This is a genomic window from Serratia sp. PL7 (assembly GCF_945957435.1).
The window spans coordinates 1-56,005 of sequence record NZ_CAMFLB010000028.1; the positions used below are offsets into that span (position 1 = coordinate 1).

Sequence of the window (56,005 nt, forward strand, 5' to 3'; positions counted from 1 at the left end):
CAAGCGGACCCCCTTTACTTGCCAACAACCGAATCGCTTGCTCCGCAACTATGGTTTTTTATTAGAATCTTCGCCACCAAATAAATTATAATAAATTGATTTTATTAGATATTTTTCAGAATTTATATGGTCAGCACGTGTTGCATGCTCTAATGTTTCAAATGCTAAATTATGCGCGGCCTCAGAAAATACCCCAGGCCAACCCTTACTCAGCATAGACAGTCCTTTAAGGACTCTTATCTGAATCTCCCTCATACTGGCGCCATCGCGCGCGACAGGTGAGAAAAAGTCTTCCAGTAGATCGTTATTCTGAAGTGGTGCAACATGAACTGAAGGATATTTCACTTCTATTTCATCAGATTTATTCTGCGCGTAAGTGGAAAGTATACGAACACCTCTGCCAATGACATCAATGGCGGTTCCAGGATCGTTCACTGCGGGGGAAAGGGCCCGGCAGGCTATTTCGGCCATGACGCTAAGACAAAATCGGGGATCCTGAGCAAATGAACGTACATCCGAGACAATAATCGTCTCAAGTAAATCGGCGCTGATTGATGACTCCTGGCCTTGACTCAGGTACAAAACTGGCATGGATGGATGTATGAAACTGCCTGGCTGCGCCACGAGGTATACATGACGGGGATCATTGGTCAGCAGTTTGCTAAGTTTCACCATATCAATATATTCAACATAGCCAATCTTCTTCGGATAAACTGCAACCGTTCCTTTCGGCTGTTCATTGTTCTCAAGCCATGGATATCCGCCGAGAAAGGGATTTCTTGCTCTCGCAATAAATGATTCGATGGCCGCCTGTTCTACTTTTGCCGTTGTCTCACCAACCCTCCCCAGAGAGGTCAAATGCTGTATCCAGCGAAGCAATGTGATGAGGATTAAGGCAATGACAACCAGTGTGACAATGAATAAAATGACTCTCCCCCTTTCTCCATAAGCTCCCATATTGAGGGCAATAATCCCTACCAGACTGAAGAGAAAAGAACCGATGAAGGTGGCCAGTACATTTTGTGTGGTCACGTCTTCAACAACTAAACGCGTAGCTCTGGGAGTCACATTAGTAGTGGCTGAACCGTAGGCTGTGACCATGATACTCAACGAAAAAGTGGTCACTGCCAGCATACTCGATGCCAGTATGTTCAGAATGTTATCGACTGCTTCCGCACCAACCTTCACGGAAACCGACTCAGGTATCATTGATTTAAAAAGAATTGATAAAAGGGCCGTTATTATCGCGACAATGGCGAATAACGTTGCCCTGAACCATAGCTTTTTAAATGTCTGCTTCAGAATCCATTTCCAGCGTGAAATCATTCTGCATTCCTCATATTGCGGCCGGGATAAATAATTGCCGCCCCCAGGACGGCATGTTGCTGTTAACGAACCAGGTGCAGGAAGTGCAGATGTTTTTCGTACTGGTCCAGTATGTCATTAATCAGCTGCTCCTGGTTCCAGCCCATCACATCATAATTTTGACCGCCTTCTTTGAGATATACCTCAGCGCGATAATATCTATGTTGTTCAGTCTGCTGCTCATTATTATCCATCGCGGCGAGCGCGAAGGTCGGTGAGCTATACCCGCGAAGCCTCACTTCATATATAAAATTCAGCTCGTTACCCAAATCGACTTCAAGACGAATACGATCGTCGACTGCGTCACTGATGTGGCTTATCGTCCCCTGCTTGTTCAGCTCTTCCTGAACCAGCGTCATGGCGGGGTGGATGACGTCGTCCATAAAACGTTTCACAAGAGATCGCTTCGGCAGATACGCGATATTGCGTAACCTTCTCTGCCAGGGAATTGGGTTACGTGCAGCCGTAGGAGCAATTGTCGCCATGCTCAGGCTTTCACGCTTGGTCAAATCCCGGCGCAAAGCTTTTAAAAGTCCGTATATAGATATCAGTAAGATCACTGAGAATGGCAATGCACTCGCTATTGTCACTGTTTGCAGCGCACTTAGCCCTCCGGCAAGGAGAAGCGCAATTGCGACAATGCCCATGAGCGAGGCCCAAAATATTCGCTGCCAGACGGGTGTGTTTGCCACTCCACCTGATGCCAGAGAATCAACAACCATTGCCCCTGAATCAGCAGACGTGACAAAGAAGACGATGACCATCGCCATTGCGATGAATGACAGCACGGAAGAGAACGGGAAATGCTCCAGGAAATTAAACAGGGCCAGCGCCACATCCTGCTGAACGGTACTGGCGAGGTCTGTGGCCCCCTGGTTCATAATGAGATAGATCGCGCTGTTACCAAACACCGTCATCCACATGAGCGTAAAACCCGCGGGAACAAACAGCACGCCGGTGACAAACTCGCGAATGGTTCGCCCGCGGGAGACCCGTGCGATGAACATCCCCACAAACGGCGACCATGAAAGCCACCATCCCCAGTACAGTAATGTCCAGCCCCCCAGCCAGTTGCTCGACTTAGGCTCATACGCGTAAAGGTTGAACGTTTTACTCACCAGTTCCGAAAGATAACCGCCCGTATTTTCCACAAATGACTTCAGCAGAAGCACGGTTGGTCCCAGACACAGGACCAGCGCCAGGAGCAACAACGCCAGACCCAGATTGAGCTCAGACAGGATACGTATTCCCTTATCCAGGCCGGACACCACTGAAATCGTCGCTAACCCCGTGATGACCACGATCAGAATAACCTGCACCGTTTCATTGATGGGCACCCCGAAAAGATGGTTCAAACCGGCATTCACCTGCAAAACACCATAACCCAGCGAGGTCGCAACGCCAAAGACCGTGCCGATAACAGCGAAAATATCAACCGCATGACCTACAGGCCCGTATATGCGATCGCCGATAATGGGATAGAGTGCGGAGCGCAGGGTTAACGGCAGACCGTGACGGTAACTGAAGAACGCCAGAATCAGCGCCACAATGGCATAAATTGCCCATGCGTGCAGTCCCCAGTGGAAGAAGGTCAGACGCATTGCTTCCTTCGCTGCCGCAACGGTCTCCGGGGTGCCGACGGGAGGCGAAAGATAATGCATTACAGGTTCGGCAACGCCAAAGAACATCAGTCCGATCCCCATCCCTGCCGAAAAAAGCATCGCAAACCAGGAGTGGTAGCTGAAATCAGGCTGCGCATGGTCCGGGCCCAGCTTGATATCACCGTAGCGTGAGAGTCCCAGGAACGTGACACTCAGTAAAATCAGGGCCACAGCAAGGATGTAGAACCAGCTGGCATTCGTGAAGATTTGTTGCTGAAGTAGTTTAAAATTTTTGTCGGCGACATCCGGGAATACGGCGGCAAAGGCAACAAGAAGGAAAATCAGCAAAGCAGATGTAAAAAATACCGCTTTGTTAATCTGGCTTGTAGACTTCTTCGGGATTGTATCATTTTCACTCATAATCATTTATTCCATTAATTAAATCCGCACTGGATAGAAGACACTACCTTTCACAGAGTAGCAAAGTTCAACTTGCTATGCGGCGTTAATCGGAAAGCATGGTGTAATGAGTGCCGATACAAATCATCCTATATTCTAAGGGGTTCTTGGTTACTCAGCCTGCCGCTTCCTGGTGCATTTATTTGTATCAAAGCTGGGACATACGTTAATGAACGTATATTAGGCACGAATTACTTTTTGAACAAAGCAGACGTTAAGATTTACAGCATCGGGAAGCTTCTGGATGCCGCGTCAGCGGCATGGAGGCGCCAGATGAGGTTACATGTGTCTGTGGAGTCAAATGGCGCCGAAAGCCCGGCGTAGCCGGTTACCGGGCTATAAATTCTGCCATCCTCCCCCTGCCCTGATTAGCTTTAACCCGCTAACAGCAATGAAGAAGTTAATGTAATCCCTTTTAACCCCGGTGAGCGGGCTTTACGGCGTTTACGACGTAAAGGGCGTGATTTCCGGGGCCTTAGCGGCGGCAGCTTGCTGCTGACGCTTAGGGGGATGTTCATAAAAAATCTCAGCGACACCAGGGAACTTAACATGGTAGCTGCAAAGCCATACCCGCGAAAAACATCTCAGACGCCGCTGTACGCGGTCGGAGTTGACCCGGCAAGGCGAGGCCGCAGTCGGGGCGTATCTCCGCGTTAGCGGGCCGCAGGGCCGCAGGGCCGCTTACGAGCGTGTACCAGACAACTGACCGCAGCTCCACCCACAGCGATGAAGAAGAGTAGTTACAACACTCATCATTAAAAGCGATGTCTTTCCCCGGCCTTCGGCCGGGGGCGGCGGCGCTTTTCAGTGGTGGGGAGGGGCTTGTGGTTGCAGAACGTCGCCGGGGTTTGTTTTAAAAAAGGGATCTATTGAATGATGTAACTAATCTGTGTGCAGGTTATATGCCCGCCGCTTGTCGGCGGGAGGTACTTCTGGATCTGAGCGGCGCGGGCGCTTGCGACCGCTGTTAGCAAAGGCCTCATTGAGACTGTCCACAGGACAGACGACGAACAGGTTTTCCTTTGAGACGAAAGATATTCAGATCTTTAAAAGAAGTACAGAGCAGGTCTTTAAAGGGAACCATGCGGTCTGAAACCTCTGCGGCAGGCACCCTGACACCCTGTCGGCTGTAGCTTTATGAAAAGTTCCCATGCAGTTAAGTGTGTATAAGTAAAACCGGGCAAAAAAACCGGCACCGGAGCACCGAAATATCATCAACCAGGTGGGGGGAATGCGTTGCCAATCGGTGTGGCCATAACACTATCGGTCAGAAATCAGCCAGGCTCAGCAGACGGATGTGCGAAAGTCTCCGGCGCCAGCCGGATAACAAAAATGAGAAGGCTATACTGGGTCGGGGTACGGCGCCAGGCGGGTATAGTTATTGCCCCGTGACAGCAGCATACGCTCCGTCACGCGTCGCTCAACTTCACGTTTGAGCGCATCACGATCGCCTCTGAAGCGGCCGGTGGCATATTCACGGGTCAGCTGCTGACGAACACGCGTCTCGATGTCCTTCCGTTGGCGCGAAGCATCCCGCCGCGCGGTTGCTCGCTTCTGGCCATGAGATTTACGCTCAGCCTGATAGCTGCGGAAACGCTCGCGTACAAACCGCCAGGATTTGGCGATCAGTTCATCCATCCCCAGCTGCGGCAGACTCTGTTTTTTGCGCTGTTTATTTTCCCACTCCACGCGACTCCGGCGCGCGGCCACGACGGCCACATCTGACACATCCAGAGCCTGAAAAAGGGCTGGCGTGAACGTCATATCCGTCGGAATATTGCAGCCAATCTGCGGATCATATTCCGTTGTATAGGTGATCAGACCCAGCTCAGACATAAACCGCAGCGCGCGGGTCGCCCGTGAGATAGACAGGTTGCCACTGGCAGATTCCGTGGCCAGCCCGCACTCAATGGCCATATTGGTAATCGAGCGCTGCACGCGATTGGCCAGCGGATCGTAATGGAAACACATTGCCTGGAGAAGCGCATCAATCGCACGCCGGCGAAGGAGAGGAGGCATACGCCGACGCTTACCCAGTGAGCGGGCAAAGGCGACATGAATTGAAAAATCAAACGTGGAGGTAAAGCCTTCGGCTTTAGCCATCAGCTTACAACAAAACGGCAGTGTCTTTTTGCCTTCCCGCGCCATAAAACGCGGCTCAGCATTTTTCACTTGCACGTAATGGAACGAGTTTTTTGGATTCTGTTCAGTCACCGCTTCCTGCGCTTATGTTGCGCCGAAGGAGTAAGCACAGAAGGTATTGAACTTTTCTGAGCATGAATCTATACTCCCTGCATAGAGCAACAATCTCTATGCAGTTTAGTTAAGGGCCCCGATAATCTTCTAGAGTCGCCAAACTTGGAAAGATTATCGGGGTTTTTGCTTTTCTGATTCCGGAAAAAACCTTTTTACAGAATCAGTTCCCTGCCACCTTACGGCGTGGCCAACCAAGAATCTCTAAACGATCAGTAATCTAGCACTCATAGCAGGTATGATCAAGAATGTGACGTCGTTACGTCAATTCCAAGTTTCGCAGATTCTCTTTCAATCAGCCTTTCAATCATTTCTGCCTGAGTAATTCCTTCATTCTCACACATGATTTGAAGCTGGTTTTTAAGCTTGTCTCGCACAAATACTCTCACCTCTTTGTGCGTCGCTTTTTTTCGGGCAACAGCTTTCTGCTGACGTTCTGCCGCAGAAACAGGATTGCCCTTTCTGTAGGGACGTTTAGATGAGGAAGTAACTGCGTTTACGACCTGTGACATCTCTGCCTCCTCAAGCATATAACTGAATACTTGAACAAAGATACTACATGTCTTTATAGGCAGCGAGAGCTGCACATTAATTTAATGTAAAATACATTTTTTTCTGTTGGCGCAGAAAAATTGTGGGCAGTGTGATCGTTAGTACGATGAACGCCAGTCAGTACCGACATCCCACCTGGATTGCCAGTGCTGCAGATAACGTTGGGCAACTGTCGGGTCATCCCATACAACCAGCACATTCTCTGAATTCGAACGGTCAGCTGCACGGCTGAAATTGAACGACCCGGACTCTGTATTGCGCCCGTCCGCGACGATCACTTTGTCATGCATAATTTTGTAGGCGCTGACCGTACGAACCGGAATGCCCACGCTGGTCAGCAGGTTCATGGCGGCCTCGCTGGCCGTTCCGGTATTTGCCTTCTGATCCAGAACCACACGGACATCCACCCCACGTCGTTTCGCCTCGATGAGCGAACGAACCACCTCCGGGGAGGTGAAGGAATACCCCATCAGCCGGATTTCCTGTCGTGCGGTCGCGATGGTTTTCAGAACCAGCCGCAGGGCAGTTCCTTCCGGGGAAAACCCGGTATCGATGCTCGCGGCATAAACGATCGGTACGGGTGTGCACAGACTCAGAGTGACCAATGCAGGCAGACACCATCTGCTGAGAGTACGGTTTATTTTCACACTATTTCCTTCACTGTATTTTTAAGAAACGCCGGGAGCGGGGGAGACTGGCTTTTCCCCGTTACCGGGGTTGGACAACGACGCCATGGGGAGGCGTCAGGCTTTTGTCGTCTGACGGAACCAGTAGCAGACTGGCCCGTCGCCGGTATCGTGGACGGAGCCCAGGAACCAGCCATCATCATCTGGCGGCTCGGGCACCACCTGGATACCATCCCGGACACTGACGAGTGGAGAAACGTCAGGCTTTCTCATCCGGTCAGTATGCCGCGTATACAGGGCCAGCCCGCCCCAGAACAACGCAACTGACAGCATCACCAGGAGCAGTCCCCCTCCTGTGAAAAAAAACGGAGACAGGAGTATCAGAAACAGCGCCAGCATGCCCCCATACAAATAACAGAATAATTGCTTCTCAATGCGTAAAATAAAATAGCTGAACATAAATTCAGTCCTTTAATAAGACGGATTTAAAAGGAGGTGTTAGTGACGGGATTTATTTATTGCCGCCTGAAGACTTTCCGACTCCGTCATTCCGGAAAATACCGTGGTATTTTCTTCCGTCGCGCCCTTCACCGGCATCACAATAATACCCGGCGTACCGGTTAATCCCGTTGCCGTGGCGATGTCTTTAATATTTTTCAGCGTGGTATTAACTTCATCAATGGTATCCTGTCTGAACTGAATATCACCTGATGTTTTCGTGACTGTCTCTTTGGTCAGCCTGCCTTCAATTAATCCGGTCGCATAAATACCGTTATGGTATGCCAGATATGCCTCCGGCCCCTTTTCCTTCCAGACCAGCAGACCGGTTTTGGCTGCCAGTAATGAAACCGGCCATCGGCTCCCGAAGACCGGCCACTCCATAAAGAAATAGCGCACATCCTGGTTACTCCTGATGACCTTCTCCAGTTCCGGCGCGAAGCGGCTGCACCAGATGCACTGGTAGTCAAAGAATTCAACCACCATCACCTTTCCGTCCCCGGGCCCCCAGGAGGGGATATTTTTATTACCCAGAATGTTTCCCTGTTGTTCCAGTGCTGCGGATTTAAAACCGCGAGTCTGTTTCGCCTCCTGCTCCTGCTGAAGTGTCTCGCTCATCTGAATAAGTATCTCGGGATGAGCACGCAGATAATCCGCTGCGATTTCTCCAATTCTTTTCTCCTGGGTAACGGAAAACGTTTTATCAGGTGCATTATCCTGAGCAAAACTGGTATTCAAAACGACAACTGAAATAAATGGGAGCAGAAAATACAATCCGAATCTGAATTTCATTTTTATTCCTTTAACAGGTTAAGCATGGATAAAATAAGTTCGTCCGCTAAAGCCGTTAAGTCTTTAGCGGAGAGGTTGTAGAACGATGAATACTGTTGTGGCAGGAAATGAATTAAACGGTCTGACTCATCTTTCGTTCAGCGCGTAACAGCTCTTTCATCATGCGCTCACTGGCGTAGTGCGCTTCATCAGCAGTGACCGTAGCCACCACATTCCCCTGCAGGTCATAGCGGGAGGCACCTTCCCGCATTCGGGACAGATAACCTGCAGACCGGGTCAGGCTTTTCAGGCACTTAATCACCTGTTTATGCGACAGCGGCAGATCACGACTCGCAATATCGGCAAGCAGCTGTTCACGCATTCCCGTGGCCAGCAGACGTGGCGAGTTGCCATCGAACAGCTGTGGCCAGAACACCTTCAGGGTCATGATCGCCTGCTCTGGCGGCAACAGCCGAAGATAGCGCACCGGAGGGGGAGCCTTTGTTGCCTTGACCGGTACGGGCTCAGCCTGACGCGCGGCGGCTTCCGCGGCCTGTTTCGCACGTTCAAGCTTTTCTTTCTTGACCTTCCAGGCGGGCGGCGCCGACACCACCACGACCTTTTTTCGGCGTACCACACCAGGAGTGGCCGTATCACTGGTGGGGGCAGCACTGTCTGCCGCGGGTTTTCGTTTCAGGCTCAGTACAGGACGTTTTTCTTCACTCATAAGGGGCCATATCAATAAAGCATCAGGTCTGACGTATACGATACGCTAACGGCATCATCGTTTCATCTCAGGAAACTGTGGACACGGCGATGATGTTCCCTTTGTCACAGTTGCGGGCACTATTTCTGCTCCTTGGACCTCTGTCCGGGTTTTTTTACATTTAGACAACAATCCCCAGCACCGCCAGATGTACGGCATAGAACATCACGAAGAAATGCCGCGGCCAGAAGCGCCGAACAGAACGACCGATGTCAGAACAGACCGCCAGGGCCAGCAAGGCGACCATCAGGCCGGCGATGGCCTGGGTAATATCATGGGCATTCATCAGCAACACCATGACAGCCCACAGCACGCCATACCCGATACGTTCTGCGGGTTCTTTCGCCCGACACAGTCGCCAGCTGTTGATCAGCATAAAAACCCCGGCCAGACCGTAGCTGTCGGCAGACAGAGGGAGCCAGGCCACGACAATGGCGATCGCCAGCAGAATATCATTGCGGGTCTGCAGACTGAACCAGCGCAGCGCCTGACCGGTGACCGCAAAGCTAAACAGGATATTCCCCATGTACCACGGGTATCCGATGAGAATAAAGGAGCCCTGGGCGATCAACGCCCAGCACCAGAGCTGGTTCAGCTGAGACTGGCGGATTTCAGTATGTCGGGCCAGATTCATCCCCCAGACCAGCCCGAACAGCGGAAAACAGCCCCTCCCCAGCAGACGCATCACCTCATTATTCCCGGCCAGCAACAGACCGGTATGGTCGATGACCATCAGAACCAGCGCGACGGTCTTGATGATATCCGTCTGTCCTGGCGTCCAGGTCAGCAGCCCCAGCAGCCAGCGATCGACAGCGTTGAGGCGGGTTTCATATGTTGTCATCTTCCTTTTCCTTTTATCAGCGCCCCGGCAGGGTGCCCGATTTTAATCGGGCACCCTGCCGGGGCAGACAAGCCGCAGGCGAGTCAGTCGCCCCCGAGCGTTTTTTCACGACTGAGATCACGAACCATATCCCGTTCCATCTGCTGCAGACGGTCGCGCTGCAGGCTCTCTGTGGCCACCTGCTGAACGGCCGCTTCCTGACGCCGGGTCTGCGGGTCATCTGGCAGCACCGTTTTCTCCTCTCCTGGCCGGTCACGTTCGAGACCCCGAATGACGTCCCCGATAACCTCTTTTATCCGCTCGCCCGGCTCGCCCACTTTCTTCTCCTCTCCGGACACTTCCCGGGTCGCCTGCTCCGTCTGTCTTTCCATCTCCCGGCGCTGTGCCTCTTCTGCGGCCCGCTGTGCCAGAACCTCTGGCGGGAGCGGGATGTCAGTACCGGTATCATTGATCGGAGGATTCGGCAGGGGATCAGCCCAGATGCGACCGCCGGTGATGGCCTCCGGGTTCCAGGGGCGGTCATCTCCGGCAAGCCGGACCACCACCCCGCTGTCGGGGTTATCGCGTGCAATCCTGACGCCTTCGCCCATATTCCCGGCCAGCAGACTTTCGCCGTTGCGACTGTTCTGCAGCGCCACAAACCGGGCTTCTTCATTGCCCATGACGCGCCCCTCACCGCCGATCACCTGCAAACGTCCGTCGTTATCCGTCAGCGGACTGAGCCAGATGCCGGCGTCTTTCCCGTTTTTGTCGAACGCCGGCAGCGCCACGTGTGGCTGCGGGTACTTTTTGCCCGGCGAAATGAATTTCCCCGGAGACTGCCCGCGCGCCAGGCCGGACTGCTGCAGGGCGGCCCGGCCTGCAGCCGCCTCATCCAGCGCTCGTGCCCGGCTGAACAGCTGGCCGGCCGTTTTCACGGCCCGGTCGTTACGCGGCTCCAGAATATCGTGGGCTGTCGCTTTCTCTGGTGAATGATTTATGGCCTTTATCCAGCCCTCACGGTTGTCGGTATACAACTGAACATGCTGTTTCATACGTGATAACCCGACATAGGAGGATTCAAAGCTGGCCATCCGTTCCCGACCACCCGCCACGCCCTCCAGTGCGATGGCAAACGGTTCACTGGCCCCCTGAGCACCATGCGCGGTGATGGCGTAGGCAAGGTCGACATGTTGCTGCGCTTGATCAGCCTTCGGGTTCAGCGTGCGGGTGGTTTTGCCGTCAGATAGCGTGACACTGTCACCTGAAACGGATTTCACCTCCCACACACTGTTGGCCACATAGCCGCGTTCCGTGTCACTCTTGCTGAAGCGCATTTTGTCCCCCTGAGACACTGTAATCTCTTGCTCACGGTAGAGCGTGACACCTTCAGCCAACGCCTCCCGGGGTGAAATAAGCCGTTCTTTCCCTTCACCATCCATCAGCGTGATAAGCTGGTTCTCCTTATCCACGCTCCCGATACGGTGGTAGACATTGTCGACCAGGGCCACGGCCCCCTTATGAGTCGTCCAGGTCGACAGTCTGCGCAGCTCTCCGTCACGGATGTTGCTCGTCACCAGTACCGGCAGAGTGACTTCCTCTCTGCCCACTTCACCATTGTCCCGCCTCGCGTCATGAATCAGACTGTTCAGCACCCGCCGGTCATCATTCAGATGGGTGATAATCAGCGTCTGTGACTGCGCCTCCGGGGTACGGTCGGCATAGTCCTTCACCAGTGCCTCATACAGCGTGGTGGGCTGACCTGCCGGCACACTTTCACCCTTGTTCAGCGCTTTCTGTATCGTCTCCTCCTGTGCGGGGGTGAACTCCACCACGGAGTTTTCGGGCACCCAGGCCCCGTCTTTTCGCGGCACCTGTTCCGGTGTAATCTGCTCAATCGTCGCCAGCGCGCGGTTCACGTCCCGGTCAATCAGGCTGTAGACCGCCGGTCGCAACTCAGGTACCTGGCGCACAATCTCTTTCATAATGGCGACGTCGGCGGCACTGCGCTGCTGCATCAGCCGGAACGGCTGGCCCGGCGCAATGGACTGCAGCTGGTCGGTATCGCCGCTGAGCACCGCCCGTCCTCCCCCGGCCGCAATCAGGGAGAGCGCCTTCGCGGTATCGGCCAGCCCCACCATTGAGCTCTCGTCGAGCAGGAACAGCGTGTTGCTGAAATCCGGTGTCTGACCATTACGCTGCAGGAGCTGCGTGTCATGCAGGAACGAGGCGGTAGTCTGCGCATCCACGCCGGCGCTCTGCATTTCCCCCACGGCGCGGTGTGTCGGCCCCAGACCGATGACCCGAGGCCGGGTCGCTTCCGGCAGCAGGCTGATGGCTCCCGTCACCGCCCGGAGCTGGGTGGTTTTCCCCACCCCGGCATAGCCCTGAACCACCGTGAACCGATCCGTAGTCTCCAGTATCATCCGGGTGGAAGCACGCTGCCCTGACGTCAGGTCCGTCATCAGGCTTCCCGGTACACTGTCCATCAGGGGTGCAACGGCCTCTTTTCCTTCCAGCACCTTTGTCAGAATGCTTTTCTCTGCATCCCAGGTCTGGCGGGAAATCAGCAGGTCATTACCGTGGCCTGGGGCCACAGGCACATTCAGCAGACTGCCAGCCTTAATCTGCGCCTGAATGGTCGCGTCTATCTCCGTCATCGGAACCTTACCTCCGCCGGTTTCCAGCGCGGTGGCCAACAGTTGCGGGCGCGTGAAAGTCAGCTCCTCACTTTCCAGCAAAGGAATGGAAAGGTGAATGACCTGCTCTGCCGGGGTGTGCAGCCCGGCTTTCTGTAATGCGATGGCCGCATCCAGGTCTGTCTCGCCTGAACGGGCCTTCAGCTGCTCAGACACCACGCTGAAGGCGGTATGCCTGGCCAGCTTCTCTGTTGTGCGGGCCGCATCCTGTGCAGAGTACAGCCGGATATGGCTTCCGCTCTGCGCCAGCTGATTCAGCGTGGCATTATCCAGCTCGCGTTGCGTCAGGGAGGCAAAAACGGTCGCTGTTTCGCTGACCGAACGGCCGGGACTTTCCACCCATCCGTGCCCGACTTTAATCCCGTCGAACGGCCCGGCGCCCACCGCCAGGGTCTGGGTGGTTTTCTGCCCGGGACGCTGCACCGTCAGCTGCCCGGCCTCCGCGTTCAGCACCGTGATGCTCTCGCCGCCTTTCAGCCGCGTCTCAGGAATTTTCCCCAGCACCGACAGACGTTCTCCGCTCGCTACCGGTAGCTTATCGGCCCGGAACAACGACCACTGGCTGTCGACAGCCGAAACTTTCAGGTCCAGACGTTCCCCCTCTTTGTCCCTGAGGGTCAGCATATTGCTGCTCGCAGTCACCCGGTCTATCAAAAACCGGTCATGCTTCCGTGTCTCCGGGTCCCACCGCTCCATCACCATCCCTTCGCGGTAATAGTCGCGCACGCCCCGGCTTTTGCTGTCCAGCCACACCGGCGTCAGGGTAGTGACTGTCATCTCCTTCGCCCCCAGCGTACCTTCATTTTTCAGGACTTCACGGATAATGCCATTGAGTACGCCCTGTTCTCGCACCCCGCTGATTTGTGCCACGCTTTCCTGCCCCTCACGCACACTGACAGCAAACTCCTGCGCCAGACGGCTGTAGCGGGCGCCCTTGTCTGGTTCACTGATGATGTCTGCCGTCGTCTGATTTCCACCCTGCCAGCGATACGTATTCACCCCGCTCTCTTTCAGCACTGTCAGCGCGCTTCCGGTTCCGCTACGCTTGCCGCTGTCGGAGAGCAGAACCTGCACGTTATGGCGCATGGCGCCATCGAGCAGGGAAAGGGTCTCTTTCAGACTCAGCTTCTCTGCCTGATCCACAATGAGCGTCCCGCCAGGGATAAACGCGGTTCCGTCCTGCAGGGCAGACTTGCCGGTGACCGTCTCCCCCACCAGACGGGCATCCCCGGCGAGAAAATCACGAGACCGGTTATCTGCAGCAAGGATATGCACATCGCGCCCCTGCTCCCGGGCCATCAGCGTCAGCTCAGCCACCCGCTCCCGCTGCCCCGTGGCCCCTCCCTGTCCGTAAACAATCCCCATCGCCGGCCGGTCCTGCGCCAGCACGCTGACCGCATCGCTGAAAGGTGCATGACGCACAACAGAGGCATCTGGCGTGACGGAGACATGATTCTGGCGCTGAACCTCCTGGCTCAGCGCTTTAACGGACAATTCGTCAAGGACGTGGATGTTTGAGGTGAACAGACCTTTCTCGCGATCGAGCGGGATAAGCTGTTCGCGCTCAATAGCCGCATCAATGCCCGTTCTGGCCAGTTCAAATACCCCCGGCTTCGCCTCCAGCTGGCTAACCGTGCGGGCCAACATGTCGGCATAGGTAAACTGCACTTTGCGGTCGCTGAGACCGGCAATGGCTTTTGTGACCACGTCGCTGATATCCGGGCCGTCGGTTTTCGCCGGACTGACGGGCGCACGGTTGATTTCTGCAGCGCGCTTATCGGCATCCTCGCGATAGCTGTGAATATCGAAACCGCTCTCTTTGAGGGTGTTCACCCACTCCACCATTTTTTCTGCCGGATCGAGGGTTTCTTTCGATTTACGGGTATCCAGTGTGGCCACATCGCGGGACTTCAGGGAGGCATCAGGGCCTGCAGCCTCCCTGACCTCCTGACTGCGGGTGGAAAACGGCTCAACCGGCACATCTTTCATCTCCCACATGCCGTGTTTGCCTGTCACTTCCGTCTCATAGCCGAGTTTCTCAACGAGAGGTTTGAGCACCTCCCGGTAGAGTTTTCCGAAGGCTATCTGATTTGCGTACACATTCTCGATAAAGCCCGTTTTACCCACCGTATCGGTGCCAAGAGACTGCCACTTGCCGCCGTTCTGCGTCGCATTGATGACCACGGCATGGGTGTGCAACTGGGGCTCCTGATTGCGGTTTGTGTCGTGATTAAATTTCGCCACAATGAGATTGCCGGTCAGCACGGTTTCGCTTTTTCCGTCCGTCATGACCCGGGTCGCCGCCAGCGTTTCCACCTGTTTTACGGCTTCTGTGACGGCCTGATTATGGGCATCAATCAGCCGCTTATCCCCACCGATCATGGCCATGACAGACACGCTCTTAGGGGCGGAAAAGGTCAGGTCATAACCTGGCCGGTGTTTGTTCACGCCATCCTGCATCCGGGTCAGGTCACTGCCGTCCGGCAGCTTTCCTTTCAGCAGGTCAGTGAACACCTGCTTGTCCACCTTCCCGTCAAGGCCCAGCGCCTCCGCGCCCTTTCCCTGCCAGCGTTCATCCATAGATCCGATAACGTAATAGTTATCCTTGTCTGTATAGTAATTGCTGGCGCTCCCCGCCGACTTTACCGAACCAATCGACATCATCAGAAGTTTCCTCCGATTTCGATATCATCCTGCTCACTGCGGCTGTGGTTGATATTGACCTCTTCGCGTCGCTGCATATCCCGCTGTATCTGTTCACCTTCCAGCCAGGCGTCATAGGCCTGCATGTCTTCAATTACGCCATCCTCGTTCATTCCGGCCGGCAACATATTCTGGTCCGCCTCGACAGGCTGCTGCGCCAGTTCCTGCGCCGTCCCGCCCGCAGTCGCAATCACCGCGGCAGTGGATGCCGCTGCAGCAGTGCCGGTCACCGAAGCAGCAGGTTCAGGCCGGATTAATGGAACGGTTTTCACTCTCGTGACGGGAGCGCCAGATAACGGGACGTCTGGCGTCTTACCGGCACCCTCTGCTGCCTTCGACGAGGTTTTTACCGGCACAGGCAGTACGCTGTCTTCAGCAGGTTTAGTCTGCTCAGGCTGAACACCGGCTTTCTCTTCGGCTGACTCAGACACAGGCTCATCCGGAGTGAAAAGCGCCCTCGCCAGACTGCCTTCGGCCTCCCGCGCTTCCAGCAGCGCACTGAGTCTTCCATCCACGCGCGCATCGAGACGGCGCTGAATAAAGCCCTCGGTGATTTTCGGTCGGGGCTTGTATTTCAGGGCCAGTTTCACCGCCGGATACGGCCCCGGCAGGGTGACGTAGCAGGACAGGTCAGGCAGCGTCTGAATATCGGAGTAGCTGACCAGCGTTTCCCGCTCTTTTTCCTTCCCGGTCGACACACCGTCACGCACCGGGTCTGCCCCGTAGGAATACTGCTCGCTGGCCTTGAGGATTTCTTTCTCACCGATTTCGCCGGCGGCAAACTCGGCAATCTCCTTACTCGGGGAACGGAAAAAGGCACGGGTGTTCATCACGTCAAACAGCGTGGCGGCAGGCTTCACGCCGTAAATATCTTCCAGCTGGGCATAGGACTGGATTCCGAACACATAACAGCCACCAAATTTTCGGGCTTCCGGCAGAATTTCAACCAGGTCTGGCAGCTTGTGCAGCGTGGGCAGTTCGTCAGCGAAAATCCATACACGCCGGTTACGGTTCTCCCCCATCGCCAGCAGACCGCGGATGGCAATCGACAACCACATCGAGATAACCGGCTTCAGGGAGGCATGCGTATCGGCATTCGAGGAGATAAACAGCCAGCCATTAGGCTGGTCCTCACGGACACCGCGCATCCAGTCCCGGATGGTGAACGGCTCGCCGTTCTTTTCAATCCCCTGCAGGTAGCGGATGGCCTTGACATAATTGGTCAGCACGGCACGGATGGAGATGGCTGTCTTCTCAATTTTCTCCTCGACCAGGTTGGCGGCCGGGGTGTTCTGCAGGTACGCACGCAGCTTGTCTATTTTGATGGACAGCATGGTATCAACCAGCTTTTCGTAACTGCGGTCCTTGTCCTCGCGCATCAGGTAGGCGCCTTCGGCAAAGATGGTGCGACCGGACCCCTGCCAGAACGGATCTTCTTTGGTGCCCATCGGGATAAGGGTATTGGAGATATTGTCGAAATCCGGCAGCGTCAGGCACTCTTTCCACAAATCCCAGGCCGCACAGCGCGAATCCAGCGGGTTGAGGATTTTATCCAGTGACGGGTCGTAATAGCTTTTGACAAACTCACAGGACCTGTCGTAGATGATGGCCATATCGCCCCGGGCGCGGACGTAGTTCAGCAGCCGGCGGATGACTTCGGATTTACCGGAGCCCACGGTTCCGTGGAGGCAGAAATTCTGGATTTCAGAATTCTTAAGAATAGGCAGGTCGCCAATTTTAATATCGGAGGCCGCTCCATCGCGTTTCATCTGGCGGGCCACATCTTTGGGCTTATCGGAAAGCTGGCGCCCCCCGGTATTTTCATCCTCACTCTGCAGTTTCCCCTGGCGGCCCAGCACCCAGCTGGCGACAAAGAACGTCACCACGCAGATTGTCAGCGACACAATGGCGGCAAAAACAAATGCCGTCCACAGCTGCTCACCGCACCAGATAGTATATTTATCGGCAAGAATTTGTTCCGCATTATATTCCAGAGACTTTCCGTAATAGCTAATCGTATAGACCGGCTGAGAGCGAATAATATCGCGCATCGGCGCCAGTGTCGTACACCACCAGTAAACGCAGCCGTTCACAAAGGTCTGCCAGCTGAGACGGTACATCAGCATCAGCCCACATAACACCCAGAATAAAATAAACAGCACATAAAATATAATATTGGCAATCTGACCAAACATGCGAAAACGCATATTCGCAATCTGACCGCCCTGCGTCATATCTTTGGCATTAAAACTCATGGCATTAATCCGTCAATTAACCATCATGGATAAAGATAACCGGGCAAGCCGGCAACGACTCACAGGCACACAAAAAATTTGCGTACCTGTGAGTCGTTTATGAACAGAACAAGAAATATTGAAAAATAACTGATTGCAGAACATGAAGATTAACAAGCCGAATTTAAAAAAACGGCCAGTTAATAGCGGAAGTTAACCCATTATTATTACTTAACTTCTTTGCTTTTTACCGATTCGATAACGGACGTAAGTGTTGCTAACTGATAGCGACCAAGATCAATATTCATTACCATAATTGTTAGTAAAAGGCTAAATCCTGTAATAACAATAAAGACAACCGCATTAATAGCGTTATATGCGGAGAAAAATGCTAAACATGAGAAGATAACAAAAACAACCACTCCATAAATTCTGCATTTCTTAGCTAAAAAGCCAAAAAACAACGATTTCTCCCTGAAGGATTGAGGTAAAGAAAGGAAGAGTGCTCTGGTATTCGCGGTTGCAATGATAGAAAAAACACCTATTGCACCAGAAAAAACCATGGCAGCTAGTCTCTCGAGACCAGAAGCATAATCACTCAACCAGTACGAGAGATAGGATGATAGTAAAAACCACACCATGCATACTAGGCCAGGCCAGATACAGCGCCAGAATGATGGGATCTCTAAATCATTATGAACCAGGATCTGTTTTAACTCCTCGATTTCACTTTGTATTATTTTATGGGTTAACATCCTATACTCCCTATTTTTTTGTTTTATCTTTTTCTAACTTAGCTGCCTTATCCAATAGCTCTTTTGTCGTATCTGCGCCAGGCAATTTAGTCTGACTTTCTTTCCTTTCATTATAAGTACTTTTGAAATCATTTCCTTTTGTTTTGTGGTCATTTTCCAGTTCAGCATTCTCTTTTTTCACTCCAACGCCTTGCTGTTGTATGGTTTCACGGGATTCCTGATGCTGTTGGTTATTCTGCACTATCATTCCATCCACTTTCGGCCCCACATTATCCTTAATACCTGCATCTCGTGTCATGGCTTCTATATTACCGGCATTATGCCCGTAGTCGGCCGTTACCGACCCACTGTCACCACCGCCTGACACACCAGGCATATTTTGGCCAATGGCTTCACGACCTTGTTGATACGCACCATCAATCTTAGGTTCAACTTGAGCTTTGACGAATTCACGCGCCAGAGCTTCACGTTGCGCTGCAACTTCCGGAGAACTGGTGTTGGTCAGAATGGCTTCAGCATCCTGTGGTGCCTGTTGCTGAACAAAGTTTGCAAACTGTTGGGTCAGATTTTCGCTCATCTGTCCGCTCATGCTCTCTGTACGTGAAGCCATTTCACTGTATTCGTGGCTACGTGTCCGGCTGTTCGTATACTGGTCATAGCTGTTTTTAGCACTAGAGAGTGATGCAGCAAACTGATCAACACGCGAGCTGGCATTATTGTCCGTTATATTACCCGATGTGGTTGTTTTACGGCTGGTAAAGTAATCAGATGCTTCTTTAAAGTCTTTGGCTGCCTGACCACTGGTATCATGTCGACTGTCATAGGATGATCTTCCTGATTCATTTGTCGAGTCAGTAGAGCCACTTGATGCATTCAAGCCAGCACTAATTTTAGCCCCCCCCTCAGCAGAGAGACCCGTAGCCCATTTACCCAGTTTCCCAGCCAGCTGGTCACCAGACCCCCACTTAGCATTACCGTACATCTCACCAGATACAGACCCTTTCGTTGACTTATCCATCAACTGCTGGAAAGACTCTTCATTGCTGATGTTGTTGGCTTTTGCATTAGAAACAACAGCACTCCACATTTTACTTCTGGCCATCGAATCCTGCGACGACTCAGTATTATCAGCGCCTGACGTCATGGACGCACTGGTCCCCATATTTGTGCCAAACTGCTTCAGGCTGTTCCAGGCACTCGTCACACTGCTGTTATAACCGTGCAGAGAGCTTTCTGCCTGAACATCTGATTCCCGGGCCATCTGTTGCTGTGCGCTGGCTATCTGCCGACCAACATTGATATCCACGGGGAGTTTTGACATGGCGCCACTACTATCCCAGACCATAGACCCATCCCGGGTCTGGGTACCCATCCCCCCATTCGCCAGCTGTCGGGTCATCTGCCCAAACGCGGTGGTGCTGTTGGTATTCCAGCTGTTCCCGCTGACATTATCCGTCTGCATATTTGAGAACGAATAGTTCCCGTCCACTACGCTGGAGGAGGCCTGCGACGTGGAGCTGAGGCCGGACGAAGCAAAGTGGCTGTAGGCGCTGGAGAAACCTGCTCCCATACTTTTAATCATCGCCCAGCTGAGCGGGGGGATCATCATCGAGATATAGCCCGCGGTGGTGGCAATATCCGAGTTTTTCAGCTGCAGCTGAGAGAGTTCAGAGAGGACCACCGGCACCCCATTTTGCTTCGCATAGTAAGCCATCGCGCTGTTCAGGATAGCGTACAGCAGAGGCCACGACTGCAGCCACATCAGGGCAAAGACGTAGCCCTTCAGCACCTGCATGGTCATCATGTTGAACATCGCCGCCATGACCATGATCGGGAACAGGCCAAACATAATACCCAGTATCACTGTCTGCATCATGGGCAGAGAACGCAGCGCCTGATGTCCCATTGTCGCCTGGGCCAGACGTTGCTTTTCCAGCGACGAGGTATTGGCAATGTTCACCAGGCTGGCCGTATCGCCACTGCGGGCTGCGTAGCTCTGGATTCCGCTGCGCAGGGCATTCATCGTCACGTTCTGGCGGATAATCTGCCCTGCATTCTGCCCCGAACTGTAGAAGAAGTTGTAGCTGTCACCGATCATCTGGCTGAACAGCAGGTCCGGGTTAGGTTTACCCCCAAAAAGCTGGCGCACATAGTAGCTCCAGGTCTTCCCGCCGGTCTGGGTATCCAGCGCCAGGGCTGATTTCAAATCACGGGAGGCTTCCTGGCAGGTTTTAAACTGATTGTTTTTGTCAAAAACGCCGCGAAGCGGGCTGGGGTTAGAAAAAATAATCGTGTAGGGGTCAGACGAGTTCAGTAGTTCCTCAAACGTATACTTGTGATTGAGAAAAATATCTCCCATCACACAGTTCTGCACGTAGTCTGAGAACAGGGTGGTGATTTCTGGATTCTGCGAGATAAAGTCCGTACTTTTCGCCACCAGGTTCCCGCCAAATAACATCCCCGTTTTGCTGTACGTCACACTGTCCGGCAGGGCGAAAATCATCTCATAGCTCTGCACCAGAGCATTGCCCACACGCGTGGTCAGTGACGCCGGAATGGCCAGCCCAATTGGCACGTTATCAACCTGATAGACCTGGGACACATTGCTGTAGTCGATAATCTGCACCGGTTTGCGGATGACGACCAGCATCGAGACCAGCGTCAGCGCAAACACCCAGCCGACCAGATCCATGATGTTGTGTTTTTTCACCCAGCTGCCGGCGACGATCAGCACGGAAAAAGCAATGCACATTTTCTCAATAGAGGACCAGGTACCGGTACTCATGAAGGCGGAAATGGCATTCAGGTTGCCCCTGAACCAGTCGCCGCCGGCTATCGTGTAGATTTCCAGCATCAGAGGCTCCCTCCGAAATGGTAGTTGTTCTGGTAACGGGTCATCATTCGGGCAGACACCTGCTGGCGCATGTAGCTCATCTGCCGGTCAACGACCAGCAACGCGTCCTGCTGGACCTGGACCCGGGACTGGAAGGCGGCTATCTGAACACTCGCCTGATTCAGGTTTTCGAGGATCATATCCATCGTTGACTGCGGGTAGTTCCCGGTGGCCACCATCGTCCTCGCCTGCTGGATCAGCTCCTGAATGTACTGCAGCAGGATGTCGTAGCCGATATAGTCCGTCAGCTGGTAAAGCAGGGTATTCGAGACCCCGAGCATCTGCGGGTCAACCAGGTATTTAAAGACCGGGATGGTGGTGCTGGAGATAAAGCCCTTCTCCTGCTCCGTTAGTTTTTCATCCGCCACAGCCTTGTTCTGGATGCTGCTCAGTAGCGTGGAAATCTGGTTCTTCAGCGCCTTGTTTGCGGCTATAGTGACCGTCGCATCCGCAACCACCTTGAGACATTTATCGGAATCATTGCAGTGGTAAATTTTTGCTGTTCCCCCCTCCATCATCGCCTTAATCAGGTCCTGATCCGTGGTCCGTGCCGGCAGCGGCGTAATTTCACTGTTTTCCCCAAAAATCAAGGTGCCGGTCAGGGTCATCACAAACTCTTTCAGCTCTTTGTTATCGTCGAAGAGCCGGTTTTTGGACAGGGCATTCCACATGATGTTGATGTTTTTCATGACCCGCTCTTTGTCCTTGTCGCTGGCCTTATCCTGCACCTTGTCCATCTGGCCGCCAACCGAACACCCCTGACGGGAAGCCGCCCAGTCGGCAAAGATATTGCTCTCACCGGCGATGTCCTGGCAGACCTTCTGCTGGGCTACCTGGGTACGAGGAAACAGTCCCCCGACGATCCCCTGTGCCGCCTGGCAGCTGCTGAGGTTCATGCTGTTGATATCGCTGGCCATCTTCTGCAGGAAGTCTTTTGCGGTTTTGATTTCCGGTACAGTGGTCTGCAGCGCGAGGTCAAAGAAGTAGCCCGCAGCATTGGACATGATTTGTTTGCCGAAGCGCTGCAGCTGCTCGCTGTTGATAAAAGAAAACGACCCGAGGTAGGCATCGATGCCGCCACAGCCGGCATTAATATCCGGCAGGGTCATACTGACCAGCTGAATGGTTTTCACCTGCGTCCGGGCATACAGCGAACCGCCAGAGGCATAGCCCGCGGCCTGCCCCTGCCAGACCTGCGGCTGGCTGGTATTGGACGCGAACCCCAGCTTATTGAAGAAGTTATTCATGTCGCCATTGACATCAGCAGAAGCCGGGAGAGAGACCCCCACCAGAAAGCCACCTGCCAGCGCAGCCATCTTAATTTTGTCCATTCCCCGGAACCTCCATCATCTGAAACACCGTATCCATTCTGGCCATAAAGCCCTGTGCATCCGTGGCCCCCTGCAGAATCGGGTATGCCGCCAGCGTGTTCACGTTGACCAGAAACGTGGTCGGCGTGGCCACCGGAATATTCGGGAAAAAGGTCTGCATCACGTCAGGCGGTGCCGGCAGCGCTTCGGGAAACGCTTCATCCCCCAGCCCGTCAATGGTGTAAGAGAACACGGAGAAACCATACTGGCCTGATAACTGCTTCAGGACCGGGTCAAACTTGTGGCAGTACGGGCAGTGTCCCTGCATAAACAACACCACTTTCCAGTCGCTGAGGTTGACCTGTTTGCCGTTGCTGAGCCGGTACCAGCGGGCCTGAGAGACCGGCTTCGCAGACGCAGATACGCCAGCGGATGTCGCCGGAGCCGCGCCAGTTATGCCCTGCGGGTCCCAGAGTGATTTCACGTCATCCAGCGTGCCAGCGTGGGTAACGGAAGACCGTGAAAATGCCAGTAACAGCAGCGTCGCGACGCCAGCGTTAATTATCTTCAGGTTGCTTTTCACGGGCTTTCTCCTGTTTTTCAGCGTCAGCAATGAGAGCATTGAGAATGCGGTACCCTCCGAACACGACCATGCCCAGCCCGAATATTTCCCCGGCCTGGACGGCCAGCTCAGGCTGCTTCCTTACCAGCCGGGCGATAAGGTGGAAAAATACGCCCACGGCCAGCACCCACATCCCGGTAATGTCTAAATCGGGAAAACGAATCTTTCGCATGACACGCTCCTTAAAAATTGGGTTTAAAGTCGCTGGAGACGTAGAGGAACTGTTTCGCCAGGTCGTCCTGGCTAATAAAGCCGTAACTGAGAGGCTTCACCTGGCCGCTTTTCGGGTTAACCAGCATCATCGCAGGGAAGAACTTCACGCCAAGCTGCTCTGCCTGGCCCTGGTCCATCCGGCTGTCAGGGAGCAGGGGATTCACCACGCCGTCAACAGAGACCGGTATCACGCTCAGGCCGTAGGTCTCTCGGAAGTTTTTGATGACCTGGACCAGTTGCCCGTCAATGGCCTCCCGGCCGCGGTAGAAAAACATCACACCATAGTGCTGCGCCAGGGAGGAGATTGCCTTGCGTTGCTCGGCGTAGTCGGCCGCAAGCTGGTTTTTCACGGTGCCGTTGTAGTGGCTGTACTGCAGGTTGTAATCGAGCTCCGGGTTTTCCAGCATGGCCTTCTTCGCGCTCATCGAGAACAGACCGGCCTGCTGCGTCCAGTAGTTCTGCAGACGGAAATACTTCACGAAATTGTCAGACGACGGATACAGAATGGCTTCATACAGTGAACGTTTGGTGGCGCTCTGCAGTTCGGCGAGTTTTGCCATAATGTCCATTCGGGCCGGCGGAGCCGCAGGCGCGGGCGGCGTATCCGGCTCCGGTTTTTTCAGCTTTTCGTTGTACCACTGCCAGCCCGCGTCTTTCGCCCAGGCTGGCATCAGGGCGCAGCAAAGGCACCCCGCCAGCATGGCGGCATGTATTGTTCGCATGGTAAATACCCTTTTATGAATTAACGCGGCTGGCGTGTCAGGTGCTGATAAACGCTGTATTTATCAAGAAGACGCCGTGTTTTTCCTGCGTCATTGCGGGCTTCAAAGCGATACCCGCTGCAGTACAGTGGAAGTGAATTCATTTCCAGGTTCACCCGCTCCCCTTCTTTAACCACCCACGCGGCCTGAGAAACCCGGTCACACTGAATACCCCAGGCCCGGTTGGTGGCCATAAACGCATTAATCTGCTTATCTCGCCACAGGCTGTAAGACATGATGCTGATCAGAAAAACGACAAACACGCCGACAAACAGCATCACCACCCCGTACGATTTTTTCTCATCCATGAACCCTCCTGTTTATTTTGCTGATTAACGAAGTGAAGCCCCGTCTTCATGGCAAAAGTCGTCTGGCTATAATCGTGAGGAAAACAATAAATAAAAGAGAACGGACCGCCACAACAGGATCGTCACTCGCTAATAACGTCGCCATGCAGAAAATCAACAGGGCAAGCACAAAAATCATTCCTGTGACTTTGCGCCATTTTTTTAATTCTTTAAATGTGGTTATCTGCTTCATTTATTCACCCTCCTTTTTTTGAATACATCCTGAAGTGCAGTAAAGAAGAGGTAACTCACCAGCCAGAAAAAACCGACCATGAGAATAAAAACCACACTCTCAATATAATCACTACCTGACGTCCCTTTGACGGCATCCCATGAGAAATACAGCACAGGGGAGATAATGATTATTGTCAGCAGTAATCTCACTACAAAATCGACGGCAGGATATTTATGAAAGTTAATTTTCATGGTTGTGTTCCTTATTACTGTTATCCTCCTTCACCTTCAGCCCGGTTTTCCCCGCGGGAAAACTGTCAGCAAAGCGAGTGGTACATTCCTCTGCGCCTTTTGATGTAAAGAATCCGGGGTCATCCTCCCCGATAATATAATCGGGGTAGGTAGTAAATCGAATATCAGAGTGATCGTCATAGTTTAACCTGCTATTATCCCTGAAAAAATCAACCCCTCCCTTATTTTTAAAGCGTTTTGCATCCTCACCTGATACTTTCATAACCAGTGAGTCGGGGTCGACCTCCCACATATCACGAGCATCCAGCATTGTCCGGGTAGCTTTAAATTCAGCTTCAAATCGTAACGCTTTCAGACCGGTGGCGTACATGGCAACCCACCCATCCATTTTTGTTTTATTTTCACTTTGCTCCGTAACCGTATACCGGGAAATCATTCTTATTTTTGTAAAAAACGTTTCATCTGTTCTCTTACACTGAATGACAGTGCCGGGCATCTGCATTGAATACAGCTTCTCGAGTTCCTCTCTGCTTGCGGCGTTTGAAAATGGCATTATTAGAATAAAAAACAAAAAAATGGTGGACCTGACCAGTCTGTTCATTTAAACCATCCTTATTATTTTCAATACGGGATAACGCGATGACATAGAAAACAAGCGACAGTGCCCCATCCCCATACACTCTGTTATCACCTTTAAATTTAATTATTCAGAAATCATTTTGCTGAAGACTGCGTGAGAAGTTCTTTTATGCGTTGTTTTGTTTTATCAGTCAGCTCACTGTTATCCGGTATTTTCTGGTTATTTATCAGGTCCTCCATGAAGTTCGTAAAGTCCAGCTGATTAAAGTTAATGCCCTGCAGTTCTGCTACCGTGATCCCCCGGCAGTCCGGACTGCTGGCGCCACCGAACCCAATATGCAGCTGTCCGTTACGGCCTTGCTCCTGGACTATCTGAGCCAGTTTTGAGTCAAACTGGCAGTAACTGCGTTTTTTCTCCAGGCAGATCCCCAGTACCTTCTTCGAGCAAAACTCACCAATACTGACTGTCAGCTTGTTGGTTTTCGCTTTGGCCAGCGCCTTCTCTTCGCTGCTGCAGCGTGCCAGGCCCACATCCTGGCCCCATCCGCTGTCCTTGCAGCAGTTGCTGAAGCCTGCAGCGAACTTCTTACAGAATTTTGCCTTGCCGGTGAATGCCCTGACGTCCACCCCGTTCAGCGCCGCAACATCTTTACCCGCAGCGGCCAGCGCCGCGAGCTCCGAAACTGCCTGTCCAAAGCCGTTGTTCGTGCCGCTGACCGCTTTATCGCATTCACCATCAAGGCAGAATACATCCTCGCCGCAGATCATCTGCTTACCGCTGGTCCGGGTTTCGCAGGAGTACGTGGCATACTCATGCAGACAGGTCCCGTCTTCACCGGTGAAGGCACACTGACGTGAAGAGAGCGTGCAGGCTGTATTGTTCATCAGGCTCTCACAGGAGCCATGATCCGCAGGCTGTGTGAGCCAGGTGTCCTTGTATTTCCAGCATGCTTCTGTGAAGGAATACGCCTTCCCGCCCAGGTTGAGGGTTTTTGTCCCGCCCGGGCTGATACATTCTTCACCTGTTTTCGTGCCTTCGTCCTTGCTGAACGGACAACTTTCAACCCAGACCACCTCTGGTGCAAATACGGTTTCCGTCTCCTCCATGACTAGTATGACCGTCACCTGAATGGATTTAACATTCACTGATGGCTGGGTTTTCGACGTTTTCGTTACCGGAAAGCTCTGCCCGGCGACAACGTTCCGGTCCATGCTGAAAGACTGATGAATTTTCCCGGTGCCATCGTAGTAATGACTTGTACAGTGTGTGTTCTGGCCCCCGGAGCACGTCGTCACCGTATTCGGCCAGGTCATCACATCAACAGGGAATGTTTTATCAAAGAGGCTGATGTTTTCACTGACTGCAAGCTTGCAACTGTCTCTGACCTTTCCTTCGTTGTCACATTCATAAATCCAGGGAACCGGCAGAGGTTCACCGTCAACAGACACGCTGAGCAGCCGCCCTGTCGACGGGATGGTCAGCGTCCCGCTCCATCGGGTGCTGTTTCGGGTGAAATTCATCGGGACAGCCTGCTGGTAGGTACGACTGACCTTTTGCGTCGTGGCGTTGTCTTTCAGCGTCGCCTCCCGCGTGCAGAAGTTCTCCACCTGCAAATCCCGCTCGCACGTATGGTTCGTGAACTCGCTACGATTAACCACCTGTGCCGTACAGGCCTGACCGGTATCGCCGACAATGCTGTCCGCCCGGGATTCGGTGTCCTGTGCCGCCTGAATAAAGGGGGCATCCGCTGAAATACTGTCAGGGGGCCGGTTGGTGAACGACTCCGTGATACTTTGTCCGGCCTCGTTCTGGCTGAACTCCGAAGCAGAGTCACTTTTCAGGGAACTGTCACCGCTGGCTGTCACGCCACCGTAGTATTTCGTCTGGTCGGGTCGGGAGGTATAACCGGGTAAGGTCTGCTCACCATTAAAGTTTTTCAGGGCATCGAGCCCCCCTCCCTGAACCTGTTTTGCGAAATCCGAACCGACTTTGTAATCCGTATTACTGTCTGCACCGGCTGGTCCTGCAAACCCGATAAAGGCCCCCAGAACGGTTGCAATGACGGGAAGCGATCTCATTTCGTCCCCCCCAGCATATGACGGGCTGTGTTCGCGCAGTCCCCTTTCTCTGCGACCTTCTCCAGAGCCTGTTTCAGCCTGATATTGCCATGCACCACGTCGAAGCCGGCCTGACAGCGCACCACCAGGGCCGGCACGCTACGGATGTTGTACTGCGTGTAGAGCGTCGGATCGATTTGCACACCGTCAGTCACCCCGTCGTTCACCAGGTGCATCACCGCATCCGTGGTCGCTTTCATATCGTTGTTGACCAGTCCTCGCAAGGTAGCGGGGATGCTGTACTGCCGGGTCTCATGCAACATTCGCTTCAGACCCTCTTCCGGTATCGAAAAGGAGACAAAGTACACCGCCCCTTCTTCTGGCTTTGTCTGGTTTGACGCATTCTGCTGGCTGGCCAGATTGTCGATAAACTGACGGTCAGCGCTGGCGAGTGGGTTACGGTTAATCTGCGCTTCCAGTTCCTGCTGCAGTTGTTTGTCCGGATGCTGACGTAACTGTTCACTGAGGTTTTCCTGCTGTTTCAGCCACTCCCTGTCTGCCGTAGTCGGACTACCCGGAGTAACTGCAGCGACTGCTGAACCTGACTGTAATGCCAGAATCATTAATACATTTATCAACTTCATGAGAGACTCCTGTCAGAGGTAGACACAGTTACGTTTACGCCACATCAGGTAGCCGTAGTTTTTCCGCGTGTTGGGTGGATTTCTGCCCGCCTCCCAGCGCATCACACTGCGCCCGAGAGGGTGGCACTGACCGCTGTCCGGATACATATTCACCATCTGATAGCGCCACCGCTCTTTTGGGATGATCGGAGACGGGTATTCGTAGCAGACCGCCACATCTGCGCCGACGGTCTCCATGATTTGCCCCTGCCGATGAAGCTTGTAGGCCATTCGCTCACTGAGTAACAGCGATGACTGCAGGGGACTGGACTCGTTGCTGGCCCAGCCGGAGAACGGGTACATCGACCCCTGAGAGCCGGCGCACCAGAACAAAATATCGAGTGGTTTGTTGAATGCACTGGCAATCGCATCTGCCGCACATGCGCCCTGGGCAATCGGGTTAGCAAACAAAATCGCTTCCGGATTCAGAATGGTGGTCAGGCTGCTGTCCACCCAGGTCGGGTCGATTTCGGATAAATAGGCAATATCCATATCACCTCCTTCCAGGCACCCGGCTGAGGTAATGATGTTCAGCCAGTAGGTCAGCGGATACTTGTACCAGTGGACGTGATAGAAGGCCCCGTTCACCTGCTTGTCATCCTTCTTAGCCGTACCCATCCCGGTCTTGCCGAGATTGATACTGAATCCCCCGAGGTTCACCATGCAGCCAGGTGAACGGCTGACATCCGTCATGGCCATCGGCTCCCAGTAGCCAATCGCCAGACCGATACGAACAAATATCGGGGGCGGTGCGGGACAGTACTGAACCGGACTGGCCGGATTCACGGTATCCGGGCCACCACCGGCCGCGACCGACACACTCCCGATGGACATCGGAAAAATGCATTGCCAGCAGACATCGGTGATCGGGTTAACAAAACGTCCCTCGCAGGAGGGGTCCGCAGCAGCACTGAGGCTGTATCCCCACATCATCAGGGCACTCAGAAACAGGGTCAGGGATTTCACTGAAACGTCCTTATTTAACAGGAAAGGTTTCGATATTCAGCCGCTCACCGGAGGGTGCCGGCGTAATACGCGCCGGCACCCTGGTCAGGCCGAACCGTTTTGAAAGCACACCGTTCTGGTCAAAATAAATCCGGCTGTCCAGCGCGGACGAGGTGTCAGGGACGCTGCCCCGGACCAGAATAATCTTGCTCATCAGCGTTTCCGGCACCTGGCGTTTCATCCAGGCTATCTGGTCAGGATCGTCGCCGTTGATAAAGTACAGGGTCTGCATAAAGGGCACGGTTTTCAGGGGATTGATGAGCTCGCCCTGGTGAGCAAACACCCGCCCTTCGTTATCCTTCAGGTCTTCCGTCAGGCGAATACTGGGGTCAAACCAGCGTTGCGCATATTTCTCCGCTCTGTGCAGCCCCTCCACCGGGGCCGGGCGCTGGCTGTTCTCGATCACCCGCTGCTTAAACTCGCCCATTGTCTTATCCCACTGGCCGGATTGTTGCAGTCCCTGCAGCCGCTGCGTGATAAGTTCCAGCATGTCCTGCTCACGGACGGGCCACAAATCCCCCCAGGTACCGAGGTCGGCGGCCTGTGTCAGCGGCGAAAGCAGACAGCCGGCGAGCAGACATAATTTCAGTCGCGTCATTCCTGGCCTCCTTTCATTCGCCGGGCAATGTCCGTCTGAATTTTACGGGTCACATCGGGGGCCCCCTGAACCACCGCCGGCGACACCAGGATGAGGACATGATGTTGTTGCTGGTAATCCGCCAGGCTCTGCTCCAGCGCACTGTTAAACCGCTCTGACAGCGCTTTGGACTGCGCCTCTGACAGCTGTTTCTGACTGACACTGTCCATAAAACTGTCGAGCGTTTTCTTCATATCAAAGGCCACCACCCGCGGCGTGGTGTACTCCAGTACCACCCGCGTGAGAAAGACGTTGGTCGCCAGGACGAAGACAACAAGCGCAACGATGGCCAGCCCCCGTCGATACGGCCGGGGCGTCGTTTTCTGCTGTTCTGCGTGGTTTTCCATCAGGCTGCACTCCTTACGCTGTCGTGCGCGATGCGGGCTTCCAGCTCAGCCATTTCCGCCGGGAAGTTACGACAGGCCAGCTCATACACCGCGTCATGGATATCGACACCCGCCTTCCGCCGCGCCTGGATAAATTCAAAGTCCGCGCCTTTGGAGGAATACATGGCCCGGCTGAGCGGGTCGACAAACAGACGATGCCAGGAGCAGTTCGCTTCTACCTGCAGCATGAAAGAACTGAACCATTGTTCTTTTGCAGAACCGAAACTGTTGATCATGTCCTGCTCCAGTTTTGAGAACTGATCCGGATACAGCTGGTTATATTTGGCGAACTCTTTGGCTGACTGTTTGAGGATCGACTTGTACGAGGAGTTACCCCAGGCCGCCCGGGCAGCGGTGGATGCGGTGGGGGAATCGAAGTCGACTATATTCTGGGTGATGGTGATATAGGCGCCGGTATGCCGGCGCGCGGTCCGGTACCCCTTCTCAATAAACTGCCCCACTTTTTCGTTTTTGAAATCGAGCAGTTTCCAGCCTTCGTCAATGACGTTGAGCTTTTTCAGGCTCCGGGGGGACTGGTACATCCGGTTCTCGATATAGATAATCAGCGAGAACATGACGGCAATCAGCAGTGACGGGCGCGATTCAAGCCCCCCGAGCTCCAGCACCACCATCCGGGCATCATCGCGCAGGGTGGGTTTGTCCGAGTTAAAGTAGTCCCCGTAAATCCCGTTCACCGTGTACTGATCGAGGAGAATAATCATCTCGTCCAGGCGGCTGCGAATGGTCGGAGAGTCGGCATACTCTTCACTGTCTTTTGCGCTCTGCAGAAACGCCACCACATCATCGATGCGGGCATGCCTCCGTTTGCTCAGCCAGGCCGCCTGCACGGCCTGTAACAACAGGCCTTCGTGGACCTCGTCCAGGTTACCGTTCGGACTGGCCATCACTGACATCTGGTCACGGATACGCTCCGCGGAGAGGTCAAAGTGGGCATCATCGAGAATATTGGCGAACGGGTTAAACTTTAGCGAATCACCATCGAGGTAGACCCCGCCCATGTTTTCGCACAGGGACTTATAGCCATCGCCCATATCGAACACCCAGGCAAAACCGCCGGAGTCCAGCACACTGCGGATCAGCGGCTGTATCAGCCCCGTTTTACCTGCCCCGGAGGTGCCGCAGACCGCCATATTGAAGTTGGTGTTATCCATCCCTTCATAAAAAAGGTCGATATACGCCAGCTGGTTGCGGTAGGTCGGCGCCAGCAGACCCGCCGGGGCCAGCGGGCTGTCGGCCGCCACGGGCAGAAGATTGGCGACCTGGAACGTTTCGGCCCGTTTGACCACCCCGGCCGCCTGCAGCTCTTTGAACAGACCCTCACCGGATTTGAAGGGCAGCATGGCCAGAAAGTTGCGCAGGTGATGGTAGCGGGCGGGGATCAGCTGGAAACCGCCTTTACGAAAACTGTTCAGCACCTGCTGTTCGGTGGTGAGTGAGGCTTCAACATTGTCCGGGGTATAGGTGGTGATGTTGAAAAAATATGACACAAGGCTGGTCTGGTTGGTCGCCAGCCGCTGGCGGATATCACCCCATTCTTTGACTTCTTTCTCCACTGACGGGAAGTATTTGGCGTAAGAGGTTTTGCTTTTCTTCTCCAGGTCCATGAACTTCAGGTTCGCTTCATTCTGGGTTTTCACCTGATCTTCCACCATCAGGGTCAGCGTGAGGACAAACGGGCAGGAGATGGAGAGCTCAGGGTTCAACAGGTTGGCGTAGTTATCTGCACTGGTCCAGAGAAAGGCAATTTCCGGATCCCGTTCAAGGTGATAACTGGTCACCCTGGTGGCCGTCTCTTTCCCGTCGTGGCCAAGACGGCCTATTTTCAGGTGTCCGGCCGTGACCTTCATGTCAAAACTGTCTACCACACACTGATAGTTGAGGTCCTGATACGGGTCCAGTTTATAGGGCTTGTGATACATCTCGCCCGGATCAGGATTAATCACTTCGCGCATCAGTTCGACCAGTTCAGCCCCTCCCATAACACGCGTGGGAATATATGCGCCACCCAGTGAGGCGCGGATAATTTTGACCTGGTTCTCAAGCTCGACTATCTGTGCTTTGCTTTTCTTTTTTCTCGCGATACAGCAGGAAATAAAGACCCGATAGTTTCGCAGGGTCAGGGGTAAATCCATGCTTTCCGGCAAAGGGAAGCGGGTTTCTGCCGCGCGGAGATAATAGGCACGGGTAATGGCGTTGAACTTCTCCGCCTGCTTACCGCTCCAGCTAAATTCACGCAGCCCGTACTCAATGTCGTCCCCGACGAGCTTACTGGACACCAGATTAATAGTGAACGGCACGCCACGAGGGATTTTTGTCCGCAACAAATGCTCCAGAGTGGCGACAATATCTTTGTTTGCCCCCGGCAGGGGCCGGGCTTCCAGCATAAAGCCGATCGTTTTCGTGTTAATAAAAAGCCCTGTTTCAGAATCATAATCCTGATAGGGTAAAATCCGGCTGAACTGGGGGAAATTCATGCTGCCCAGCGTGTCATTCGCTTTCGCAGATTCGTCAGGCAACTGTAGTGCCGACACAAGCGAATTCACGGCCTGAGCGACGGTATCCATCAGGTTATTACGCATGTGAGCATTCCTTAATGAGCATTTAAATAATAAAAAAAGAGATGAAGCAGCAAACAACAGACATGTCAGACGCTGTATTTTTTATGGGATAACTAAGCATATCTAAAAGTGAGTACAGGGATGAACACTAACATCATCATCGAGGTGCCCAGTTGCCAGATAAAAATAACATCCGACAACAGCGCCCCCTGCCATAAACAGATAAGAAGCGAGATAATTAATGCAGCAACATGAAAAAGAATAACAGCCAAAAAGAGCACCCCTGAAAGCTCTCCGTCACTGACATCAACTCTTAAACAGGCAATATAAAACACCAGTAAGCTGCAGATAATAAACACACCGTCATGGCGTATACTCTGAATGAAATCAGGTGTGTACTCTCCAGCCAGTCCGTTGTAAGTCAATCTGACACCCAGATAGATGAGCCAGTACAACGCAGGAATAAGCAGAAAGCCATACTTTTTAATCAAAGCCATAATTAAAAAATCTCATTAATAATTATTATGCCAACCGGGTAAAATAATTTATCGCCAGCCTTATGCAATTGCCACTACGGATATATTCACCCCTCATCGGAGCGTGTTTTACTTAATACCTGAAGTTGCTTATCCCTCTCGTCACACTCTGAGGCAATTTTATTCGCTGAGCGAAGGGTTAACGTCTCCGAATTATTAAGAAGCACCTTCCGAAAAGCCTCTCCCGCACAGGGTGTTCCTTGAGAAATTTTCAGCAACTGTTGTTCAGTCGCCATTTTGTTATCTCTGTAATTCGTGTAAACAGGATAAAACAGGAATCCTGCAAAAATGATTGCTGCAGACAAATTAAGAGCATGTTTAAACCAGCTCGCCTCATCTGATTTCATTTGTTTTTAGCCTTATACAATTGCCACTCAGAGATATAACGATAATATTTTTCGGAAGGTACATTGATGATAACCCCGGCGCAATCTAACTTATTCACAGCCTCTGAAAAGGCGCCATCCCGAATGTTGACTTCCATTAGCTTGCATTCTGTTTGCCAGTGTTTACCCGCTTCCAGGTCATCCATTGATACCGTCATAATCAGGATCGGGAGTATCCCAGCCAGTCCCACCACGGCGGCCAGTGAGCTCCAGATAAAGGTGTTTCCAGCATTTAAACGGCTTTGATACTTCTGTGGGATTGCACACATTGATGCTGCCAGGATGCCCTCTACAATAAAGAGTGCCAGAAATATTCCCGCTATCCATCCCAGATTGATACCATAGTAAAATGCGTTCATTTCACTCTCCTGAATAGTTTCTCAAAGTATCGTTCCGTGGCTCACAGGTTTTGATTCCAGTATTTTCGCTTTAATCATCCTGTATCACCCCTGATTTTTAGATTTGTTATACGCGGATACTGCCTGATCGTATTTATCCGTCACTACATTCACAACAACACCTGAACAATCCAGTCGATTAATGTTACTGGTAAACATTCCTGTGGGGATATCAACTTCTTTGAGGGAACACGCAGTGGTCCAGTACTTCCCGTCTTTAATTAAATCGTCATTGCCGGGTTGGGTTTGCTTAAAAACTAACACAGCACTCATCAACACGACCGACAGCACACATAAAGAAAGCAAAGCCTTATTATTGTCCATAATCTCTCCTGCTATAAAACACGCTACCGCCCATCCCTTTCAACGCACAGGGCACTCGTTTTAAATCCGGTATTCATTGCGTCTTCACAGCGCCATTTACGGCGCTGTTAATTAGTTAATGCGGGGCTGACCCCATGCCGATGGTGTGACAACAAATAAAACCGTCGACGGCTGGTGATAAACATCATCGGTGTCGATATAGGGTGCCACCCACAACGACGTTATCTGTTCCCCCTTTCTCAGGGGACGCGGATATTGGCCGGGTACCGTCGGCGGTGAAGTCAGGGTTGATACCGTTACCGGACGCACTGACGGCATAACCGTATTCACGGTATAAACCGGTCTGGCTGCCGCAGCGGTATTATTCAGCAAACCGGAATTGCTTTTATTTACCGGCGCAACCGATGCACTTTTTGTTTTCACAAACCCGGGTTGTGGCGGCAACGGGTATGAACCCGGCGACGTCGTTCTGAAATTGCCGTCAGCCAGTCGTAGCAACCCGGCCGCAGCCGGCTTTGCCGAAGCACTTTCCTCTTTTGCTTTCGCCTTCTCATTTGCCTGCTCCATCGTCATACAGGTATCCGATGTCGTGGCATTACATTCGAACTCCGTCTCTGTGCCCGCGCACCCTGTTAAAAGCAAAGCGCTGCCCAGAGGAATTAACATTATTAATTCCTTCATATATTCACCTGTCCTCTGTTTATTTATTAAAAATTAATTTCCAGTAACTGTTCCTGAATACAGCCTCAGCGACACTGTCAGCAGTTCTTATAAGCTCTTCATAAATTTTCGGGTCTAAATAATTTGCAGATTGAGGAACTGACAGACTTTTCTTCTCCCCGATTTTTCCTGTATTAACCATTGTTATCTCCCTGAGGTGCAGCCCCCGGCGAGAACTCACGCGGGTCAAGCTTGCCCAGTTTCTTCAGCATCTCATCGGTATTAAAACCATTGAGGTTCCCGCCGGATTGCTGCGACCTGCTCTCGGGTTGTTCAGGTTGTGCCTGGTTCTGCGCCTGCTGTTGCCCGTTCTTTTCCGCTTCCAGCTCTTCAATGGTTTTCAGCTGGAAACCGTCCTGGAACACCACCGTGACTTCGTTACCGGCACCAATCGGGATGATCGGGTGATACTGTTCAGCGCGTTTGATGTAATACTCACTCAGGGTCTGTGCGGCTTTGGATGCCCCGCCGCCAATCCCCATTTTCAGCACGTCACCGGCGCCAACGGATGCCGTTGCACCCAGGCCAACAGCAGGTTGCGAAGCCCGCTCCATGCCCTGACCAATCCCGTCAACAAAGCCTGCGCCCCAGGCCCAGCCGAGGATTTTGCCGTTACGCATCACCACCTCGCCTTTCACACCGTTCTTGCCCATAAATGAGACGTGACCGTTAATCGGCTGGTCGATGGTTTTATCCCCTTTGATGCAGCTGATATTGCGGGTCCGGACAATGGCACGCTCACTGGAGACATCCCCCCAGGCTTCCAGTCCGACAAAGCAGCCGGTCAGGTCATAGGTTTTACTGTTCGGCATTTCCACCCGACCGATGATGCGTAACTGCATCGGTACGGTTGATTCATTCCCGGTCACGGAAGCATTCGCATCGGCGCCTTCGATCAGGCTGCTTTTCGCAAAACTGCCTGACGGGATATACGGCAGCTCCCTGCCCTTTTTCCCTTTGTTGTAGATGAACGTTTTACGGTTGATCTGGTTCGGTACCGGTACAGACTGATAACTGACCTGCGGGGGTTGCACAGTACCGTTACCCGGATAGAAAGCGGTCGGCGGTGGTACCGCACCACCAGGCTGTGGCGGATAATTTGCCGGTTGCGGTTCACCTTCCGGCCCGGGTGCCGGAGAGGGAGGGGTCGGCGCCGGCTCTCCACCAGGAACGGATGGCCTGACGCCCAGCGTCCTCAGTTGCTCCTGCATCGCGGCATTCTCATTGCTGAGTTGCTCGATACGAACCTGATCGGCAGCACGGCCCTTACTCAGTATGTCCACTTCGCCCTGCAGCGCGCCAAAGCGCTTGTTCAGGTCCGCAGCAGTGGCCTGCATCTCCGTTGTCGCATGCTGCTCCACTTTGCTGTTGAAATTACTGTCAACCACACCGGTCATATCCGGGGCCGGCTCTCCCTGCACAGGGGCCTCTTCTTCCGAACTCAGGTTCAGGTCAGAAAGATACATTCCCCCCCCGATGGCGCCCGCGCCACCGACCAGAATGAGGCCCAGCCACAGGTACTGCTTACGTTTGATGATCGTATTGAAGTTGGCCATCAGCGCCCCCCTTCAGAGGTGGTGATCCAGACCTGCATCCGGCCACCACCGGTCAGCTGGCCAGCAGGGCTGCTGAGCATGATGGCGCGGGTGCCGGGTTGCCAGAAATCGCTTTCGCGGATCATTCGGGGCGAAAAACTGATATTTTCGAGGCTGTAGCGCACCACTTTCAGGTGATGCCCGGTCCAGACTTTTTCCGCTGTCGCACGCAGACCAGCGGGCACCTGCAGTGATTCCGATGTGACAGGAACAGCCTGGTATTCATCAGGGATCTGACCCTGGCGAACAGCACGGTTAAGAGAAACCAGAATACCTTCATACGGACCGGATTCTTCCCATGATTTAGCGGGACCCGGTGTCCCCACGAGCTCGGAGACCAGCTGGATAGTCCGGCCAACCCCGGCGCGTGGTACCGCCCGGATGGAAAAGTTCAGTCCGCGCTCGGTTTCCACAATAAAGGTGAACGGTTTTTTGCTGATCGTGGCCAGAATGGCGCCACCGCTGTCGGTCTGCTCCTGGTTTGTCAGACCACCGTCCAGACTGTTAATTGCAGTAATACGGTCACCGGAAACGGTGAAGAGGTTGGGGTCCGTGTTACTCACGGCGATGTTTGCCTGCCCGCCGTTCGCCAGGGGAACAACGGTCGGCGCCAGCGTACCGCTGAGGGTGGCCGATATCGCAGGTAGCGAAAAAAACAGGCAACCGGAGAGAAATAACGGGTTAATGTTTTTCATTATTTATTTCTCCAAAACGCGCCAGCCAGCTGACACCATCCACACGATTAAACTGCAGGACGTAACTTTTAATTTCACTGTAGGGGGCAGAATCCCCTATCCACGTTTTCAGTTCTCCGCGGATATCCACCCGATTTTCAGCCGGGTACGCACGGACAGACGTCATATAAAAAGAGGCATTCACATTATTGTCTTTTATCCGCTTAGCATCTTCTGCCAGCTGGATTTTGAGGCTGTTCTGCGCCCCGGGAAAAACATACCGGAGCAGCTGGGCATGCTGGGCGTCGACCGTTTCCGGCGTGACGTTAAGACGTAATGCAATAAAGCTCAGGCCCAGCTGCTCCAGATATGACGCGTCCGCCTGATTCTGTGATACAGCAAATGGCGCGCTGAACAACATTGGCGTGACTACCACTTTCTGTTCTGTCTGCAGGCGATAGTTATTAATGCTCTGTATGATATTTGTCGCAAGGCTGAGGGTAAAAAGCGTCCCCAGACAGATAAACCCCACGGCGATAACACGCGTGGTACTTTGTCTGGCACCATGTTCCATATGTTATTTCCCCGTTGATTTATTTAATCCACTGCCGGAAACAGGAGTCCGGAACATCATGAAAGAAACCTTTAAGAAGGGAGGTGGGCAGATACCAGTAAATCAGGTCGCGTAACCAGGAACTGCCCCGCCCTTTTTTCAGTTTCTTGATACCCCAGAAAACCAGTGCCGCTGCAGCTATACCAAATAAGAACTTACTGGTCCAGAAACCCCAGCCGAGACAAATCCCTGCCGGGATAAGTTCATCAAGATATAAGCCAAACCAGCGGCTCTGGTTAGTCAGTGTTTCCGGGAAACGGTATTTCTTTAATTCGTCTCCCGTCATCACGTATTTCCTGTCAGTAACCGGCGACCGACATACCGATGGTAATAAAGGTCGAAATGATGGCGAAGCCGAACAGGAACTTCACGTTTTTGGTCATCATGTACATGATGCCGCCTGCTACGACTTCAGCCAGAACCACCCACTTGACGACGCTGGAAGACTTACCGAACGTGCCTTTAACGGTAGCATCCCCGGATTTCATCAGGTCGGTCGCCGTGGTGGTGGCCATCGCGGCGTCCGGGAAGAACGCCGCCAGAGCGGCTACCGGCAGCACAGCCTTGGTCACTTTCAGGGCTGACTTTTTGTTGAAAACACGTGACAGAAAAGACGGTTTGGTTTCTTCAGAGAAAGTATTTCCCTGAATACTTAATACAGCATTCATATTTATTTCCTTTAAAGAGAATGTATACGTTAGTTGAAAATCACATCTGTATTTAGTTGATTAAATTACTATCTTTCTTCCTCCTCTCGTTGTTCAGAAAAGATATAGTTTGGAAAGCGTCTCAGATGATCTTTGAGACGCATCGCGACCTCGGTTGATTTAGTTCTGCCACTACGGTTCTTTGCGCTAACTAAAACTGCATGAGTGTCGTCATCAAGGTAAACGGAAACAATATTTTTATTTCCAGTGTTGGTATAACGCTTTGACACACAACTTCTCCGATTAGAGATCTCATAGTCAAATCATTGCATAGATTTGATTGGGGGGGAATACAGGAAATCCCCCTCACTTTTTTAACAAAGCTCTAACAAAAGATAATCGAGTGTTTGTTCAATAAAAAAGTATATTGCCTTGTTACGGAAACATTCATATTTAAACTGAACAAATGAGGGGTAATACTGCTTAATTAGTTTTTTTGATCTCTCGATTCTTGAATCAATGGTTTTTGTTTCAACGTTCATAGCAATTGATATTTCTGAAACATCAAACCCGGACATATAAAAGGAGAGTGTTATGAGGTTTTTATCAGTTAAACGGCTTATTAATTCATCAAATTTTTTTCTGGAATGTAGGTCCTGTTTAAAAACTCTAAATCCTGCAAGAGGCCTAATTATTAACAAATTAAGCATCCAAATCACGATAATATCACCGTTTTCTGCCTGGCGGCATTCCATATAAACGTTAAAGCCAGTTCCTTTATTAGAAAAGGACTTACTTAAAACACCACCATTCCCAAGTAAGCTACACTCAACCTCTAGCCTCAAGAGGAACACATCAACCTCTATTGGTACAACATTTTTGAAATTAGATTTTTCTTTATTTAATAGATAAGCATACAACTGGTCAAATGAAGTGTTTTTATAGAGGAATTCTCTTTCAGAGTTTCTGACACACACAGAAACTGGTGAAGAATGATACAGTTCTTTTATGTGAAGAAGAACATCCTTTACTGATTGACTTACTCTGTCAACACCACTACGATCCATCGCACACATAGGTGCCTCCTTAGAAGGTTTCTATGGATAGTTGGTGTAGGGAGCTGATACCTCTCTACACCAATGTTTCACAAATTTTAAACTACGTTTAAATTATAAATCTCACTTCCTACAAAGTCATCAAATTAAAGCAGATCTTTATACTGAAATAACTATCAAGAAAAGAACAATAATTTTTACGATAACAATAAAAACATAATTACCAGCTAACAAGATGCATCATACGAAAAGTCTTATTCTATTCCTCGCCTTCACTCTCATCTTCAGGGAAAAATCGGTGCATGATTTCCTGAACATCCTCCTGGATATTTTGAACCATTCCCTTCCATTGCCACCGGGGATCGTCTTTAACATGGGGACTCAGGCACTCAATACCCAGAACTTTATTCACTGAAAACTGAGTCTTTATGACACTTTCAAGCAAGGCCTTATTAAAGGCCATTTGATTAAAGCCTGACTCCTTGCGCTCCAGTTGTGCTTCATATACACGCAATCCGAGTTCAAGTAACATGGATGCAATGCTTGAATAGCTGATATCTTTCTCCTTTGCACCTTCTGCACGCCTCTGAACGGCAATTGCATTGATTTTCTCAGAAACATTATCATTAACGTACACCTGAATTTTAGCCATATACCCTCTTATTTATACCCGGAGACTTAAGACATATACAACATATTGAAGAAGCGGTTTTCTGCACGATTCACCATTAGATTCATCACAACAGAATGATGAATCCCCTCACGAATCACTGTTCGATTTTTGACGAATCTAATATAGATTCACGATACTTGTAAACACATGTTTTTAGAAAAATTAGTCTCTACTGAATCGCGTGCAATTCATTAACGAATCGCTTCAGATTCATAAGCGAATCGCTTTAGCACATTAAATAATGTGCTGCACATTATTTTTTCCTTAACTCACTGTTTCAAATGCCAAATCTGCAAAATATTAATTTTGCGTGGGGTGTGGTGATTTTGTGGTGAGGAGTGCATATTTGTTGAGTCTGCATCTGGGATGGGTTAACGTAATTCCGGCATCTGGCCCCGGAGGGATAACCATGAAAGGAATGGCACTGGCATTCACTCTTTTTTTATTTTCCAGTTCGTCAATGGCAGCGGATTGTTTTGATATGGCAGGACGGGATTATCGAATAGATCCGGATCTGCTCCGGGCTATTTCATGGCAGGAGTCAAAATGGGTGGTGGGTGCCATCGGAAAAAATCCGGGAACAGGCTACGGTGCCGGACTGATGCAAATCGATTCGCAGCACCATATGCAACTGTCGCGGTACGGAATTAAACCGCAAAATCTTCTGACAGATGCCTGCCTGAATATTTACACCGGCGCATATTATCTGGCACTGGCGTTTCAGAAATGGGGTATAAGCTGGGAGGCGGTCGGTGCCTACAACGCCGGGTTCCGCAGAACGGACAGGCAGGCCATGCGACGACTGGCATATGCGAGGAAGATTGAGGTTATCTACCGGGCCATCAAAACCAATAAAAATGCAGGACAACCCCATGCTGTTAAAAAGTAAAGGCCTCATTCGTGAGGCCTTTACTTTCATTACACGACTAACCAATCGCACGCCAGATTAAATGACGTTCGGGATGCTGGATAATGTTGACATAATTCCTCAACGCATCCTGCCGGGACACAAGATGATGACAGATCCGTGCATATTCCGGCCCCATTTCTGACACCTGCCAGGACAGACTGTTCATCACCATCAGCGTGGCAATAATTCCTGCTGCATCGGCGCTGAATTCATTCTCAAAATAATTCTCAGGGATGTTCATCCTGTAACGTTGCTCACCTTCCGGCGCAATATATCTGGTCTGGGTGGTGATGAACTGGATACGGTTTGGTGCAATATTCCCACCGACACCCTGCGGAATAATCCAGTAAGACCAGAAACCACCGTCGTAATCGGAGTGCTGGCGTAACCAGTTATCTGCCATATTATCCGCAGACGGGGTAAAAAAGAGCGCCTGGATAAAATCCAGACACGCCTTGTTATCGGTCACTGCACAGCGCAGATATTTATCTGTTTTAAATTGTTCGTCTGATTCACGAGTGGCGGTGTTGACGTGTATTGTGTGCATGCTGGTTGTCTCCTTCGCGTTTTATTAAATCGTTCGACTTCATCACTGAGCGGCAAAGGGCAATTTGCAGCTGACGGGGAGTAAATAAAGGGGCGCGAAGCGTTTATATACCCTTTATTTACGCCACGGGCGATGCTAAAAGCCGCCCTCCGCGAAAGATGATGTCGGGCGATATCGCGCAGAATTGAGAATGCACACAACCCTGAACGTCAATCCGGTCTTTATTGGATTCACGTTCAGGCCAAAGAATGGCGGGTATTTATCGCCACGGTGAGAGCGGCGCATCCTGATAGGGATGCAGCAAGCGAGATTTTGAATTTGCGTCAGGATGGAAGCCCGCAGGGCAGAGACAGCCTGCTGGCTCTGTTCACGACAGCCGTGTCCCGACAGGGACGACGCCCGGGTCAGTATTTATTTAATCTCTCACCAGAGATAAATTCCGGAAGAGATAAACAGCAGCATGCAGGAAGAGATGTAACAGGGATGAATAAAGAATATTGATGAGATAACGCCGCGCCGGAGTAATACCGGCGGCGCGTAGCGCAGCCGGTATTATTCTGCACCGCAGGTGCGCGGCCTTTTCCTGCAGTCGGGCAGGTTATCCCCTGCCCTTCCGGTTATTTACGCGGCCTCCTTATTTTACCTCCTGAAAAAGCCACCCCTTACGGAGCGGCAGGTTTCACATCACGCCAGACCGAGGCCGCTGTAGACCACGGTCAAAAACTGTTGCCAGTATTCCAGGCGCATAGCGGGGACGTGGGCACGCTTCCCGCTGCGTAAAGCATTTACAAACGCGTTTGCCTGTGCGACGATTTGCGGGTCAAATTGCATGGTTTAATCTCCATGTTGGTTTTACATATGCCGGATGCAAACTTTTGCGGGTACGTATCCGGCGCGGAATGAGCAGGCGAAAGCCTGCTTTTTTCATTTCTGGAACAGGTTAAATCCCTCCTTTATGCGCGTTTTAATCTGCGCATGGCTCAGGTTGCACACATCCCGCAGCCGGAAATATCTGGCTCCATAGCGGGCATAAATCTCTGCCGCGTCACCGCAGACCATTTCCTGCAGCATGAACGTCTCCCAGCCGCCGTTCTCACTCGTTGACCAGTTGAGCGGGTACATCAGGCCCAGCGCATCATGGAAGGCGTGAACGTCGATTTCAGCGGGCGCTTTCACCGCCGCTTTCTGGCGACTGAGCCAGTATTCATGCTCGGCTTCGGCAGTCACCTGCATTCCCGGACGGGCTGAAGATTCGGTGAGGTGTAAGTACATAGTTTTCTCCTTCTGGTTCAATTGGTTACTTCACGCCTAAACGCCGGAACATATCTGCGATAATGTTTCGACGTGCATATGACGCACCGGCAGCTTTCAAATCAGCCAGGACATTAAAGGCATAGCTGGCGCTCTTTCCGTGAAATGCCAGTACCTTTGCTGCGATCGGTTCCGGGCAGGCCATAACCCATCTTTCGGTAGATTCAAAAGCGGCGGTGTTGACGTTGTTGTTTTGTGTGTTCATAGCTGGTTGTCCTGGATATTGAAGCCTGCACGCTCAATCAGGCGCACAAACTGTTTGAAATGATCCGCTTCAGCCACGTTGATATGACAGAACTGCTTATCCACGCCACGGCTGAGGGCATAGCCATAGCTGAAGCTCATTTTTTCCGGGTGGCTTCTGCGATATTTTTTCAGCGCAACAAGGCTGCTGAATTCCATGACGTCCCACTCTTCCTCTGAGTTTTTTGGCTTATCAGCAACGAGGATCGTGTATGACACGGCTTTTCCCCCCATCTTTCTGGAAGATTCTTGAGCGGCGGTTTTGACGTTTCGTGTGTGCATTCTGGTTTTCTCCTGTGGTGATGGTTGTCCATCTCCCTGGTGAGTTCTCTCGCGGCACAGGGCAAAGGAGCAACGCTGTAAGGAGGAGAACAAGGGGCGGAGACAAAAAGTTTTTGCGGTCCCTGGCAAAAAGTTTTTGGCGGAGTTTATTTACCCCTTGTGCGACGACACGGCGGTGCTACGACCAGCCCTCCGCGTGAGGACACACGGGGGATGGCCTCACCGGGGGGACAGGATGCACACACCCGACACGTCGGAACGGCGTGGCGCCATAAAAGTGACGGCAGCTTTATCGCCGGCACGGTGAAAGCGGCGCATCCTGACAAGGATGCAGCAAGCGTGAATTTGAATTTGCGTCAGGATGGAAGCCCGCAGGGCAGAGACAGCCTGCTGGCTCTGTTCACGACAGCCGTGTCCCTAAAGGGACGACGCCCGGATCGGAATTCATTGGGTTCGCCTGTAAGGATAAATACCGGAAGGGATAAAAAGCAGCATGCCGGATGAGATATAACAGGGATGAATAATTAATCATGATGAGATAAGCCCGCGCCGTAATAATACGGGCGGCGCGTAGCGCAGCCGGTATTATCCGGCACCGCAGGTGAGCAGCCTTTTCCCGCAGTCGGGCAGGTTATCCCCTGCCCTTCTGGTTATTTACGCCACCTTCTGTCATGCCCTGTCTGTGAGAATCGATACAACACATGCGCATAATTGCTATAAGACAAAATGCTGGGGCTGACAGAAACAAAAGGCCAGCCCCGGCCGGTTGCTCAGTACAGTGCAATGACAGGCTTCTTGATACCGCAGGCATGAGCGTATCGGGTCAGCGTGTCAATGCTGGCTTTGGTGATGTTGTTTTCCAGGCGGGAAATAACCGGAGGTGTAACCCCCATGCGTTCAGCAACCTGCGCTTTTGTCAGGTTGTCATGCTTACGCCATTCTGCCAGCAGCTCTCTGAGCTTCTCCTTGCGTTCTTCTTCCTGCCATGCAGCGCGATATTCATCGTCCTGCATCCACTCGCTATGCAGTTCTTTATGGCTTACCAGTTTCATTGAGTACCTCCGCTAAACGCTTTTTGGCGAGATCGATTTCTTTCGCTGGCGTTTTCTGTGACTTTTTGATGAAAACCCGCAGCATAATGATGGTATTGCCTTTGTGGTATACCCATATGCCCCTGGCGATGTCCGTCCCCATCGTGCGGATCTCGAAAAGTCCATCGCCCAGAGGCCTGGTGTCTGGTTCCCGCAGCAACCGGGCATCATATTCCAGTTTGCCGATGAGACGGTCAAACTTCACCCTGATTTTTACGGGTAATGCTGTGGCTTCTTCCCTGGCATCCGGATGATAAACGACGCTAAACATGTGACCTCCCGTTTCCTGTATATTAACCTACAGGCTAATTTCAATCAAAGTAAAGTTAACCTATAAGCTAATTTTCTGGCAGTTATCTTAGCGGCCTGGTCATTATCACGGACTGAAAGAATTTTTACGTGCCTGTGGCTTTTCAAATGGCTACGATGGATTGCCCGGACAAGGCCAGTATTTCGATAATCCAGGGGTGGATTTGTTCTGCTTGCCTTTGTCCGGGCACCAATCTAAGCGGCACGCTCTGCCTCCCAAAGAGAAAACCCACGCACACCGCATATCCTGCGCCCGCCACCCAGCGCGACATGATCGATTAGGGAGCAGGTTTCCCGGCTTCCACGACGTCGGAGACCAGTTTATGCGGTCCGGTCCAGTTTCCAGCGCGGGGAATAGCGCCACTTCATCCGCGGCTCCGGTGTGTCAGCTTGTTCGGGACCTGCCAGCGTTCTGCCTGACGCACAGACTCCGGTGTCTCTCTCACAATGAAGCTGATTTCATGCATGACACCATACAGCGGCTCCCCGGCATCCCGCAGCCAGTCCAGGGAGACCAGCGAGGCAAACCGCGATCGCCAGTTCCAGAAGGCAGGCTCCAGATCCCGCGCGTCAAACTCGTCAGCCCACTGGCGGTACCAGGTGTTAACGGTCTCCGGTGACTGAAAGTTAAGCTCCGTGATAGCCTGCCCCAGCAGGTTCTGTCGCAGCAACCAGGTATGTGCTATCTCTTTGCCTTCACGCCGAACTCTCCGGGTGAACGCAATATTTTCACGCTGCATCCGCCGATCGGTTCGGGTGTGAATCACTTCCGGAAAAAGTTCAGCCTGAACATCGGTTGTCAGCGGCAGCGGGCAGCATTCCCCCTGACTGGCAATCAGCGTATCCAGTGCCTCTTCCACCTGCTTCAGATTATTCAGCCGGTCTTTCGGATCACGGTGCAGGCCGGGAATACTCCGGGCGACGGCGCTGTTAATTCGACTGCAACCGGTCAGCATGCGCAGGAACGTGCGGACATGGGGCATCGAGGGCAAACGAGCTCCCCGAAACCGGGCGTCTTCCACGAACATGATGGCCTGCAAAGCAGCCTGGCGTGCAGGTTTCAGGGTCACAATGGCATGGGATGAGGGGATCACAGTTCGCCCTCCTGAGCCAGGGTGCTGATGATACTGGCAAAGGAATAGCCGTCAGTATCGAGACACGCTATCAGTGCCAGCGTGTGGGAGATCAACTCCGGGTTAAATGTTTCCATGCTACGAACAACGGAGAACGGCTGGCCGCCACGGGTCACAAAAACGACCATCCAGCGCGTACTCAGCTCTCCCGGACTGCAGACCGCCACATCAAAATGACCGTGAGAGGGGGAAAAACGGATCTGTACCGGAAAGAATCCGCCGAATTCACTTTTGTACTCTCCGTTGACGTCCCAGCTCTCCGGACAGGACAGATCCCGCATCACGGCATGGGTGAGTTCACGGCGAAAATCTTCACCGGCGGCGCGGTAGTCTTCCAGCTCTCCGGCGAACATGGTTTTCAGGACATCGGTGGTAATGATCGTGTGCATAGGTTTCTCCTTACCGCCGCCCCCCAGGGCGGCGTCTCCGTTATCAGGCGGCGCAGGCCGGGTTGTTATGGTCGGTGACGTGGTCGACATCAGCGTCTGTATCGCTCTGACTCGTTGCCAGACTGAGTTCAGACTTTGCGGCAGGCTGTTTCTGGTTGTCGGCACTGGTCATCCATTCCGGAACCCACCGGGTTTTTGACAGGAAGTGCTCTGCATGTTCAGCGGCATCCTTTTTCTTCATTTTCGCGGCGTCCTGTGCTGCGCCAGTCAGTCCGGCCTGAGAGAGTGCCTGTACAATGTGTGGCTGCTTCATGTGCGAGAAAAGGTTATCAGCCGTCGGTTTCCACCAGTCGCGAAGGTCAAACTGGATGGCGTTTTCCACCCCATCCAGCGAACTCTGGTGTTTACGACCAAACTCATCCTTGCCCTGTACACCATCAATAGAACAGGCGGTGCAGAAAGCCATCAACGCCATCAGGGTTGCGCCATCGAGCGTAAAGAAGGTGGTCATATCCTTTCGCCAGTTTTCCGGCAGCAGGGCTTCAAGGCGTTCTTTTTCAGCCTGGATTGCCTGAAACGCAACGCTGTTTTCACCGTCAGGTGCTTCACGGGTCAGCGCGTAATGCGACACACTCACGCTAATGCAGAACGGCTCTTTGACGGACGTCGTGGTATGGAAAACCGAATTACACAGTTTCCAGACCATCAGCGCGATGGCTTTCTGCGGCTGCTGCAACAGGGCCGCCTGAACCGCCAGTGTGCGTTCAGAAGAAAGGCGGGTCAGCAACGGGACACTGACGGCGTCCAGCGGATCGACTTTTTCAGGAGCCTGATCGGTGGATGCATCCTTCTCCTTTATTTTTTCATCGGCGCACAGCACCACACCGCGCTGTACTTTCACCTCCTGACCAGTCCAGGAAACCACCACTCCGGCGGATTGCTTCATTTCATCGGGCCATGTCCGGTGTTCAGCGCGAAACTCAATGGTCTGCTGTTCATGCCAGACCTCATTGAGTTCACCTGCAACACGCTCCCCGTCATCCCCGGTATTTTGTACTTCGAGTTCTTCTTCGCGTTGTGCAAGGAAGGCAAGTCGTTCCGATTCGGCTTCGGTATATGCCACAGGCGGGACAGCATGCAGACGCCAGATTTTAGTATCCTTCCCGTAGTGAGAAATCGGTTCAAGGCGGCCATCGCACCATGACCAGCCTTCTGCTTCGCGAAGGTGTTCCGCGATACTCTGCAGTTTTTCCAGCAGGGCGGTATCGAGAGAAGCACTTTTGACATAGCCGCCGTTTTCGCTGCTGAAGAGATCAACCCGGATTTCTTCCGGACTGAATGCGGCCTCTCCCACAAAGCGGAATTTGTCGCCGTTTGTGGAGACCTCTTCTGAGGTAATGAGGTTACGGATCGAGGACACTGATACTTCATTATTCCAGGACCGTTTGCGGGCGGATTCCAGCACTTCCACCTGGCGTTTCTGATCGCTTTCGAGCGCCAGTGACTGGCAGTGTTCGGTGGTGATTTCATCCTTCGCCAGCGCCTCCAGAATGTCGGGAGCCAGTTCGGTCAGCTTCAACATACGCTGAACATGACGGGTACCGAACCCCAGCAAGTCACCAATCTGCGCGGGGGTTTTCCCCTGTGCTGCCAGCGTGCGGAACCCGGCGATCTGTTCAGACGGATGCATTGCCATCTGCTGTTCGTTTTCTGCCATTGATGCCGCAACAGCCAGTTCATCAGGTACCTTTTTCACCATCACCTGATATCCGGCATCGATACGGTTTTCACTCTGCAGGAGCTGCAGAGCTTTCAGGCGACGACCACCTGCAGCCACACCACACTGCCCGTCATGAAGAGAATGAACGACCAGATTCTGCAACAGGCCAAGCGCTTCAATGGAGTCTGCCATTGAGCGTACTTTCTCCACCGGATAAGGGATGGTCCTGACGTTCAGGGGAGATTTTACCAGTGCCGTCACCGGGACATACTCAATCGGCGCGGCATCGAGAGCCGCTTTCAGGGCGGCGGCTTCGGCAGGTTTCACCGATTTTTTGCTGGTTTTTGGTGCAGTTTTTACCTTAGACTCTGTTGCAGACATAATTGATACCTCTCTGATATTGATGACTGTCTGCCGGACAGCCCCCCCTGTCCGGCACCTCTTACTGCTTATTGCGTGTTACGGATGCCATAACGTTCGATATAACGGTTGAGCCATTTCCCGGCATCCGCTTCAAAATTCCATGCGCGCCACACCATTTCGCCGTTCTGACGAACGACCAGGCGAAAATGCGAACCCTGATCGTCTTCAATGGCGACATTTTCAAACTGTGCCGCCACCGCTTCAGCCTGTGCTCTGGTGAAGGTGTCATCCGGTAACGGACCGTTATCGTAAATACTCATCTCTCTCCTTTCGGCCCCACCTGGGCAGGGCCGGCCTGAAACGGGTTATCAGAACGGGGCATCGTCATCCATCGGCGGGTAATCATCCGGGGACGGCTGCGGGGGTTGCTGGGACGGCGCGGCACTCTGACGGCCTTTTTTACCGCCCTTCGCTTTCGGGGATGCCACAGGGGGTTCAGCAGGTTGTACCGGAGTCTGCGGCTGTGCGGGCTGATGAGGTACGGCGCTCTCTGACGAACTGCCCTCACGACGCCCACCCAGCATCTGCATCGTGCCGTTCTGCCCGACCAGCACCTCGGTGACATAGCGTGTGGTTCCGGCCTCATCCTGCCAGTTGCGGGTGCGCAGCTGGCCCTCGATGTAGACCTGAGCGCCTTTACGCAAGTATTCCCCCGCCACTTCCGCGAGCTTGCCGAACATGACCACACGGTGCCATTCGGTGTTTTCGCGCAGTTCCCCGCTCTGTTTGTCACGCCATGTTTCCGATGTGGCCAGCGTCAGGTTGGCCACCGCGCTCCCGTTGGGTATATAACGCACGTCCGGGTCCTGCCCCAGATGACCAACCAGAATGACTTTATTGATGCCTCGTGCTGCCATGATGACTCTCCTTACTCCGTTGTTTTGCTTTTAAAACCCCATCATCCGTTGAGTTACCGGAAGCCGCGGTTTTGACGTTTGCGGGAACCTGCTGTTTTGTTCCCGGAGGTATGACCTTCACCCGTTTGAGAACCTTCGCCGCAAGGGCGTCAACGAGCACGGCCCGGTGCAGCTGTCCGGGGTGAGCGGGAAATTTTTTCCGGTCTAATGGAGAGAAGCGAAATGGCCGGAAAAAATTTATTGCGAAAGGCCACGCCGGCCCTGGACAGCCAGGCGGGTTGTGCTTGTCTCAGCCCCGGCGAAAGGGACTTAAACGGTGAAAAGGCACAGGAGAGGAAATGAGCAGGGACCCGCCGCAACGTCGGGGCGCGGCACGCGAAACGGCGGTGCCCCTTACAGCCCGGCGGTCACTGGCCGGGGTGCAGGGAGCGCAGGGCACGGCGCGACAGGGCGGCGCCTCCGGAACGGAGGCTGCAAGCCTGCCGTTGACGTTGCGTCATGGGATGGAAGCCCGACAGGGCGGAGACAGCCTGGCTGGCTCCGTTCACGACAGCCCGCCCGGACGCCCACTGCAGGACCTGAAATAAACGAAGAGCAAAAAGAAAAGCCGGCAGAAACAGATGGATGACCACGCTCCATCAGCGGCTCATCCGGAACAGGAAAAAAGGAACAACAGTAAACCAGAATACCAGAAGGAAGAGAGGGACAGGATGAACGCGGAGAGGGAGAGCCGGCGGCGCGTCAGCGCGGCCCGGTCCTCCTGCGCCGCAGGCGTGCGGCCTTTTCCGGCGCGGCCAGACGGGGGCACACTCCCCCGCCGGGCTAACCGGCTTTCAGGCAGCTATCCTGAGCAGAACAGTTGAAACGTCGGTATACGTGAATGTGCCTCGCGGCAATGGCTCCCAGACATCAGCAAGCGGCTTCAGTATGGATTGTTGTCGCGGCCCGTTCAGACAGACCGCAGTGACCACGCCGCCGGGTGCCAGCAGCGTCACTGCCCGCTGTATATGCCGGATATCCTGCGCATGGTTAAACGGTGGATTCATGATAATTTTGCTGTAGTGCTTTTCCGGCCGGTATTCCAGAAAATCACCCAGCCAGACGCTGACGCCCGGGAAATGATCCCGGAGATGGCAGACCAAATCCGCGTTCAGCTCCACGGCGTCACACTGTGCCCGTGGCGCGCCTTCCCTGACCGCCCGTAGAATGGCGCCCGTTCCGGCGCTGGGCTCCAGAACATGATCAGAGTCCACCACCTCCGCCAGACTGACCAGCCGACGACAGAGCGGATCGGGCGAGACAAACAGCTGTGAACTGGCCCGGATTTCTGTCACAGGCATCCGGTCATCCAGCCTGGCCCGCATCGTCTGAATACGCGCCCTGAGTTCTCTGTGCATAAGTCAACCTCCCTGATCTCCCCGGCAACCTGCCGGGGAGTCTGCCTGTCATTTTTTCGGAATTTCAACGGTTTTCATGTCAGTGATATAGACATTCACCAGCGTACAGCCGTGCGTCATGCAGCGGCGAAAGCGGTACGCGCCGTGCGTCTCAGTTTCGGCCACACCCCGGACAGCCTTATAGTCCCCCGGCATTCTGGCCCATTCGGCTTTGGTCATCTCCCGGGATCCCTCCCCCGGATAGTTGACGATCGGGGGACGTTTTGCGGCCTGTTTCGCGGTGCTGACCTCTTCGGCTGAGGGAGCTTTATAGTCAGTGATGCGGTCCGGGGTCAGTTTCATGGTGCCGCCGTAGCCCAGAAAACGGTAACAGGGAGTTTCCACCGAACTAACCTGACCATTGCTTTTGTTGATGCGGATGATGGTTAACCACTCGCCCCGGCTCAGCACCTGCCCGCCAGGCTCAAATTCCTGTGTCCGGGTGACCACACCGCCGCTTTCATCCAGCATGGCGCGCTCATAGCTCAGACGGTTGCGATAATGATGAACCCAGCGTTGCTGATGGCGGATTGTGCGTTCATGGCAGCGGATCGCAATATCCCGCGCCTGTTCAAAAGTAATGATGTCCTCAGACAGGGCAGAATGGAGAGACATCGAGCCCTCATACTGGCTTTTCTCTGCCGGGCGGGGGTATTTGTCTAGCGTGAAGCTGGCATAAATATGGTCATAATTACTGACCAGTAACGCCATTTTCAGATCAAGAGTCTGCGCGCGCCACATCGTCAGATACTTTTCAGACCGGGCAATGTGCTTTTCTGCCTTGCGTAATTCCGCCTCAATTTTTTTGATACGACGGTAACGCACATCCGGACGCTCTTTGTACTTCGCGTGCCGTAAAGAGGCCTGCGCGCGCTCTTCCCAGTATTCTGCGCGTTCGAACAGCATCACCGCGCGTTTCATACCGTTTTCAATCTTCTGCGCATCCCGGCGCGCGCGGCGTTCGCTATGATGGCCAACCAGGATCGGCTGACCGAAGGGGATAGCCGACGCCAGCGCGTCCACATGCGCAAGCTCCCGCTCAGATTCACCGGCGCGTTTGTCGCTGTAGTCGTTAAAGCGTTCCGCGCGTTGCTCCTGACGGTCAAAGAGTGTGCTGTCTTCGTCCCCGATATCACCGGCGAGAGACAGTAACACATCCTCGCGGCCCGGTGTCCAGGCTGGCGCCACAAACAGTCCCTGTTTCGGCGCCCACCGGAACCCCGCATCATGCACTTTTTTATACGTCTCTTCATCGAGACGGAGCGAGGCATAAAGCCGCAACTTGTTATCATCCGGGGAATAGGTCCCCCGATACATCTGGCCGATCTCCTCTTCAGCGCCGGTCTGCGGGATAGTGTCAGCACTGAGTGTCTGTGCAAAAGCCTGAGTCATAACTTTTCTCCTTCCTGCGGTTGCCGCCCCTCGCGGGGCGGCTCACCTCATCAGTTAAATGCGCGTTTCAGTTCGAGCGTGCGGAGCACCTGCCCAAAAGCGGCGTTTTTCATCGCGGGGATATGAACGCCGCGCCCCTTGCGGTGACTTCTGGCGATATGGCGGCCAAAAGCCTTTAACGCGGGGTCAATCTCCGGCGCGGGAATATCGGCGCGGAAAATGCGCGGATGACGGCGGGGCTTTACAGCCTCTGCGGAAGGTGAAACAATGGTAACGATCATTACGTTAACTCCTTCTGGTAGTTAATGAAGCCGTAGAACCGTTCGAGCGATTTTTACGGCGTGGATTAAGCAGGGGCTACCCTGCTTTTTTCATTTCTGCGGTTCGTTGTCTGCTTCTTCTGCCTCCTTTAATCAGCATCGTTTTTTTCCTGATTTTTAAAGAACATCACCCGTTGAGTTTCGGGAGCCGCGGTTTTGACGTTTGCGGGAACCGGCTGCGATATTCCCGATGGTATAAACTTCACCCGTTTGAGAACCTTCGCCGCAAGGGCGTCAACGAGCACGGCCCGGTGCAGATGTCCGGGGTGAGCGGGAAATTTTTTCCGGTCTAATGGAGCCTGCGGAATGGCCGGGGAAAATTTATTGCGAAAGGCCACGCCGGCCCTGGACAGCCAGGCGGGTTGTGCTTGTCTCAGCCCAGGCGAAAGGGGCTTAAACGGGTGATGCACCAGGAGCGGAACAGAGCGGGGACCCGCCGCAGCGTCGGAGCGCGGCACGCGAAACGGCGGTGCCCCTTACAGCCCGGCGGTCACTGGCCGGGGTGCAGGGAGCGCAGGGCACGGCGCGACAGGGCGGCGCCTCCGGAACGGAGGCTGTAAGCCTGCCGTTGACGTTGCGTCATGGGATGGAAGCCCGGCAGGGCGGAGACAGCCAGGCTGGCTCCGTTCACGACAGCCCGCCTGGACGCCCGTCGTGAAAAAGGAACGTCAGGAACGGAAATTTTTTCCTTTTCTGTACAGCACAATGCTGTGCCAGGCTGAATTCAGGAAAGCAACCACTGGCCCACTCTCCTTAACTTTCTTCTGTCTTCTGATATTCAGGAGCATTTGCGCGCGGCAGCTGCTGACTGTTCAGTCTGTGAATACGCAATCTTTCCCGGAAATACTCACGGAGATGCCCAGGCTGTTCACGCTCCGCGAGTTCGGGCACAACAGGCTTGTTCATACGCTCCTGCCATGCGACGGCAGCGGCCGCTTTATCGACGGAGACTTTGTCCTGTTCTTCTTTTGAGAAAGAGGCGATATTCCACTTTGACATCGGCATTACCGGTTAAGAAACAACTCAGGAGAGAGTATCCCCTTTCGTCGATCTTATCGACCAGTAACGGAGAGAGCGTGTGCGGCGCCGCAGGCGCGGCGAAACGCCTCTCCGGCAGGCACAGCCTGCCAGGGTTTTGCGCGCGGGCAGACAGGCGCCCTCTCCTCCTGCGCCTGCCATCGTGCTTACCGTCCTTTTCCACCCTGTAAGATGAAATGACCGGCGAGATACACGGCACACTGACAGGTCATGTACTCGCAGATTTCATCCATGACCTGTGCGGTTGTCAGTTCCCGCTGACCGGCATCACGGCGGCGGGCATTAATCAGGGCTTTGTACTGTCGGAGTATTTCACGGGTTTCTGTTGCAATATTCATCGGTATTCTCCTTAACCGGCGGGATTTCCCCGCCGTGTATGATTCCGTTACTGGATACATGCCGTCCGGGTCGTTAATCAGTCCAGCGCGGCGTAAATGGCGTTGCATTCCGGGTGAAAGGTAATGTGATCCCAGATCTGGGCATCACGCAGCATGTAAAGGTGGGTCAGGGCCGGGTTACCGCAGTCATGCCAGGACGCCAGACGACGGTTAACTGCCAGGCTGGTCAGAATAATGCCCGCCGCGTCGGCACTGACGGTACGATCGAACCAGTTTTCACCGTTCACCAGATGAACCCGCCCGCAATCAGGCATCATGTAGCCACCCCCTTCTGGTAAGCGGATGAAGTGCCAGAAACCGCCGTCAACTTCAGGCATCCATTTTTTCGCCAGGGCATACACCTGTAATTCTGCGATCATGAAATCCGTGCCGAACATGTACGGCAGGAAAGAAAGCCGATCGGACTCTTCAACATTCAGGACAGGGCGCGTTGTCACATACTGCATGGTAAAACCTCCGTCATCACATGGACTGCGACACCGCCCGCACACGCACAGCACTGACAGAGTGGAAAGCTCTCAGGCAACGTCACGCAGGGACGGGGCCGAGGAAAAGCGGAGCCGGCGACAGCCTTATCCTTCCAGGATGCTCCCGGGGGCCGCAACCCCCGGCGGTTCACGACACTGACCGGATTGTTGAAAGGGCACTGCGGACAAAGGTGATTTCTGCGCGCGCTTCTGCCATGACCTCATGTAACAGGGATAAATCCATCCACCGGCGCGCAGGCTCTCCCGGTATCCGTAACACATCACATATCTGCCCACATGCCAGGATCTGATCCACTTTGTCGCTGATAACAAAGTACTCAACGGCACTGTAGCGCGCGCCTTTGTTCTGGAGGGCATCCAGTACCACCGGTACATTGTCGTCCTCTTCGTCCAGCCAGCAGGGCATATCACTTTCCTTCACAACCAGACGGAAATTTCGTGTCTGGCGGTAAAACAGCGTTTCCCCGCGCGTGGTCAGTGCGGCCTCAATCCGGCGCGCATCCTCCCGGACCTGCCGGGAAATATCCCGCACGGCACGAAACAGGCAATCCGTCACAGCCTGAATTTCAGGCTCTGTCAGCCATTCCCCGGCCCAGGGAAAGGTTATCTGTGTTCCGTCCTCCGGCAGTTGCGGCGCGTCGGCATAGCGGCTGCCGGATAAAATAATCTGCGCTGGCGTCCCGGCTATTTTTGTCATGGCAGTTTGCAGCGCTGCGGGTACTCCACCGGTACAAAGCAAAGGAAGCAGGTGAACAATAGCGGCCGCGTCCAGACGGACATAAATACTTATCCATCCCGGTTTATTTACCGGATCACGCTGGCCAACATCGGTATGGACCGGCCATCCGTAATCAGCCAGCAGATCACGTGCACGGCGCATCACAAGGGCGTTTAAGGTGGTGGTTTCCTGCATGGTATCTTCCTCGAAACAGGGTAATGACACGCCGCCCGGGCGGCGTGTGGATGTCAGTTTTTCAGTAATGCACGCACTTTTGCTGCATCAGCAAGGCGGTGAGTAACGCTTTCCGGCACAGGATAGTTACCGTCCCGGGCGGCCCATTCCCTGCCCCACAACGCCTGTTCCGTGGTGATGAGCAGGGTTTCGAGCAGGTCAGCCGGCACCAGGACTCCCGGAACGGCCTCTTTTACCTCATCGATCAGGTCCATCACCGCACCGGCAGACACACCCGACTCAAGCCGCTGGTCTTCCGGTATGGCGTCCATGCGCTCCAGCACCGCCTTTATGTCCTGTTCAGATACGACACATTCCATCCCACCGGCCAGCGCTTCGATATCCTCCGGGGACCAGACAATCAGGTTCAGCGGGGTTTCTGCGGGATAGAGCTCACTCAGCAACCGGCAGAGGGTTTCACAGGTTCCGTACATGGTTTTTCTCCTTAGTCCTTAAAGCAGGCATCCAGCTCAAGAATGTCGTTGTACGCCGCCATAAACAGGGCATTGATGCGAAAAAGCGTCTGGCGGGTCAGGCGTTCGGC

Annotated in this window: 64 protein-coding genes and 5 pseudogenes (1 of these 69 cut by a window edge); 3 read left to right on the top strand and 66 right to left on the bottom strand. The window is 53.2% G+C overall.

Translation table 11 applies throughout. From position 1 onward, the window contains the following. Positions 1-48: 48 nt before the first annotated feature. From N6G83_RS46060 to traM, 43 genes and pseudogenes are all read right to left on the bottom strand, one after another. Entirely contained in the window at positions 49-1,326 is a 1,278-nt protein-coding gene (locus N6G83_RS46060; protein ID WP_047693655.1) for a DUF2254 domain-containing protein, read from the bottom strand. A 62-nt stretch (positions 1,327-1,388) separates the two neighbouring features. Then, positions 1,389-3,386 carry a BCCT family transporter gene (locus N6G83_RS46065; RefSeq protein ID WP_023302468.1) on the bottom strand — a complete coding sequence of 666 codons (1,998 nt, stop codon included), beginning with the start codon at positions 3,384-3,386 and terminating at the stop codon, positions 1,389-1,391. A gap of 1,380 nt (positions 3,387-4,766) precedes the next feature. Next, a complete protein-coding gene (gene repA, locus N6G83_RS46070; RefSeq protein ID WP_009653904.1) occupies positions 4,767-5,639 on the bottom strand; it encodes an incFII family plasmid replication initiator RepA in 873 nt (290 codons plus the stop codon). Next, on the bottom strand, positions 5,632-5,703 hold the full coding sequence (tap, locus tag N6G83_RS54985; RefSeq protein ID WP_009653899.1) for a RepA leader peptide Tap: 72 nt from the start codon (positions 5,701-5,703) through the stop codon (positions 5,632-5,634). The genes repA and tap overlap by 8 nt, the downstream gene beginning before the upstream one ends. 217 nt (positions 5,704-5,920) lie before the next feature. After that, complete coding sequence (locus N6G83_RS46075; RefSeq protein ID WP_032736837.1) at positions 5,921-6,190, bottom strand: replication regulatory protein RepA; 270 nt, start codon at positions 6,188-6,190, stop codon at positions 5,921-5,923. A 138-nt stretch (positions 6,191-6,328) separates the two neighbouring features. Further along, the gene (locus tag N6G83_RS46080) at positions 6,329-6,871 is read right to left on the bottom strand and encodes a phospholipase D family protein (RefSeq protein WP_032736899.1); all 543 of its coding nucleotides are present in this window, start codon (positions 6,869-6,871) and stop codon (positions 6,329-6,331) included. Between the two features lie 102 nt (positions 6,872-6,973). Next, positions 6,974-7,075: pseudogene (locus N6G83_RS46085) on the bottom strand (hypothetical protein); the annotation flags it as partial. Next, positions 7,061-7,315: pseudogene (locus tag N6G83_RS46090) on the bottom strand (hypothetical protein); the annotation flags it as partial. The pseudogenes N6G83_RS46090 and N6G83_RS46085, both read right to left, overlap by 15 nt. A 39-nt stretch (positions 7,316-7,354) precedes the next feature. Further along, positions 7,355-8,146 (bottom strand): DsbA family protein, encoded by a 792-nt coding sequence (locus N6G83_RS46095; RefSeq protein ID WP_009653900.1) that lies wholly within the window; start codon positions 8,144-8,146, stop codon positions 7,355-7,357. Between the two features lie 112 nt (positions 8,147-8,258). Beyond that, complete coding sequence (locus tag N6G83_RS46100; protein WP_009653903.1) at positions 8,259-8,852, bottom strand: fertility inhibition protein FinO; 594 nt, start codon at positions 8,850-8,852, stop codon at positions 8,259-8,261. A gap of 160 nt (positions 8,853-9,012) precedes the next feature. Further along, on the bottom strand, positions 9,013-9,732 hold the full coding sequence (gene traX / locus N6G83_RS46105) for a type-F conjugative transfer system pilin acetylase TraX (protein WP_032736839.1): 720 nt from the start codon (positions 9,730-9,732) through the stop codon (positions 9,013-9,015). A gap of 83 nt (positions 9,733-9,815) precedes the next feature. Continuing rightward, a complete protein-coding gene (gene traI, locus N6G83_RS46110) occupies positions 9,816-15,074 on the bottom strand; it encodes a conjugative transfer relaxase/helicase TraI (protein ID WP_154927397.1) in 5,259 nt (1,752 codons plus the stop codon). Beyond that, complete coding sequence (gene traD, locus N6G83_RS46115; protein ID WP_260524201.1) at positions 15,074-17,368, bottom strand: type IV conjugative transfer system coupling protein TraD; 2,295 nt, start codon at positions 17,366-17,368, stop codon at positions 15,074-15,076. Before traD ends, traI begins: the two co-directional genes overlap by 1 nt. A gap of 206 nt (positions 17,369-17,574) precedes the next feature. After that, complete coding sequence (locus N6G83_RS46120) at positions 17,575-18,102, bottom strand: hypothetical protein (RefSeq protein WP_032736843.1); 528 nt, start codon at positions 18,100-18,102, stop codon at positions 17,575-17,577. A 10-nt stretch (positions 18,103-18,112) separates the two neighbouring features. Continuing rightward, positions 18,113-20,956: a conjugal transfer mating-pair stabilization protein TraG gene (gene traG / locus N6G83_RS46125; protein ID WP_032736845.1), complete on the bottom strand. Its 2,844-nt coding sequence runs from the start codon at positions 20,954-20,956 to the stop codon at positions 18,113-18,115. Next, positions 20,956-22,326, bottom strand: a complete 1,371-nt coding sequence (gene traH, locus N6G83_RS46130; protein ID WP_032736846.1) for a conjugal transfer pilus assembly protein TraH — start codon at positions 22,324-22,326, stop codon at positions 20,956-20,958. The genes traG and traH overlap by 1 nt, the downstream gene beginning before the upstream one ends. Further along, positions 22,313-22,876 carry a type-F conjugative transfer system pilin assembly thiol-disulfide isomerase TrbB gene (gene trbB / locus N6G83_RS46135; RefSeq protein WP_224250969.1) on the bottom strand — a complete coding sequence of 188 codons (564 nt, stop codon included), beginning with the start codon at positions 22,874-22,876 and terminating at the stop codon, positions 22,313-22,315. The genes traH and trbB overlap by 14 nt, the downstream gene beginning before the upstream one ends. Further along, positions 22,863-23,099, bottom strand: coding sequence for a type-F conjugative transfer system pilin chaperone TraQ (gene traQ / locus N6G83_RS46140; RefSeq protein WP_032736848.1), 237 nt, complete (start codon positions 23,097-23,099; stop codon positions 22,863-22,865). Before traQ ends, trbB begins: the two co-directional genes overlap by 14 nt. 10 nt (positions 23,100-23,109) lie before the next feature. Beyond that, positions 23,110-23,862: a type-F conjugative transfer system pilin assembly protein TraF gene (gene traF / locus N6G83_RS46145; protein ID WP_042946285.1), complete on the bottom strand. Its 753-nt coding sequence runs from the start codon at positions 23,860-23,862 to the stop codon at positions 23,110-23,112. Positions 23,863-23,882: 20 nt separating this feature from the next. After that, a complete protein-coding gene (locus tag N6G83_RS46150) occupies positions 23,883-24,209 on the bottom strand; it encodes a hypothetical protein (RefSeq protein ID WP_032736851.1) in 327 nt (108 codons plus the stop codon). A gap of 46 nt (positions 24,210-24,255) precedes the next feature. Continuing rightward, positions 24,256-24,441 (bottom strand): hypothetical protein, encoded by a 186-nt coding sequence (locus tag N6G83_RS46155; RefSeq protein WP_032736852.1) that lies wholly within the window; start codon positions 24,439-24,441, stop codon positions 24,256-24,258. Further along, complete coding sequence (trbE, locus tag N6G83_RS46160) at positions 24,438-24,674, bottom strand: conjugal transfer protein TrbE (RefSeq protein WP_032736854.1); 237 nt, start codon at positions 24,672-24,674, stop codon at positions 24,438-24,440. Before trbE ends, N6G83_RS46155 begins: the two co-directional genes overlap by 4 nt. After that, the gene (locus N6G83_RS46165; RefSeq protein ID WP_032736855.1) at positions 24,664-25,275 is read right to left on the bottom strand and encodes a hypothetical protein; all 612 of its coding nucleotides are present in this window, start codon (positions 25,273-25,275) and stop codon (positions 24,664-24,666) included. Before N6G83_RS46165 ends, trbE begins: the two co-directional genes overlap by 11 nt. 113 nt (positions 25,276-25,388) lie before the next feature. After that, complete coding sequence (gene traN, locus N6G83_RS46170; RefSeq protein WP_260524202.1) at positions 25,389-27,332, bottom strand: type-F conjugative transfer system mating-pair stabilization protein TraN; 1,944 nt, start codon at positions 27,330-27,332, stop codon at positions 25,389-25,391. After that, positions 27,329-27,955: a type-F conjugative transfer system pilin assembly protein TrbC gene (gene trbC / locus N6G83_RS46175; protein WP_032736857.1), complete on the bottom strand. Its 627-nt coding sequence runs from the start codon at positions 27,953-27,955 to the stop codon at positions 27,329-27,331. Before trbC ends, traN begins: the two co-directional genes overlap by 4 nt. A 12-nt stretch (positions 27,956-27,967) precedes the next feature. Continuing rightward, positions 27,968-28,951, bottom strand: coding sequence for a conjugal transfer pilus assembly protein TraU (gene traU / locus N6G83_RS46180; RefSeq protein ID WP_227634472.1), 984 nt, complete (start codon positions 28,949-28,951; stop codon positions 27,968-27,970). A gap of 19 nt (positions 28,952-28,970) precedes the next feature. Continuing rightward, positions 28,971-29,597 carry a type-F conjugative transfer system protein TraW gene (gene traW / locus N6G83_RS46185; protein WP_042946288.1) on the bottom strand — a complete coding sequence of 209 codons (627 nt, stop codon included), beginning with the start codon at positions 29,595-29,597 and terminating at the stop codon, positions 28,971-28,973. After that, on the bottom strand, positions 29,594-29,983 hold the full coding sequence (trbI, locus tag N6G83_RS46190; RefSeq protein WP_032736860.1) for a type-F conjugative transfer system protein TrbI: 390 nt from the start codon (positions 29,981-29,983) through the stop codon (positions 29,594-29,596). The genes traW and trbI overlap by 4 nt, the downstream gene beginning before the upstream one ends. Then, positions 29,983-32,622, bottom strand: a complete 2,640-nt coding sequence (traC, locus tag N6G83_RS46195; RefSeq protein WP_260524203.1) for a type IV secretion system protein TraC — start codon at positions 32,620-32,622, stop codon at positions 29,983-29,985. Before traC ends, trbI begins: the two co-directional genes overlap by 1 nt. A 92-nt stretch (positions 32,623-32,714) precedes the next feature. After that, positions 32,715-33,098 carry a hypothetical protein gene (locus N6G83_RS46200; protein WP_042946290.1) on the bottom strand — a complete coding sequence of 128 codons (384 nt, stop codon included), beginning with the start codon at positions 33,096-33,098 and terminating at the stop codon, positions 32,715-32,717. 86 nt (positions 33,099-33,184) lie between these two features. Next, positions 33,185-33,484 carry a hypothetical protein gene (locus N6G83_RS46205; RefSeq protein ID WP_032736863.1) on the bottom strand — a complete coding sequence of 100 codons (300 nt, stop codon included), beginning with the start codon at positions 33,482-33,484 and terminating at the stop codon, positions 33,185-33,187. Next, positions 33,481-33,882, bottom strand: coding sequence for a hypothetical protein (locus N6G83_RS46210; protein ID WP_260524204.1), 402 nt, complete (start codon positions 33,880-33,882; stop codon positions 33,481-33,483). Before N6G83_RS46210 ends, N6G83_RS46205 begins: the two co-directional genes overlap by 4 nt. 84 nt (positions 33,883-33,966) lie before the next feature. After that, positions 33,967-34,245, bottom strand: coding sequence for a hypothetical protein (locus N6G83_RS46215; RefSeq protein ID WP_032736865.1), 279 nt, complete (start codon positions 34,243-34,245; stop codon positions 33,967-33,969). A gap of 111 nt (positions 34,246-34,356) precedes the next feature. Continuing rightward, the gene (gene traV, locus N6G83_RS46220; protein WP_042946293.1) at positions 34,357-34,926 is read right to left on the bottom strand and encodes a type IV conjugative transfer system lipoprotein TraV; all 570 of its coding nucleotides are present in this window, start codon (positions 34,924-34,926) and stop codon (positions 34,357-34,359) included. A gap of 19 nt (positions 34,927-34,945) precedes the next feature. Further along, positions 34,946-35,107: a hypothetical protein gene (locus N6G83_RS46225; protein ID WP_154235504.1), complete on the bottom strand. Its 162-nt coding sequence runs from the start codon at positions 35,105-35,107 to the stop codon at positions 34,946-34,948. Beyond that, entirely contained in the window at positions 35,100-36,521 is a 1,422-nt protein-coding gene (gene traB / locus N6G83_RS46230; RefSeq protein ID WP_032736866.1) for an F-type conjugal transfer pilus assembly protein TraB, read from the bottom strand. Before traB ends, N6G83_RS46225 begins: the two co-directional genes overlap by 8 nt. After that, positions 36,521-37,255, bottom strand: a complete 735-nt coding sequence (traK, locus tag N6G83_RS46235) for a type-F conjugative transfer system secretin TraK (RefSeq protein WP_260524205.1) — start codon at positions 37,253-37,255, stop codon at positions 36,521-36,523. The genes traB and traK overlap by 1 nt, the downstream gene beginning before the upstream one ends. Next, positions 37,242-37,808, bottom strand: a complete 567-nt coding sequence (traE, locus tag N6G83_RS46240; RefSeq protein WP_032736869.1) for a type IV conjugative transfer system protein TraE — start codon at positions 37,806-37,808, stop codon at positions 37,242-37,244. The genes traK and traE overlap by 14 nt, the downstream gene beginning before the upstream one ends. 19 nt (positions 37,809-37,827) lie before the next feature. Beyond that, positions 37,828-38,133: a type IV conjugative transfer system protein TraL gene (traL, locus tag N6G83_RS46245; protein WP_032736870.1), complete on the bottom strand. Its 306-nt coding sequence runs from the start codon at positions 38,131-38,133 to the stop codon at positions 37,828-37,830. Positions 38,134-38,146: 13 nt separating this feature from the next. Continuing rightward, positions 38,147-38,515, bottom strand: a complete 369-nt coding sequence (gene traA, locus N6G83_RS46250) for a type IV conjugative transfer system pilin TraA (RefSeq protein ID WP_032736871.1) — start codon at positions 38,513-38,515, stop codon at positions 38,147-38,149. Between the two features lie 68 nt (positions 38,516-38,583). Then, a complete protein-coding gene (locus N6G83_RS46255; protein WP_060415469.1) occupies positions 38,584-38,784 on the bottom strand; it encodes a TraY domain-containing protein in 201 nt (66 codons plus the stop codon). Positions 38,785-38,868: 84 nt separating this feature from the next. Continuing rightward, on the bottom strand, positions 38,869-39,570 hold the full coding sequence (locus N6G83_RS46260; protein WP_260524206.1) for a hypothetical protein: 702 nt from the start codon (positions 39,568-39,570) through the stop codon (positions 38,869-38,871). A 238-nt stretch (positions 39,571-39,808) separates the two neighbouring features. Further along, positions 39,809-40,201: a conjugal transfer relaxosome DNA-binding protein TraM gene (gene traM / locus N6G83_RS46265; protein ID WP_032736874.1), complete on the bottom strand. Its 393-nt coding sequence runs from the start codon at positions 40,199-40,201 to the stop codon at positions 39,809-39,811. 430 nt (positions 40,202-40,631) lie between these two features. On the opposite strand from traM, the gene N6G83_RS46270 reads away from it, so the two are divergent. Continuing rightward, on the top strand, positions 40,632-41,111 hold the full coding sequence (locus N6G83_RS46270; protein WP_032716648.1) for a transglycosylase SLT domain-containing protein: 480 nt from the start codon (positions 40,632-40,634) through the stop codon (positions 41,109-41,111). A 37-nt stretch (positions 41,112-41,148) separates the two neighbouring features. On the opposite strand, the gene N6G83_RS46275 is transcribed toward N6G83_RS46270, so the two are convergent. The 13 genes and pseudogenes from N6G83_RS46275 to ssb all read right to left on the bottom strand — a co-directional run bounded on the left by N6G83_RS46275 (position 41,149) and on the right by ssb (position 49,437). Then, a complete protein-coding gene (locus N6G83_RS46275; RefSeq protein ID WP_032716647.1) occupies positions 41,149-41,679 on the bottom strand; it encodes an antirestriction protein in 531 nt (176 codons plus the stop codon). Between the two features lie 684 nt (positions 41,680-42,363). Continuing rightward, positions 42,364-42,510 (bottom strand): hypothetical protein, encoded by a 147-nt coding sequence (locus tag N6G83_RS46280; RefSeq protein WP_032700834.1) that lies wholly within the window; start codon positions 42,508-42,510, stop codon positions 42,364-42,366. 93 nt (positions 42,511-42,603) lie between these two features. Further along, positions 42,604-42,951 (bottom strand): hypothetical protein, encoded by a 348-nt coding sequence (locus N6G83_RS46285; protein ID WP_260524207.1) that lies wholly within the window; start codon positions 42,949-42,951, stop codon positions 42,604-42,606. A 25-nt stretch (positions 42,952-42,976) separates the two neighbouring features. Next, entirely contained in the window at positions 42,977-43,135 is a 159-nt protein-coding gene (locus tag N6G83_RS46290; RefSeq protein WP_162180130.1) for a hypothetical protein, read from the bottom strand. 56 nt (positions 43,136-43,191) lie between these two features. After that, entirely contained in the window at positions 43,192-43,467 is a 276-nt protein-coding gene (locus tag N6G83_RS46295) for a hypothetical protein (RefSeq protein ID WP_032700867.1), read from the bottom strand. Between the two features lie 818 nt (positions 43,468-44,285). Continuing rightward, entirely contained in the window at positions 44,286-44,567 is a 282-nt protein-coding gene (locus N6G83_RS46300) for a helix-turn-helix domain-containing protein (protein ID WP_004118961.1), read from the bottom strand. Continuing rightward, positions 44,548-44,877 carry a type II toxin-antitoxin system RelE/ParE family toxin gene (locus N6G83_RS46305; RefSeq protein ID WP_004118963.1) on the bottom strand — a complete coding sequence of 110 codons (330 nt, stop codon included), beginning with the start codon at positions 44,875-44,877 and terminating at the stop codon, positions 44,548-44,550. The genes N6G83_RS46300 and N6G83_RS46305 overlap by 20 nt, the downstream gene beginning before the upstream one ends. 208 nt (positions 44,878-45,085) lie before the next feature. Then, positions 45,086-45,284, bottom strand: a pseudogene (locus N6G83_RS54990) (theronine dehydrogenase); the annotation flags it as partial. After that, positions 45,281-46,009 carry a plasmid SOS inhibition protein A gene (locus tag N6G83_RS46315; protein ID WP_004118966.1) on the bottom strand — a complete coding sequence of 243 codons (729 nt, stop codon included), beginning with the start codon at positions 46,007-46,009 and terminating at the stop codon, positions 45,281-45,283. The gene N6G83_RS46315 and the pseudogene N6G83_RS54990, both read right to left, overlap by 4 nt. Continuing rightward, positions 46,006-46,437, bottom strand: a complete 432-nt coding sequence (gene psiB, locus N6G83_RS46320) for a conjugation system SOS inhibitor PsiB (protein WP_004118968.1) — start codon at positions 46,435-46,437, stop codon at positions 46,006-46,008. The genes N6G83_RS46315 and psiB overlap by 4 nt, the downstream gene beginning before the upstream one ends. Before the next feature lie 43 nt (positions 46,438-46,480). Continuing rightward, positions 46,481-48,538 (bottom strand): ParB/RepB/Spo0J family partition protein, encoded by a 2,058-nt coding sequence (locus N6G83_RS46325; protein WP_032700842.1) that lies wholly within the window; start codon positions 48,536-48,538, stop codon positions 46,481-46,483. A 68-nt stretch (positions 48,539-48,606) separates the two neighbouring features. Further along, complete coding sequence (locus N6G83_RS46330; RefSeq protein WP_009654057.1) at positions 48,607-48,840, bottom strand: DUF905 domain-containing protein; 234 nt, start codon at positions 48,838-48,840, stop codon at positions 48,607-48,609. A gap of 48 nt (positions 48,841-48,888) precedes the next feature. Next, positions 48,889-49,437: a single-stranded DNA-binding protein gene (ssb, locus tag N6G83_RS46335; RefSeq protein WP_009654061.1), complete on the bottom strand. Its 549-nt coding sequence runs from the start codon at positions 49,435-49,437 to the stop codon at positions 48,889-48,891. Between the two features lie 316 nt (positions 49,438-49,753). On the opposite strand from ssb, the pseudogene N6G83_RS46345 reads away from it, so the two are divergent. Continuing rightward, positions 49,754-49,997: pseudogene (locus N6G83_RS46345) on the top strand (hypothetical protein); the annotation flags it as partial. Between the two features lie 273 nt (positions 49,998-50,270). Here the strand turns inward: N6G83_RS46345 and N6G83_RS46350 are convergent. From N6G83_RS46350 to N6G83_RS46365, 4 genes are all read right to left on the bottom strand, one after another. Next, positions 50,271-50,834 (bottom strand): class I SAM-dependent methyltransferase, encoded by a 564-nt coding sequence (locus N6G83_RS46350; RefSeq protein WP_032700843.1) that lies wholly within the window; start codon positions 50,832-50,834, stop codon positions 50,271-50,273. A 48-nt stretch (positions 50,835-50,882) separates the two neighbouring features. Then, positions 50,883-52,190 carry a DUF3560 domain-containing protein gene (locus tag N6G83_RS46355; protein WP_086544384.1) on the bottom strand — a complete coding sequence of 436 codons (1,308 nt, stop codon included), beginning with the start codon at positions 52,188-52,190 and terminating at the stop codon, positions 50,883-50,885. A gap of 125 nt (positions 52,191-52,315) precedes the next feature. Then, positions 52,316-52,546: a hypothetical protein gene (locus tag N6G83_RS46360; protein WP_032700845.1), complete on the bottom strand. Its 231-nt coding sequence runs from the start codon at positions 52,544-52,546 to the stop codon at positions 52,316-52,318. A 128-nt stretch (positions 52,547-52,674) separates the two neighbouring features. Then, positions 52,675-52,923 (bottom strand): hypothetical protein, encoded by a 249-nt coding sequence (locus N6G83_RS46365; RefSeq protein WP_223306709.1) that lies wholly within the window; start codon positions 52,921-52,923, stop codon positions 52,675-52,677. A gap of 92 nt (positions 52,924-53,015) precedes the next feature. Here N6G83_RS46365 and N6G83_RS46370 point away from each other — a divergent pair. Continuing rightward, positions 53,016-53,228, top strand: a pseudogene (locus N6G83_RS46370) (hypothetical protein); the annotation flags it as partial. A gap of 110 nt (positions 53,229-53,338) precedes the next feature. Here N6G83_RS46370 and N6G83_RS46375 read toward each other — a convergent pair. From N6G83_RS46375 to N6G83_RS46400, 6 genes are all read right to left on the bottom strand, one after another. Then, a complete protein-coding gene (locus N6G83_RS46375; RefSeq protein WP_074172513.1) occupies positions 53,339-53,584 on the bottom strand; it encodes a DNA polymerase III subunit theta in 246 nt (81 codons plus the stop codon). A 185-nt stretch (positions 53,585-53,769) separates the two neighbouring features. Continuing rightward, complete coding sequence (locus N6G83_RS46380) at positions 53,770-53,961, bottom strand: hypothetical protein (protein ID WP_032700847.1); 192 nt, start codon at positions 53,959-53,961, stop codon at positions 53,770-53,772. Between the two features lie 77 nt (positions 53,962-54,038). Next, positions 54,039-54,467, bottom strand: a complete 429-nt coding sequence (locus N6G83_RS46385; protein ID WP_032700848.1) for an antirestriction protein — start codon at positions 54,465-54,467, stop codon at positions 54,039-54,041. Positions 54,468-54,636: 169 nt separating this feature from the next. After that, positions 54,637-55,422: a hypothetical protein gene (locus N6G83_RS46390; RefSeq protein WP_042946295.1), complete on the bottom strand. Its 786-nt coding sequence runs from the start codon at positions 55,420-55,422 to the stop codon at positions 54,637-54,639. A gap of 53 nt (positions 55,423-55,475) precedes the next feature. Continuing rightward, the gene (locus N6G83_RS46395; protein WP_032700850.1) at positions 55,476-55,895 is read right to left on the bottom strand and encodes a DUF1380 family protein; all 420 of its coding nucleotides are present in this window, start codon (positions 55,893-55,895) and stop codon (positions 55,476-55,478) included. 11 nt (positions 55,896-55,906) lie between these two features. Continuing rightward, positions 55,907-56,005 carry the 3' end of a hypothetical protein gene (locus N6G83_RS46400; protein ID WP_032700851.1) on the bottom strand. The gene runs 123 nt beyond the window's last position, so 99 of the gene's 222 nt are visible here — the last part of the coding sequence; its start codon lies off the right edge, out of view — the gene reads right to left on this strand; the stop codon is at positions 55,907-55,909.

Bases quoted from the DNA above. Each gene is read 5' to 3' on its own strand.
- N6G83_RS46225 (WP_154235504.1), bottom strand. From the start codon at position 35,107: ATGGTTAATACAGGAAAAATCGGGGAGAAGAAAAGTCTGTCAGTTCCT.
- traF (WP_042946285.1), bottom strand. From the start codon at position 23,862: ATGCGAACAATACATGCCGCCATGCTGGCGGGGTGCCTTTGCTGCGCC.
- N6G83_RS46205 (WP_032736863.1), bottom strand. From the start codon at position 33,484: ATGAAATCAGATGAGGCGAGCTGGTTTAAACATGCTCTTAATTTGTCT.
- N6G83_RS46355 (WP_086544384.1), bottom strand. From the start codon at position 52,190: ATGTATCGGGGGACCTATTCCCCGGATGATAACAAGTTGCGGCTTTAT.
- traM (WP_032736874.1), bottom strand. From the start codon at position 40,201: ATGGCTAAAATTCAGGTGTACGTTAATGATAATGTTTCTGAGAAAATC.
- N6G83_RS46290 (WP_162180130.1), bottom strand. From the start codon at position 43,135: ATGGCCTGCCCGGAACCGATCGCAGCAAAGGTACTGGCATTTCACGGA.
- N6G83_RS46200 (WP_042946290.1), bottom strand. From the start codon at position 33,098: ATGGCTTTGATTAAAAAGTATGGCTTTCTGCTTATTCCTGCGTTGTAC.
- N6G83_RS46390 (WP_042946295.1), bottom strand. From the start codon at position 55,422: ATGCAGGAAACCACCACCTTAAACGCCCTTGTGATGCGCCGTGCACGT.
- traA (WP_032736871.1), bottom strand. From the start codon at position 38,515: ATGAATGCTGTATTAAGTATTCAGGGAAATACTTTCTCTGAAGAAACC.
- N6G83_RS46075 (WP_032736837.1), bottom strand. From the start codon at position 6,190: ATGTCACAGGTCGTAAACGCAGTTACTTCCTCATCTAAACGTCCCTAC.
- traB (WP_032736866.1), bottom strand. From the start codon at position 36,521: ATGGCCAACTTCAATACGATCATCAAACGTAAGCAGTACCTGTGGCTG.
- N6G83_RS46395 (WP_032700850.1), bottom strand. From the start codon at position 55,895: ATGTACGGAACCTGTGAAACCCTCTGCCGGTTGCTGAGTGAGCTCTAT.
- trbI (WP_032736860.1), bottom strand. From the start codon at position 29,983: ATGGAAAACCACGCAGAACAGCAGAAAACGACGCCCCGGCCGTATCGA.
- N6G83_RS46150 (WP_032736851.1), bottom strand. From the start codon at position 24,209: ATGGATGAGAAAAAATCGTACGGGGTGGTGATGCTGTTTGTCGGCGTG.
- N6G83_RS46380 (WP_032700847.1), bottom strand. From the start codon at position 53,961: ATGAATATTGCAACAGAAACCCGTGAAATACTCCGACAGTACAAAGCC.
- N6G83_RS46215 (WP_032736865.1), bottom strand. From the start codon at position 34,245: ATGGACAATAATAAGGCTTTGCTTTCTTTATGTGTGCTGTCGGTCGTG.
- N6G83_RS46385 (WP_032700848.1), bottom strand. From the start codon at position 54,467: ATGCAGTATGTGACAACGCGCCCTGTCCTGAATGTTGAAGAGTCCGAT.
- N6G83_RS46275 (WP_032716647.1), bottom strand. From the start codon at position 41,679: ATGCACACAATACACGTCAACACCGCCACTCGTGAATCAGACGAACAA.
- traI (WP_154927397.1), bottom strand. From the start codon at position 15,074: ATGATGTCGATTGGTTCGGTAAAGTCGGCGGGGAGCGCCAGCAATTAC.
- traN (WP_260524202.1), bottom strand. From the start codon at position 27,332: ATGAGATCGCTTCCCGTCATTGCAACCGTTCTGGGGGCCTTTATCGGG.
- traX (WP_032736839.1), bottom strand. From the start codon at position 9,732: ATGACAACATATGAAACCCGCCTCAACGCTGTCGATCGCTGGCTGCTG.
- trbC (WP_032736857.1), bottom strand. From the start codon at position 27,955: ATGAAGTTGATAAATGTATTAATGATTCTGGCATTACAGTCAGGTTCA.
- trbE (WP_032736854.1), bottom strand. From the start codon at position 24,674: ATGAAAATTAACTTTCATAAATATCCTGCCGTCGATTTTGTAGTGAGA.
- N6G83_RS46305 (WP_004118963.1), bottom strand. From the start codon at position 44,877: ATGTTTAGCGTCGTTTATCATCCGGATGCCAGGGAAGAAGCCACAGCA.
- N6G83_RS46350 (WP_032700843.1), bottom strand. From the start codon at position 50,834: ATGCACAGAGAACTCAGGGCGCGTATTCAGACGATGCGGGCCAGGCTG.
- N6G83_RS46325 (WP_032700842.1), bottom strand. From the start codon at position 48,538: ATGTCTGCAACAGAGTCTAAGGTAAAAACTGCACCAAAAACCAGCAAA.
- N6G83_RS46375 (WP_074172513.1), bottom strand. From the start codon at position 53,584: ATGTCAAAGTGGAATATCGCCTCTTTCTCAAAAGAAGAACAGGACAAA.
- N6G83_RS46065 (WP_023302468.1), bottom strand. From the start codon at position 3,386: ATGAGTGAAAATGATACAATCCCGAAGAAGTCTACAAGCCAGATTAAC.
- traW (WP_042946288.1), bottom strand. From the start codon at position 29,597: ATGACGCGACTGAAATTATGTCTGCTCGCCGGCTGTCTGCTTTCGCCG.
- traV (WP_042946293.1), bottom strand. From the start codon at position 34,926: ATGAAGGAATTAATAATGTTAATTCCTCTGGGCAGCGCTTTGCTTTTA.
- N6G83_RS46210 (WP_260524204.1), bottom strand. From the start codon at position 33,882: ATGAACGCATTTTACTATGGTATCAATCTGGGATGGATAGCGGGAATA.
- traC (WP_260524203.1), bottom strand. From the start codon at position 32,622: ATGCGTAATAACCTGATGGATACCGTCGCTCAGGCCGTGAATTCGCTT.
- N6G83_RS46120 (WP_032736843.1), bottom strand. From the start codon at position 18,102: ATGTTAACCCATAAAATAATACAAAGTGAAATCGAGGAGTTAAAACAG.
- traD (WP_260524201.1), bottom strand. From the start codon at position 17,368: ATGAGTTTTAATGCCAAAGATATGACGCAGGGCGGTCAGATTGCGAAT.
- traG (WP_032736845.1), bottom strand. From the start codon at position 20,956: ATGCTGGAAATCTACACGATAGCCGGCGGCGACTGGTTCAGGGGCAAC.
- ssb (WP_009654061.1), bottom strand. From the start codon at position 49,437: ATGGCAGCACGAGGCATCAATAAAGTCATTCTGGTTGGTCATCTGGGG.
- traE (WP_032736869.1), bottom strand. From the start codon at position 37,808: ATGGAACATGGTGCCAGACAAAGTACCACGCGTGTTATCGCCGTGGGG.
- N6G83_RS46100 (WP_009653903.1), bottom strand. From the start codon at position 8,852: ATGAGTGAAGAAAAACGTCCTGTACTGAGCCTGAAACGAAAACCCGCG.
- N6G83_RS46155 (WP_032736852.1), bottom strand. From the start codon at position 24,441: ATGAAGCAGATAACCACATTTAAAGAATTAAAAAAATGGCGCAAAGTC.
- N6G83_RS46295 (WP_032700867.1), bottom strand. From the start codon at position 43,467: ATGGGGGGAAAAGCCGTGTCATACACGATCCTCGTTGCTGATAAGCCA.
- N6G83_RS46300 (WP_004118961.1), bottom strand. From the start codon at position 44,567: ATGAAACTGGTAAGCCATAAAGAACTGCATAGCGAGTGGATGCAGGAC.
- traQ (WP_032736848.1), bottom strand. From the start codon at position 23,099: ATGCGAAAGATTCGTTTTCCCGATTTAGACATTACCGGGATGTGGGTG.
- N6G83_RS46360 (WP_032700845.1), bottom strand. From the start codon at position 52,546: ATGATCGTTACCATTGTTTCACCTTCCGCAGAGGCTGTAAAGCCCCGC.
- N6G83_RS46165 (WP_032736855.1), bottom strand. From the start codon at position 25,275: ATGAACAGACTGGTCAGGTCCACCATTTTTTTGTTTTTTATTCTAATA.
- traL (WP_032736870.1), bottom strand. From the start codon at position 38,133: ATGACGGGAGACGAATTAAAGAAATACCGTTTCCCGGAAACACTGACT.
- N6G83_RS46260 (WP_260524206.1), bottom strand. From the start codon at position 39,570: ATGTGTGCGATGGATCGTAGTGGTGTTGACAGAGTAAGTCAATCAGTA.
- N6G83_RS46330 (WP_009654057.1), bottom strand. From the start codon at position 48,840: ATGAGTATTTACGATAACGGTCCGTTACCGGATGACACCTTCACCAGA.
- traH (WP_032736846.1), bottom strand. From the start codon at position 22,326: ATGGACAAAATTAAGATGGCTGCGCTGGCAGGTGGCTTTCTGGTGGGG.
- psiB (WP_004118968.1), bottom strand. From the start codon at position 46,437: ATGCACACGATCATTACCACCGATGTCCTGAAAACCATGTTCGCCGGA.
- N6G83_RS46270 (WP_032716648.1), top strand. From the start codon at position 40,632: ATGAAAGGAATGGCACTGGCATTCACTCTTTTTTTATTTTCCAGTTCG.
- N6G83_RS46280 (WP_032700834.1), bottom strand. From the start codon at position 42,510: ATGCAATTTGACCCGCAAATCGTCGCACAGGCAAACGCGTTTGTAAAT.
- N6G83_RS46060 (WP_047693655.1), bottom strand. From the start codon at position 1,326: ATGATTTCACGCTGGAAATGGATTCTGAAGCAGACATTTAAAAAGCTA.
- N6G83_RS46095 (WP_009653900.1), bottom strand. From the start codon at position 8,146: ATGAAATTCAGATTCGGATTGTATTTTCTGCTCCCATTTATTTCAGTT.
- N6G83_RS46285 (WP_260524207.1), bottom strand. From the start codon at position 42,951: ATGTACTTACACCTCACCGAATCTTCAGCCCGTCCGGGAATGCAGGTG.
- traK (WP_260524205.1), bottom strand. From the start codon at position 37,255: ATGAAAAACATTAACCCGTTATTTCTCTCCGGTTGCCTGTTTTTTTCG.